The organism is Allobosea sp. Leaf344, assembly GCF_001426225.1.
Taxonomy (GTDB): domain Bacteria; phylum Pseudomonadota; class Alphaproteobacteria; order Rhizobiales; family Beijerinckiaceae; genus Allobosea.
Genome location: NZ_LMRT01000001.1, coordinates 332,254 through 389,027, shown reverse-complemented (window position 1 = coordinate 389,027; position 56,774 = coordinate 332,254). Strand labels below are relative to the sequence as shown.

The 56,774-nt window shown below is 68.9% G+C and carries 50 protein-coding genes, 1 tRNA gene and 1 pseudogene (2 of these 52 only partly in view); 28 read left to right on the top strand and 24 right to left on the bottom strand.

Annotated features, from left to right (window positions below):
* The 4 genes from ASG72_RS01780 to ASG72_RS01765 form a co-directional block, all read left to right on the top strand.
* On the top strand, positions 1-184 hold the final stretch of the coding sequence (locus ASG72_RS01780; RefSeq protein WP_200939896.1) for a sugar ABC transporter permease. Its footprint begins 692 nt before the window's first position; only the last 184 of its 876 coding nucleotides appear in the window; its start codon lies off the left edge, out of view; it ends in the stop codon at positions 182-184.
* On the top strand, positions 181-1,017 hold the full coding sequence (locus tag ASG72_RS01775) for a carbohydrate ABC transporter permease (protein ID WP_056708106.1): 837 nt from the start codon (positions 181-183) through the stop codon (positions 1,015-1,017). Before ASG72_RS01780 ends, ASG72_RS01775 begins: the two co-directional genes overlap by 4 nt.
* A gap of 104 nt (positions 1,018-1,121) precedes the next feature.
* Positions 1,122-2,096, top strand: a complete 975-nt coding sequence (gene tal, locus ASG72_RS01770) for a transaldolase (protein WP_056708102.1) — start codon at positions 1,122-1,124, stop codon at positions 2,094-2,096.
* A gap of 2 nt (positions 2,097-2,098) precedes the next feature.
* Entirely contained in the window at positions 2,099-2,803 is a 705-nt protein-coding gene (locus ASG72_RS01765; protein ID WP_056708100.1) for an SDR family NAD(P)-dependent oxidoreductase, read from the top strand.
* 19 nt (positions 2,804-2,822) lie between these two features.
* Here ASG72_RS01765 and ASG72_RS01760 read toward each other — a convergent pair whose 3' ends face one another.
* From ASG72_RS01760 to ASG72_RS01740, 5 genes are all read right to left on the bottom strand, one after another.
* Positions 2,823-3,341 carry a hypothetical protein gene (locus ASG72_RS01760; protein ID WP_156395747.1) on the bottom strand — a complete coding sequence of 173 codons (519 nt, stop codon included), beginning with the start codon at positions 3,339-3,341 and terminating at the stop codon, positions 2,823-2,825.
* Between the two features lie 124 nt (positions 3,342-3,465).
* Entirely contained in the window at positions 3,466-5,136 is a 1,671-nt protein-coding gene (locus ASG72_RS01755) for a thiamine pyrophosphate-binding protein (RefSeq protein WP_056708093.1), read from the bottom strand.
* A gap of 70 nt (positions 5,137-5,206) precedes the next feature.
* Positions 5,207-6,400, bottom strand: a complete 1,194-nt coding sequence (locus ASG72_RS01750; RefSeq protein ID WP_056708087.1) for a CaiB/BaiF CoA-transferase family protein — start codon at positions 6,398-6,400, stop codon at positions 5,207-5,209.
* Positions 6,401-6,455: 55 nt separating this feature from the next.
* Positions 6,456-7,673 (bottom strand): acyl-CoA dehydrogenase, encoded by a 1,218-nt coding sequence (locus ASG72_RS01745; RefSeq protein WP_056708086.1) that lies wholly within the window; start codon positions 7,671-7,673, stop codon positions 6,456-6,458.
* A 138-nt stretch (positions 7,674-7,811) separates the two neighbouring features.
* A complete protein-coding gene (locus ASG72_RS01740; RefSeq protein ID WP_244488704.1) occupies positions 7,812-9,305 on the bottom strand; it encodes an aldehyde dehydrogenase family protein in 1,494 nt (497 codons plus the stop codon).
* A 279-nt stretch (positions 9,306-9,584) separates the two neighbouring features.
* On the opposite strand from ASG72_RS01740, the gene gcvA reads away from it, so the two are divergent.
* The 7 genes from gcvA (at position 9,585) to ASG72_RS01700 (ending at position 17,292) form a co-directional block, all read left to right on the top strand.
* Positions 9,585-10,502 (top strand): transcriptional regulator GcvA, encoded by a 918-nt coding sequence (gcvA, locus tag ASG72_RS01730; RefSeq protein WP_056708077.1) that lies wholly within the window; start codon positions 9,585-9,587, stop codon positions 10,500-10,502.
* Positions 10,503-10,594: 92 nt separating this feature from the next.
* Positions 10,595-11,815, top strand: a complete 1,221-nt coding sequence (locus ASG72_RS01725; RefSeq protein ID WP_056709877.1) for an FAD-binding oxidoreductase — start codon at positions 10,595-10,597, stop codon at positions 11,813-11,815.
* A 9-nt stretch (positions 11,816-11,824) separates the two neighbouring features.
* Positions 11,825-12,331 carry a DinB family protein gene (locus ASG72_RS01720; protein WP_056708073.1) on the top strand — a complete coding sequence of 169 codons (507 nt, stop codon included), beginning with the start codon at positions 11,825-11,827 and terminating at the stop codon, positions 12,329-12,331.
* Between the two features lie 109 nt (positions 12,332-12,440).
* On the top strand, positions 12,441-14,099 hold the full coding sequence (locus tag ASG72_RS01715; protein WP_082539998.1) for a thiamine pyrophosphate-binding protein: 1,659 nt from the start codon (positions 12,441-12,443) through the stop codon (positions 14,097-14,099).
* 2 nt (positions 14,100-14,101) lie between these two features.
* A complete protein-coding gene (locus tag ASG72_RS01710; RefSeq protein ID WP_056708072.1) occupies positions 14,102-15,343 on the top strand; it encodes an OpgC domain-containing protein in 1,242 nt (413 codons plus the stop codon).
* A gap of 68 nt (positions 15,344-15,411) precedes the next feature.
* A complete protein-coding gene (locus ASG72_RS01705; RefSeq protein ID WP_056708071.1) occupies positions 15,412-16,803 on the top strand; it encodes a tetratricopeptide repeat protein in 1,392 nt (463 codons plus the stop codon).
* Between the two features lie 15 nt (positions 16,804-16,818).
* A complete protein-coding gene (locus tag ASG72_RS01700; protein ID WP_082539997.1) occupies positions 16,819-17,292 on the top strand; it encodes a YHS domain-containing (seleno)protein in 474 nt (157 codons plus the stop codon).
* A gap of 13 nt (positions 17,293-17,305) precedes the next feature.
* Here the strand turns inward: ASG72_RS01700 and ASG72_RS01695 are convergent, their stop codons facing one another.
* Positions 17,306-18,253: a hydrogen peroxide-inducible genes activator gene (locus ASG72_RS01695; protein ID WP_056708068.1), complete on the bottom strand. Its 948-nt coding sequence runs from the start codon at positions 18,251-18,253 to the stop codon at positions 17,306-17,308.
* Between the two features lie 122 nt (positions 18,254-18,375).
* On the opposite strand from ASG72_RS01695, the gene ASG72_RS01690 reads away from it, so the two are divergent.
* Both ASG72_RS01690 and ASG72_RS01685 read left to right on the top strand, forming a co-directional pair.
* A complete protein-coding gene (locus tag ASG72_RS01690) occupies positions 18,376-19,878 on the top strand; it encodes a catalase (RefSeq protein ID WP_056708067.1) in 1,503 nt (500 codons plus the stop codon).
* A gap of 207 nt (positions 19,879-20,085) precedes the next feature.
* A complete protein-coding gene (locus ASG72_RS01685) occupies positions 20,086-21,294 on the top strand; it encodes a M20 family metallopeptidase (protein ID WP_056709872.1) in 1,209 nt (402 codons plus the stop codon).
* Between the two features lie 90 nt (positions 21,295-21,384).
* On the opposite strand, the gene ASG72_RS01680 is transcribed toward ASG72_RS01685, so the two are convergent.
* The gene (locus ASG72_RS01680) at positions 21,385-23,226 is read right to left on the bottom strand and encodes a glycoside hydrolase family 15 protein (protein WP_056708064.1); all 1,842 of its coding nucleotides are present in this window, start codon (positions 23,224-23,226) and stop codon (positions 21,385-21,387) included.
* Positions 23,227-23,262: 36 nt separating this feature from the next.
* A complete protein-coding gene (gene otsB, locus ASG72_RS01675; protein WP_056708063.1) occupies positions 23,263-24,099 on the bottom strand; it encodes a trehalose-phosphatase in 837 nt (278 codons plus the stop codon).
* A gap of 293 nt (positions 24,100-24,392) precedes the next feature.
* Between otsB and ASG72_RS01670 the strand changes: the two genes are divergently transcribed.
* The 6 genes and pseudogenes from ASG72_RS01670 to ASG72_RS21205 all read left to right on the top strand — a co-directional run.
* Positions 24,393-25,904, top strand: coding sequence for a trehalose-6-phosphate synthase (locus ASG72_RS01670; protein WP_082539996.1), 1,512 nt, complete (start codon positions 24,393-24,395; stop codon positions 25,902-25,904).
* Between the two features lie 153 nt (positions 25,905-26,057).
* Positions 26,058-28,325 (top strand): phosphoenolpyruvate--protein phosphotransferase, encoded by a 2,268-nt coding sequence (gene ptsP / locus ASG72_RS01665; protein ID WP_056708062.1) that lies wholly within the window; start codon positions 26,058-26,060, stop codon positions 28,323-28,325.
* 60 nt (positions 28,326-28,385) lie between these two features.
* Positions 28,386-29,471: a peptide chain release factor 1 gene (gene prfA, locus ASG72_RS01660; protein WP_056708061.1), complete on the top strand. Its 1,086-nt coding sequence runs from the start codon at positions 28,386-28,388 to the stop codon at positions 29,469-29,471.
* An 83-nt stretch (positions 29,472-29,554) separates the two neighbouring features.
* Positions 29,555-29,803, top strand: a complete 249-nt coding sequence (locus ASG72_RS21210) for a hypothetical protein (protein WP_056708060.1) — start codon at positions 29,555-29,557, stop codon at positions 29,801-29,803.
* On the top strand, positions 29,710-30,648 hold the full coding sequence (gene prmC / locus ASG72_RS01650; protein WP_244488659.1) for a peptide chain release factor N(5)-glutamine methyltransferase: 939 nt from the start codon (positions 29,710-29,712) through the stop codon (positions 30,646-30,648). Before ASG72_RS21210 ends, prmC begins: the two co-directional genes overlap by 94 nt.
* A gap of 364 nt (positions 30,649-31,012) precedes the next feature.
* Positions 31,013-31,219, top strand: a pseudogene (locus ASG72_RS21205) (DUF4167 domain-containing protein); the annotation flags it as partial.
* Between the two features lie 942 nt (positions 31,220-32,161).
* Here the strand turns inward: ASG72_RS21205 and ASG72_RS01640 are convergent.
* Together ASG72_RS01640 and ASG72_RS20930 are read right to left on the bottom strand one after the other, a co-directional pair.
* Entirely contained in the window at positions 32,162-32,953 is a 792-nt protein-coding gene (locus ASG72_RS01640; protein ID WP_244488658.1) for an MOSC domain-containing protein, read from the bottom strand.
* An 81-nt stretch (positions 32,954-33,034) separates the two neighbouring features.
* Entirely contained in the window at positions 33,035-33,364 is a 330-nt protein-coding gene (locus tag ASG72_RS20930; protein WP_056708050.1) for a DUF2293 domain-containing protein, read from the bottom strand.
* Between the two features lie 174 nt (positions 33,365-33,538).
* Between ASG72_RS20930 and clpB the strand changes: the two genes are divergently transcribed.
* Positions 33,539-36,160, top strand: a complete 2,622-nt coding sequence (clpB, locus tag ASG72_RS01630) for an ATP-dependent chaperone ClpB (RefSeq protein ID WP_056708047.1) — start codon at positions 33,539-33,541, stop codon at positions 36,158-36,160.
* Between the two features lie 127 nt (positions 36,161-36,287).
* A complete protein-coding gene (locus ASG72_RS01625) occupies positions 36,288-36,923 on the top strand; it encodes a class I SAM-dependent methyltransferase (RefSeq protein WP_056708046.1) in 636 nt (211 codons plus the stop codon).
* A gap of 2 nt (positions 36,924-36,925) precedes the next feature.
* On the opposite strand, the gene ASG72_RS01620 is transcribed toward ASG72_RS01625, so the two are convergent.
* From ASG72_RS01620 to ASG72_RS01610, 3 genes are all read right to left on the bottom strand, one after another.
* Positions 36,926-37,756, bottom strand: a complete 831-nt coding sequence (locus ASG72_RS01620; RefSeq protein ID WP_056708045.1) for a PhzF family phenazine biosynthesis protein — start codon at positions 37,754-37,756, stop codon at positions 36,926-36,928.
* A 28-nt stretch (positions 37,757-37,784) separates the two neighbouring features.
* Positions 37,785-38,408 carry a methionine biosynthesis protein MetW gene (gene metW / locus ASG72_RS01615; protein ID WP_056708044.1) on the bottom strand — a complete coding sequence of 208 codons (624 nt, stop codon included), beginning with the start codon at positions 38,406-38,408 and terminating at the stop codon, positions 37,785-37,787.
* A gap of 70 nt (positions 38,409-38,478) precedes the next feature.
* Complete coding sequence (locus ASG72_RS01610; RefSeq protein WP_056708041.1) at positions 38,479-39,648, bottom strand: homoserine O-acetyltransferase; 1,170 nt, start codon at positions 39,646-39,648, stop codon at positions 38,479-38,481.
* Between the two features lie 173 nt (positions 39,649-39,821).
* Between ASG72_RS01610 and ASG72_RS01605 the strand changes: the two genes are divergently transcribed.
* From ASG72_RS01605 to ASG72_RS01590, 4 genes are all read left to right on the top strand, one after another.
* Positions 39,822-40,676 (top strand): chorismate mutase, encoded by an 855-nt coding sequence (locus ASG72_RS01605; RefSeq protein WP_056708040.1) that lies wholly within the window; start codon positions 39,822-39,824, stop codon positions 40,674-40,676.
* A 22-nt stretch (positions 40,677-40,698) separates the two neighbouring features.
* Complete coding sequence (locus ASG72_RS01600; protein ID WP_056708037.1) at positions 40,699-41,808, top strand: histidinol-phosphate transaminase; 1,110 nt, start codon at positions 40,699-40,701, stop codon at positions 41,806-41,808.
* The gene (locus ASG72_RS01595; protein WP_056708036.1) at positions 41,805-42,755 is read left to right on the top strand and encodes a prephenate/arogenate dehydrogenase family protein; all 951 of its coding nucleotides are present in this window, start codon (positions 41,805-41,807) and stop codon (positions 42,753-42,755) included. Before ASG72_RS01600 ends, ASG72_RS01595 begins: the two co-directional genes overlap by 4 nt.
* Before the next feature lie 235 nt (positions 42,756-42,990).
* Positions 42,991-43,066, top strand: a tRNA-Thr gene (locus ASG72_RS01590).
* A 163-nt stretch (positions 43,067-43,229) separates the two neighbouring features.
* Here ASG72_RS01590 and ASG72_RS01585 read toward each other — a convergent pair.
* From ASG72_RS01585 to ASG72_RS01555, 7 genes are read right to left on the bottom strand one after another with little or no spacing between them, the layout of a single operon-like run.
* A complete protein-coding gene (locus tag ASG72_RS01585) occupies positions 43,230-44,075 on the bottom strand; it encodes a glycosyltransferase (RefSeq protein WP_056708035.1) in 846 nt (281 codons plus the stop codon).
* Positions 44,072-44,659 (bottom strand): SAM-dependent methyltransferase, encoded by a 588-nt coding sequence (locus tag ASG72_RS01580; protein WP_056708034.1) that lies wholly within the window; start codon positions 44,657-44,659, stop codon positions 44,072-44,074. The genes ASG72_RS01585 and ASG72_RS01580 overlap by 4 nt, the downstream gene beginning before the upstream one ends.
* Positions 44,643-45,356 carry a PIG-L family deacetylase gene (locus ASG72_RS01575; protein ID WP_082539994.1) on the bottom strand — a complete coding sequence of 238 codons (714 nt, stop codon included), beginning with the start codon at positions 45,354-45,356 and terminating at the stop codon, positions 44,643-44,645. Before ASG72_RS01575 ends, ASG72_RS01580 begins: the two co-directional genes overlap by 17 nt.
* Positions 45,350-46,489 (bottom strand): acyl-CoA dehydrogenase family protein, encoded by a 1,140-nt coding sequence (locus ASG72_RS01570; RefSeq protein WP_056708033.1) that lies wholly within the window; start codon positions 46,487-46,489, stop codon positions 45,350-45,352. Before ASG72_RS01570 ends, ASG72_RS01575 begins: the two co-directional genes overlap by 7 nt.
* A complete protein-coding gene (locus ASG72_RS01565) occupies positions 46,476-47,531 on the bottom strand; it encodes a glycosyltransferase (RefSeq protein WP_056708030.1) in 1,056 nt (351 codons plus the stop codon). Before ASG72_RS01565 ends, ASG72_RS01570 begins: the two co-directional genes overlap by 14 nt.
* Positions 47,528-48,499, bottom strand: coding sequence for a glycosyltransferase (locus ASG72_RS01560; RefSeq protein WP_056708026.1), 972 nt, complete (start codon positions 48,497-48,499; stop codon positions 47,528-47,530). The genes ASG72_RS01565 and ASG72_RS01560 overlap by 4 nt, the downstream gene beginning before the upstream one ends.
* Position 48,500: 1 nt before the next feature.
* Positions 48,501-49,580 (bottom strand): glycosyltransferase, encoded by a 1,080-nt coding sequence (locus ASG72_RS01555; protein WP_056708023.1) that lies wholly within the window; start codon positions 49,578-49,580, stop codon positions 48,501-48,503.
* Between the two features lie 287 nt (positions 49,581-49,867).
* On the opposite strand from ASG72_RS01555, the gene ASG72_RS01550 reads away from it, so the two are divergent.
* From ASG72_RS01550 to ASG72_RS01540, 3 genes are all read left to right on the top strand, one after another.
* Positions 49,868-50,392, top strand: a complete 525-nt coding sequence (locus ASG72_RS01550) for a cytochrome b/b6 domain-containing protein (RefSeq protein ID WP_244488657.1) — start codon at positions 49,868-49,870, stop codon at positions 50,390-50,392.
* Positions 50,393-50,575: 183 nt separating this feature from the next.
* Complete coding sequence (locus ASG72_RS01545; RefSeq protein ID WP_056708010.1) at positions 50,576-52,039, top strand: ATPase domain-containing protein; 1,464 nt, start codon at positions 50,576-50,578, stop codon at positions 52,037-52,039.
* The gene (locus ASG72_RS01540) at positions 52,036-54,984 is read left to right on the top strand and encodes a PAS domain-containing protein (protein WP_056708008.1); all 2,949 of its coding nucleotides are present in this window, start codon (positions 52,036-52,038) and stop codon (positions 54,982-54,984) included. Before ASG72_RS01545 ends, ASG72_RS01540 begins: the two co-directional genes overlap by 4 nt.
* A gap of 20 nt (positions 54,985-55,004) precedes the next feature.
* Here the strand turns inward: ASG72_RS01540 and ASG72_RS01535 are convergent, their stop codons facing one another.
* The 4 genes from ASG72_RS01535 to ASG72_RS01520 all read right to left on the bottom strand — a co-directional run.
* Positions 55,005-55,364, bottom strand: a complete 360-nt coding sequence (locus tag ASG72_RS01535; protein WP_056708005.1) for a response regulator — start codon at positions 55,362-55,364, stop codon at positions 55,005-55,007.
* Positions 55,365-55,561: 197 nt separating this feature from the next.
* Positions 55,562-55,930 (bottom strand): DUF4440 domain-containing protein, encoded by a 369-nt coding sequence (locus tag ASG72_RS01530; protein WP_056708003.1) that lies wholly within the window; start codon positions 55,928-55,930, stop codon positions 55,562-55,564.
* Between the two features lie 82 nt (positions 55,931-56,012).
* Positions 56,013-56,525 carry a CinA family protein gene (locus tag ASG72_RS01525; RefSeq protein ID WP_056708001.1) on the bottom strand — a complete coding sequence of 171 codons (513 nt, stop codon included), beginning with the start codon at positions 56,523-56,525 and terminating at the stop codon, positions 56,013-56,015.
* 5 nt (positions 56,526-56,530) lie between these two features.
* Positions 56,531-56,774, bottom strand: the final stretch of a protein-coding gene (locus ASG72_RS01520) for a DUF4142 domain-containing protein (protein WP_056707992.1). The gene runs 281 nt beyond the window's last position; 244 of the gene's 525 nt are visible here — the last part of the coding sequence; the start codon falls outside the window, past its right edge; it ends in the stop codon at positions 56,531-56,533.

The window sequence follows — 56,774 nt, the reverse complement described above, 5'->3', positions numbered from 1 at the left end:
CGTCTATCTGCTGACCGGCGGCGGTCCCGGCGACCTCAACCATGTGCTGGCGACGCTCGGCATCCGCTACATGCGCAACAATGCGCTCGACCTCGGCATCGCCTCGATCATCGTCGCCATGCCGCTGATCCTGCCGATGGTGTATTTCATGGTGAAGCGCCTCTCGAAGGGAGCTGACGCGTGAAAAAGATCATCGACGAGTCCAAGCTCATCCTGATCGCCATCCCCGTCCTGCTCTGGACGCTGCTGCCGATCTACCATCTCTTCGTGCTGTCGATCTCGAACCAGGAATCGATGCTGGCCGGCAAGCTCTGGCCTGATGACCCGACGCTCCAGAACTTCCAGATCGTCTTCAAGCAGCAGCATTATTACCTCACGAATTTCTGGCTGCAGATGTTCAACAGCTTCTTCATCGCGCTCGCGACGGGGTTGATCACGCTGTTCGTCGCCACCTGCGCCGCCTTCGCCATCGCGCGGCTGCATGTCCGCGGCGGCCGCTCGATCATGAACCTCGCGCTCGCCACCTATCTGATCCCGGCCGCCTTCCTGGCGATCCCGATGTACAAGGCGATGGGCACCTATGGGCTGCTCAACACGCAGACGGCGCTGATCCTGGCGATGGTCGCGCTGGCCTCGCCCTATGCGATCTGGGTGCTGAAGCAGGCCTCCGACAAGCTGCCCAAGGAGCTGGACGAGGCCGCAGTGATGGATGGCGCGACCTCGCTGCAGCTCTTCCGGCTGGTCTATCTGCCGCTGATGAAGCCTTCCATGGTGGTCATCGGCATCTATGCCCTGCTGCTCGCCTGGAACGAGTATCTCTACGCCTTCCTGCTGCTCTCCAGCGAAAAGGCGGTGCCGCTCGCCGTCGGCCTCGGCCTCTTCCTCTCGGCGGATGACGCGCCCTGGAACCTGCTGATGGCGGCCGGCCTGCTCTATGCGATCCCGCCCGCGGTCATCTATTACGGGTTCCGCAAGAACATGGTCGCCGGCCTGACCTCGGGCTCGGTGAAGAGCTGATTGAGCCGCCTGCGTGCGGCGCCGATCGCGCCGCCGCTCCCGCAATGCGCCGGAGCCTGGCCTGTCCAGATCCGGGACCGCCCGTTGCCAGCAGGATTAGCAGAATGACAGCCTCCAAGCTCGACCAGCTCCGCGAGATGACGACCGTCGTCGCCGATACCGGCGACCTCGAGGCGGTGCGCCGGCTGAAGCCGGTGGATTGCACCACCAACCCGACCCTGATCCTCAAGGCCGTGGAGACCCCGGCCTATGCGCATCTGGTCGAGGAGGCCGTCGCCTGGGGCAAAACCGCAGCCGCCGGCACCGGAGAACAGGCGGTGCATGCGGTCTGCGACCGGCTCGCGGTGACGTTCGGCGCCGAGCTCGCCGGCATCGTGCCGGGCCGCGTCTCCACCGAGGTCGATGCCGATCTCTCCTTCGACAGCGAGGCGACGATCGCCAAGGCGCGCGCCATCATCGCGGCCTATGAGGAGCGGGGCATCGGCCGCGAGCGCATCCTGATCAAGATCGCCTCGACCTGGGAGGGCATTCAGGCGGCCAAGCGCCTTCAGGCGGAAGGCATCGACTGCAATCTGACGCTGCTCTTCTCCCTGCCTCAGGCGGTCGCCTGCGCCGATGCCGACGCCTTCCTGATCTCGCCCTTCGTCGGCCGGATTCTCGACTGGCACGTCAAGGCGGGCGGCGGCCCCTACACCGCCGAGACCGATCCCGGCGTCGTCTCGGTGCGCAGCATCTACGCCTATTACAAGGCGTTCGGCATCAGGACGGTGGTGATGGGCGCCTCCTTCCGCAATATCGGGGAGATCGAGGCGCTGGCCGGGTGCGACCGCCTGACCATCGGCCCAGGGCTGCTGGACGAGCTGGCCGCAGCGACCGGCGATCTGCCGCGCAAGCTCTCGCTGGCGGCCTCGCCCGCCGCGAGCGACCGCTGGGCCTCGAAGCTGGTGCTCGATGAAAAGGCCTTCCGCTTCGCCATGAACGAGGATGCGATGGCGACGGAGAAACTGGCCGAAGGCATCCGCGGCTTCGTCAAGGATCTGCGCAGCCTGCGCAAGCTGGTCGCCGCGAAGCTCGTCTGAGCATGGAGCGCGCCAAGGTCGCGGTCGTCACCGGCGGGGCCAAGGGCATCGGCCGCGCCGTCGCCGAAAGGCTGGAGCAGGACGGGCTGATCCCGGTGGTCTGGGATCTGGAGCCTGGCGGACGCCACGCCTTTGTCGCCTGCGACGTCGCCGACGAGGCGTCCGTCGCCGCAGCGACCGCGCTGACGCTGGAGCGCCACGGGCCGATCGCTGTGCTGGTCAACAATGCCGGGCTGACCGGGCCGTCGACCACCGTCTCGGAGACGCCGCTATCGCAATGGCAGCGTGTCCAGGCGGTCAACCTCACCGGCACCTTCCTCTGCTCCAAGGCGGTGGCGGCGGGAATGGTCGAGAGCGGCTATGGCCGGATCGTCAACATCGCATCGCTCGCCGGCAAGGAAGGCACGCCGACTCTCGCCGCCTATAGCGCGGCCAAGGCGGGTGTGATCGCTTTCACGAAATCGCAGGGCAAGGAACTGGCCGGCACCGGCGTGCTCGTCAACGCCGTGGCACCGGCCGCCATCGAGACCGATCTGCTGCGGCAGATGAGCCGCGAGACCGTGGCGACCATGATCGCCAAGAGCCCGCTCGGCCGTCTCGGCCGGGTCGAGGAGCTGGCCGAGCTGGTCGCCTGGCTGTCGAGCCCCGCCTGCAGCTTCTCCACCGGCGCGGTCTTCGATCTCTCGGGCGGACGCGCGACCTATTGAAGCCGACCGCGGGTCGGGCTCAGGGCGCCTTGGCGGTGGCCTGCTGCACCCCGACCGGGCTGCCGCTCTCGTCGAAATAGGAGCGCCCGCTCGCCGCGGCCGCGAGAAGCTGCTGTTGCCATGCCTTGCCGCCAGCCTTGCCGCCGGCCTTGCCGCCAAGCGACGCGAAATCGCTCCGGCGCAGGGAATCGCTGTCGCGGCCGTTATAGACCAGCACGCCCTGGCGGGTGACGACGATGTCGCCGCGCCGCAAGGTCGGGTCGGCCAGGAACCAGTTCGGATCCGTTGCCGGGTCGAGCTTCACCGCCGGGGGCGCAGGCTTCGACGAGACCTGGGGATAGCTGGCGGTCTGCTTCGGCGCCTTGCGCCGCGGCTTCACCGTCATTTCGAGGGGCTCGTAGACCGGCGCCGCGTGACGCGGGGCGCCGAAGAAGGCCGAGGCGAAATCATCGAAGATGTTGCGGGCGCCCGCCTCCTGCGCGCTCCCCACCAGCATCACGGCCGCCAGGCCTCCGACAAATGCACCAAACCGTTTCATAGCCGCCATTCTCCTTCGACGGCTGTGTAACTGCTTGCGGGGCAGAAGGTTCACATGCGCCGCGCCAAAAGCGGAGCTGTCCACAAGCGCCCGCCCGTAAGGTTAAGGCGAGCTGGCGACCGGCTCAACGGCCGGCCGCGATCGCCTCCTCGCGGATGGTGGTGAGCGTCTTGGCGGGGGTGATCACCTCCGGATCGAGCAGGCAGTGCAGGATCGCGGGCTTGCCCGAGGCGACGGCGTGTTCGAAGGCCGGGCCGAACTCGGCCGTCGTCTCGACGCGCTCGCCATGCCCGCCGAAGGCCCGGGCATAGGCCGCGAAGTCCGGGTTCTTCAGCGTCGTCGCCGACACCCGCCCGGGATATTCCCGCTCCTGATGCATCCGGATCGTGCCGTACATGCCGTTGTCGATGATCACGATCACCACCGCCAGCTCGTATTGGACGGCCGTCGCGAAATCCTGCCCGTTCATCAGGAAGCAGCCATCCCCGGCGAAGGCGACGACCGTGCGCTCCGGAAACATCCGCTTCGCGCCGATCGCGGCCGGCACGCCATAGCCCATCGAACCCGAGGTCGGAGCCAGCTGCGTCGCGAAACGCGTGAAGCGGTGGAAGCGGTGGACCCAGGTCGCGTAATTGCCGGCGCCGTTGCAGAGGATGGCATCGGCCGGCAGATGGCGGCGCAGCCAAGTCACCGCCTCGCCCGGGTGGAACGGCCCCTGGACCGGCGCCGGCTGCTCGGTCCAGCCGAGGAAGGCCTCATGCGCCTGCGCGCCCGCACCGGCCCAGGGAATCTCCTGCGGCGGATGCACGGTCTCCAGCGCGGCGCAGAAGGCCGTCGGCGAGGCATTGATGGCGAGGGAGGGCCGATAGACTCGTCCGAGCTCCTCCGGATCGGGATGGACATGCACCAGCGGGCGGCCCGGCTCCGGAATCCCGAACAGCGTGTAGGACTGGCTCGGCATTTCGGACAGGCGCCCGCCGACCATCAGGACGAGGTCGCTCTCCTTGATGCGCTGGAGCAGCTTGGGATTGGGGCCGATGCCGAGATCGCCGGCGAAATTCGGATGATCGGCGGGGAACAGCATCTGCCGGCGGAACGACACCGCCACCGGCAGGTCGAAGCGCTCGGAAAACCGCATGAAGCGCTCGATCGCCTGCGGATTCCAGCGCGAGCCGCCGAGAATCGCGACCGGCGACTTGGCCGCCCAGAGCCGCTTCTGCAGATCGATCGTCTGGAGCAAAGAGGGGTGGGTCTCGGTGACCTGGTAGGGCTGCGCATCCGGCACATCGGCGAGATCGGTCAGCACATCCTCCGGCAGCGCGATCACCACCGGGCCGGGCCGGCCGGCGGTGGCGACGTGAAAGGCGCGGCTGATGATTTCGGGGATCCGCGCCGCGTCGTCGATCTCGGTCGTCCACTTCGTCATGGAGCCGAAGACGGCGCGGTAATCCAGCTCCTGAAACGCCTCGCGCTCGCGCATGCCGCGCTCGATCTGCCCGACGAACAGGATCAGCGGGGTCGAATCCTGATCGGCGATATGGATGCCGGGGGAGGCATTGGTGGCGCCCGGCCCGCGCGTGACGAAGCAGATGCCGGGCTTGCCGGTCAGCTTGCCGGCGGCCTCGGCCATCATGCAGGCACCGCCCTCGGCGCGGCAGATCGTGACCTTGAGCTCGGCGTCGTGCAGCGCGTCCAGCACGGCGAGATAGCTCTCGCCCGGGACGCAGAAGGCGTCGCCGACGCCGTGGAGGATCAGTTGGTCGACGAGGATCTGCCCGCCGGTGCGTGACGCCATCTCTCACTTCCTCTCGCATACCTCGTCCCGCGAGGCCGCGATGCGGCCGCGGATGGCGGGGCTTTATTTGCTATTGCGCCTCGGGGCCTCCGCCCCAGGCCGGATCGGCCAGAATCTCCGGCCCATGCTCGCCCAGTCGGGGGCTGGGCCGGCTGGAGACCTGGCGCACCCCGTCCATCACGATCGGGGAGGCGACGGTCGGGATCGAGCCGCCGCTGGCCTCGGCGCTGGCGAGATCGACCCGCACGCCGCGGGCGACGACCTGCGGATCGGCAAAAACCTCGTCCACGGCATTGATCGGCCCGGCCGGAACCCCGACCCGCTCCAGCGCCGCGAGCAGCTCATGCTTGGCGTGGCGCCGGGTGAGGCCGTGCAGATGCGCAGTCAGCGCGACGCGGTTGGCGACGCGCGAGCGATTGTCGCGATAGGCCTCCCGGTCGGCCAGGCCCGCCTCGCCCAGAACCTCGCAGAGCTTGCGCCACTGCCCGTCATTGCCGGTCGCGATGATGATGTGGCCATCGGCCACCGGGAAGACGTCATAGGGCACGATATTGGGATGGGCGTTGCCGAGCCGGGCCGGCGGCGCGCCCGAAACGAGGTAGTTCATCGCCTGGTTGCCCAGCACCGCGACCTGGCTGTCGAGCAGGGCCATGTCGAGCGTCGCGCCTTCGCCGGTCGCATCGCGCCGGCGCAGCGCCGAGAGGATGCCGACGGAGGCGTAGAGCCCGGTATAGATGTCGGCGACGGCATAGCCCGCCTTCATCGGCGCGCCGTCCGGCTCGCCGGTCACAGACATCGGTCCGCCCATGCCCTGCACCAGGAAATCATAGCCGGCGCGGGGGGCGTAGGGCCCCGTCTGGCCGAAGCCTGTGACAGAGCAATAGATCAGGCGGGGATAGGCGGCGCGGAGCGAAGCGGCGTCCAGCCCGTATTTCTGCAGCCCGCCGACCTTGAAATTCTCCACCACGACATCGGCATGCGCCGCCAGCCGGCGCACCAGGCGCTGCCCCTCCTCGGTGCGGAAATCGGCGGTGATCGAGCGTTTGCCGCGGTTGGCGGAATGGAAATAGGCGGCGGAGAGATGCTCGCCATCCGCGCCTTCGACGAAGGGCGGGCCCCATTTGCGGGTGTCGTCGCCCTCGGGCGCCTCGACCTTGACGACGTCGGCGCCGAGATCGGCCAGCAACTGGCCGATCCAGGGCCCGGCGAGAATGCGCGCGAGTTCGAGCACACGCAGGCCGGCGAGGGGAGGGGATTGCGACATGATGAGGAGCCCCGGGCCCCGCCATCCCCCGTTGCCGCGGGATGGCGGGAGCGTATCAGAAGAAGGCCTGCAGCCCGGTCACAGCCCGGCCCAGGATCAGGGCATGGACGTCATGCGTGCCTTCGTAAGTGTTCACCGTCTCGAGATTCGCGGCGTGGCGCATCACCTGATATTCGATCGAGATGCCGTTGCCGCCGTGCATGTCGCGGGCCTGGCGGGCGATATCCAGCGCCTTGCCGCAATTGTTGCGCTTGACCAGGCTGATCATCTCCGGCGCCATCTTGCCTTCGTCCATCAACCGGCCGACCCGCAGCGAGCCCTGCAGGCCGAGCGTGATCTCGGTCAGCATATCCGCCAGCTTCTTCTGGTAGAGCTGGGTCTGGGCGAGCGGCTTGTTGAACTGCTTGCGGTCGAGCCCGTATTGCCGGGCCCGGTGGAAGCAATCCTCGGCGGCGCCCATCACGCCCCAGGAGATGCCGTAGCGGGCGCGGTTGAGGCAGCCGAACGGGCCCTTCAACCCGGAGACGTTCGGCAGCAGATTCTCTTCCGGCACGATCACGCCATCCATCACGATCTCGCCGGTGATCGAGGCGCGCAGGCTGAGCTTGCCGCCGATCTTCGGCGCGGAGAGCCCCTTCATCCCCTTCTCCAGGATGAAGCCGCGGATCTGGTTGTCATGCGCCGCCGATTTGGCCCAGACCACGAAGACATCCGCGATCGGCGAGTTCGAGATCCACATCTTCGAGCCGGTGAGCCGGTAGCCGTCGGCAACCTTCTCGGCGCGGGTCTTCATGCCGGCCGGGTCGGAGCCGGCATCGGGCTCGGTCAGGCCGAAGCAGCCGACCCATTCGCCGGAGCCGAGCTTGGGCAGGTATTTCTTGCGCTGGCTTTCGTCGCCATAGGCGTAGATCGGGAACATCACCAGCGAGGACTGCACCGACATCATCGAGCGATAGCCGGAATCGACACGCTCGACCTCGCGCGCGACGAGCCCGTAGGAGACGTAATTGGCGCCGGCGCAGCCATATTCCTCCGGCACGGTGACGCCGAGCAGGCCGAGCTCGCCCATTTCGTTGAAGATGACGCGGTCGGTCTTCTCGTCGAGATAGGCCTCCGAGACGCGCGGCTGCAGCTTCTCCTGCGCATAGGCGCGGGCCGTGTCGCGGATCAGGCGTTCATCCTCGCTCAGCTGCTCGTCGAGCAAGAACGCGTCGTCCCAGGTGAAAGCGGCGAGCTTGTGCTGGGCGCTGTGGCTGCGGGCGGCTTCGGCCATTGTCGTCTCCCTTATGTCACGGACTCCGTCATTGCGAGGCGCGTAGCGACGAAGCAACCCAGGGGGTCGTGGAGCGCTGCCGCTCCTGGGTCGCTTCGCTCACGCTCGCCATGACGGCATGGTTCTTCAACTCGGCCTTCACGCATCGACGTCGAAACTGACGCCCTGCGCCAGCGGCAGGGTGGTGCCGTAATTCAGCGTATTGGTGGCACGACGCATATAGGCTTTCCAGGCGTCCGAACCAGCCTCGCGGCCGCCGCCGGTTTCCTTCTCGCCGCCGAACGCCCCGCCGATCTCGGCGCCGGACGGGCCGATATTGACGTTGGCGATGCCGCAATCCGAGCCTTCCGCCGAGATGAAGCTCTCCGCCTCGCGCATGTCGAGCGTGAAGATCGAGGAGGACAGCCCCGCGCCGACATCGTTCTGCAGCGCGATCGCCTCCGCGAGCGTGCGGTACTTCATGACATAGAGGATCGGGGCGAAGGTCTCGCGCGTCACCGGCCCGGTCTGCGACGGCATTTCGACGAGCGCCGGGCGGACATAGAAGCCGCCGCTGCCGACCGTGACCTGCTCTCCGCCATGCACCGTGCCGCCGGCCGCCCTGGCTTCCGCCAGCGCCGCCTGCATGCCCTTGAAAGCCGCCTCGTCGACCAGCGGGCCGACCAGGACGCCGGCCTCGCGCGGATCGCCGATGCGCACCGAGCCATAGACCTTGATCAGCTTGGGGATCAGCGCGTCATAGACGCTCTCATGCACGATCAGCCGGCGCAGCGTGGTGCAGCGCTGACCGGCCGTGCCCATCGCGGCGAAGGCGATGCCGCGCAGCGCGATGTCGAGATCGGCGGAGGGTGCGACGATGGCGGCGTTGTTGCCGCCGAGCTCGAGGATCGCGCGGGCAAAGCGGGCGGCGAGCTTCTGGCCGACCTCCTTGCCCATCCGCGTCGAGCCCGTGGCCGAGACCACCGGCACGCGATGGTCGCCGACCAGCACGTCGCCGATCTCGCGCCCGCCGATCAGCACCTCGGACAGCCCGGCCGGAGCCTCCGGCCCGAAGCGCTTCATCGTCTTCTCGACGATCGCCTGCACGGCCAGCGCCGTGAGGGGGGTCTTCTCGGAGGGTTTCCAGACGACGCTGTCGCCGCAGACGAAGGCGAGCGCCGCATTCCACGACCAGACCGCGACCGGGAAATTAAAGGCCGAGATCACGCCGCAGACGCCGATCGGATGCCAGGTCTCCATCATCCGGTGGTGCGGCCGCTCGGTCGCGATGGTCAGCCCGTAGAGCTGGCGCGACAGCCCGACGGCAAAATCGCAGATGTCGATCATCTCCTGGACTTCGCCCAGCCCCTCGGAGGTGACCTTGCCCGCTTCGAGCGTGACCAGCAGGCCGAGATCATCCTTGGCGGCGCGCAGCTCCTCGCCGAGCAGGCGCACGAATTCGCCGCGGCGCGGGGCCGGCACCTTGCGCCAGGCGAGGAAGGCCGCCTGGGCCCGGCCGATCGCCGCCTTGGCCTCCTCGACGCCGGTCTCGCGCAGCGTCGCCACGGTCTCGCCGGTGATCGGCGAGCGGGCGGCGAGACCGCCGGCGGCGAAGGCCGCTTCGGTGACGCCGAGGCGCTCGAGGAGGGTCAGGGCGTCCTGAGGCAAGGGAGAAGTCATGCGTAAGCCTGTCATTCGATGTCGGAGAGCCGCCAGGCCGGGGACCGTCGCCGCGCCGGCTCCGTCTCCCACAGCATTCCGGCGGCGAGGCTGCCCGGCACGCTATGGGGCGAAACCCGCTGGCCCGCTTCCCGGCTGGAGGCTCGGACGGCGCGGGGCCTGTCCAATCCGCCGATCATGCCCCCTTCCATCGCCTCCGGGCAACCGATATGTTCTCACCAGTTGATGAGTTTTGCTCATGGATGGTGAGGCTTGGAGTTCGAACTCGCCCCGGGACGGCTGTCGATCCCCTCGCTCTCGGCGCTCGCCGCCTTCGAGGCCGCGGCGCGCCATGGCAGTTTCACCAGGGCGGCGGAAGAGCTCAACCTGACGCAAGGCGCGGTCAGCCGGCAGGTGGCGCATCTCGAACTGGTGCTCGGCGTCGCACTGTTCCAGCGCGTGCGCAAGCGCGTCAGCCTCACCCCGGCCGGGGCGGCCTACGCCACCGAAATCCGCGAGGGCCTGTCGCGTCTGGCCGCCGCCACCGTCTCGGCCATGGCGTTTCGCGGGGCCACCGGCGTGCTCCACCTCGCCATCCTGCCGACTTTCGGCACGAGATGGCTGATCCCGCGCCTGCCGCGTTTCACCGAGCGCCATCCCGGCATCACCATCAATTTCACGACCAGGCTGGTGCCCTTCGATTTCTCGCGCGAGCAGGTCGACGCCGCGATCCATTTCGGCGACCCGGTCTGGCCGGGTGCCAGGCTGCACCGGCTGATGGGCGAGGAGGTCGTGCCGGTGGCGGCGCCGGCGCTGATCGCGCGCATCGGCCTCGCCAGCCCGGCCGACATGCTGCGCGCCCCGCTGCTGCAGCAATCCACGAGGCCGCGCGCCTGGGCCAACTGGCTGGAGCAGCAGGGTCTGCCGCCGGAGCGGGCGCTGATGGGGCCGCGTTTCGAGCAGTTCGCCATGGTGTCCCAGGCCGCCGTGGCGGGGCTCGGCCTCGCCATCGTGCCGCGCTTCCTGGTCGAGGAGGAACTGCGCGCGGGCTCCCTGGTCATCCCTTTCGACCGCCCGGTCGCCGGCTCCGGCGGCTATTACCTCGTCTATCCCGAGGCGCGGGCGGAATGGCCGGCCGTGATCGCGTTCCGGGACTGGCTGCTGGAGGAATGCGCCGGTCCCACCGGCTGAAGCCGCCTCTCGACAAGCCGGGTCCGGCGCGGCATTCATGCGCTGCATTCATCAACGGCGCCGCTCAACGCGTCGCCCCGGATCCGGCCGCCATGACCTCTCCTTCCGAAACCGCCGATGTGGTGATCTGCGGCGGGGCCGCCATCGGCTCCGCCATCGCCTACAATCTGGCAGCCGATCCCGGCTTCCGGGGCCGCGTCATCGTCATCGAGAAGGATCCGACCTATCGCCTCTCGGCCTCGGCCCTGTCGGCGGCCTCGATCCGCCAGCAATTCTCCTCGGCGGTGAATATCAGGATCTCGCTGTTCGGCATCGCCTTCCTGCGCGATATCGGCAGCCATCTCGGTGTGGAGGGAGAGGCGCCGAAGATCGATCTGCACGAGGGCGGCTATCTCTATCTCGCCGGGCCGGAGGGCGCGCCGATCCTCGCCGCCAACCAGCGGCTGCAGAGGGCGGAAGGCGCCGATATCGCGCTTTATGCTGCAGACATGCTGCGCAGCAAATTCAGCTGGCTAAATACTTCCGACCTCGCCTGCGGCAGCTTCGGCGTGAGCGGCGAAGGCTGGTTCGACGGCTGGGCGTTGTTGCAAGCCTTTCGCAAGAAGGCCCGGTCGCTCGGCGTCGAGTTCCGCCAGGGCGAGGTGGCGCGCTATCGGACAGAGCGAGGGCGGCTGACCGGCGTCGAGCTCACGGATGGCAGCCGCATCGCCTGCGGCGCGGCCGTCAACGCCTCGGGCTCGCATGGCGCCAGGCTCGCCGCCACGGCCGGCATTTCGATCCCGGTGCGCTCCAAGACGCGCTACGTCTTCACCTTCACCTGCAAGGAGGATGTCGCGGATTGCCCGCTGCTGATCGACACGACGGGGGTGTATTGCCGGCCCGAAGGCAAGCGCGGCGCGGAGGGGCAGATGTTCATCTGCGGTGCCTCGCCGCCGGCGGATCGCGACCGCGACTGGATCGAGAGCGACCCCGGTGTCGAGGATGTCGACTGGTCCTTCTTCGAGGAGACCGTCTGGCCGGCGCTGGCGCATCGGATCCCGGCCTTCGAGCAGATCCGCCCCGGCCGCGCCTGGGCCGGCCCCTACGACATGAACGCGCTCGACGCCAACGCCATCCTCGGCCCCGCGGTGGGGCTGCCCAATCTCTACCTCGCCAACGGCTTTTCGGGCCATGGGCTGCAGCAATCCCCGGCGGTCGGCCGCGGCATCGCCGAGCACATCATCCATGGCCGCTACACCACGCTCGATCTCTCGGATCTGGGCCATGAGCGCATCGTGGCGGGGCGCCCGCTGCTGGAAGCCAACATCATCTGAGGGCGACACATGATCGAGCCCGCCTACGCCGTCAGCATGGCGCGCTACAACGCCTGGCAGAACGAGAGCCTCTACGGCGCCGCCTCGACCCTCGACGATGCCGCCCGCAGGCTGGATCGCGGCGCCTTCTTCCGCTCGATCCACGGCACCCTCTGCCATCTCCTCTGGGCCGACCAGATGTGGCTGCACCGCTTCGCCGGCACTCCGAGGCCGGCCGGGCGGCTGGCGGAATCCGCCGCTCTGGTGGCGGATTGGCGGGATCTGCGCGAACAGCGAAGCGCCTTCGACCGCGTCATCATCGACTGGGCCAGGGAGCTGTCGCCGGCATGGCTGGCGGGCGAGCTCAGCTGGTTCTCCGGCGCGACGCAGCGCGAAATGCGCAAGCCCGCCGCCCTGCTGGTGGCCCATCTCTTCAACCACCAGACGCATCACCGCGGGCAGGTCCATGCGATGCTGACCGCGGCCGGCGCCCGGCCCGAGGATACGGATCTGATGCTGATCGAGCCCGAGGCCTGAGGGCGCAGCCGGCCGTCACGCAGACGTGACGTGTCATTGATGGCGCGATGGTCGATGCCGGAGGACCCGGCGACGCTCTTCAACCCCGCGCCGCGGCTGGACAGCGCCCATGCCTGCTCCTTCGCAGAGTTCCGGTCCCGAGGCTTCGGAGGTCGCCGGCCGGCCGACGACCGGGGCCGAGCTGATCGCCCGCCGCCTCGCCGCGAGCGGCATCCGCCATGCCTTCGGCATTCCGGGCGGCGAGGTGCTGGCGCTGGTCGAGGCCTTCGCGGCGGCCGGGATCGCCCCGGTTCTGGTGAAGCACGAGAACGCCGCCGGCTTCATGGCCGAAGGCGCATGGCACGCCACCGGCGCCGCGGGCCTGTTCTATGCGACGCTCGGCCCGGGCGTCGCCAATGCCGTCAATGTCGTGGCCAATGCGCAGCAGGACCGGGTGCCGCTGATCTTCGTCACCGGCTGTGTCGATGCCGCCGAGGCCGAGAGCTACACCCATCAGGTCTTCGATCATCAGGCCCTGCTGCGGCCGATCGTCAAGGCGAGTTTCCGGGCCACCGCCGAGACGGCGGAGGCGGTGGTCGACAAGGCGCTCGCGATCGCCCTGTCCGGCCGTCCGGGCCCCGTGCATATCGATGTCCCGATCGGCGTGGCGGAGGGGCCGGCCCCCTCCCGCGCGCGGCCCGGCCTTGTCTCGGCCCTGCCCGCCGGCCCTGCGCCCAGCCCGGGGCTCGAGGCGGCGAGGCTGGCGCTCGCCAAAGCGCGGCGGCCGCTGATCCTCGCCGGGCTCGACATCGTCAACCAGGATGCGGGGCAGGCGCTGGCCGATTTCGCCAAGGCTCGCGGCATTCCGGTCATCACCAGCTACAAGGCCAAGGGCTGCCTGCCGGAGAGCGATCCGCTCGCGCTCGGCGGCGCCGGGCTTTCGCCCAAGGCGGACAGGCTGCTCCTGCCCTTGCTGCGCCAGGCCGATGTGGTGCTGCTGGCCGGCTACGACCCGATCGAGATGCGGATCAACTGGCGCGAGCCCTTCGCCGACGAGACGGTGGTGATCGACCTCGTCGCCGAGGAGATGCAGCACGGCATGCATCGCCGCGACCATCTGATCGTCGCCGGCATGGCGGCCGGGCTGGCGGCGCTGGCCGGCCCTCGCGAAAGCGCTCCCTGGCCGGGCGGCGAGCCCGCGGCGACGCGGGCGGCGCTGGACGCGGCCTTCGCCTCCGGCGGCGCCTGGGGGCCCGATCGCGTCTTCGAGACGGTGCGCGCCGCTTCTGCGCCCGAGACGATCATCACCATCGATTCCGGCGCCCATCGCATCCTGCTCTCGCAGATCTGGAAGACCGATCGCCCGCGCGCGGTGCTGCAATCCACCGGCCTGTGCACCATGGGCTGCGCCGTGCCGCTCGCGCTCGGCTACAAGCTCGCCCGCCCCGATGCGCCGGTGATCGCGTTCGTCGGCGATGCCGGGCTGGAGATGGGTCTCGGCGAATTGGCGACCGCGCGGGAACATGGGCTGCCGGTGGTGATTGTGGTGCTCGTGGACCAGAGCCTGGCGCTGATCGAGATGAAGCAACGCGCCAGCCAGCGCCCCAATGCCGCCGTGGATTTCTCCGCCACCGATTTCCCGGCCGTCGCACAGGCGATGGGCGGGGATGGGCGCTGGATCGACGACGCCGACGGCCTGCAGCGCGAAATCGCGGCGGCGCTGCGGCGGGACCGCTTCACCGTGCTCGCCTGCCGCATCGGCCGGCGCGCCTATGACGGGAAGATCTAGCCATGAGCGACGATCCCGCTGCCGTCGCCGCGCCCCAGGCCCTGCCCCGCAAGCGCGAGCGCGACGTCAGGCTGGATTTCTTCCGGGGGCTGACGATGTTCATCATCTTCATCGCCCATGCCGATGTGAACCCGTGGAACAGCTGGATCCCAGCTCGTTTCGGATTCTCCTCCGGCACCGAGCTCTTCGTCTTCTGCTCCGGCCTGGCCAGCGCCATCGCCTTCGGCTCCGTCTTCGTCAAGCGTGGCTTCGGCCTCGGCGCGGCGCGCATCCTGCTGCGGCTCTGGCAGGTCTATTGGGCGCAGATCGGCGTGGTCCTGGTGGTGATCGGCGTGATGTTCGCAGCCGAGAGCTGGTTCCCGGGCCGGGGGCTCAACACCGATCCGCTGCCCGATCTGCTGCGCGACCCGGCGACGGCGATCGGCGCCCTGCTGACCCTGCGCTGGCTGCCCGGCTATCTCGACATCCTGCCGATGTATCTCGTCATCCTCGCCCTGATCCCGGTGATGATGGCGGCGGCGCTGCTGCACCGGCTGCTGCCCGTGGCGCTGTCTCTGGGGCTCTACGCGCTGGCCTGGGGCCCGGGGCTGACGCTCACCGGCAATCCCTGGACGGGCCTCGGCTGGTTCTTCAACCCCTTCGCCTGGCAGCTGATCTTCTTCACCGGCTTCGGCTTCGGCATGGGCTGGCTGAAGCCGCCGCCGCTCGGCGACCGCGCCTGGATGCTCGTCGCGGGCGCGATCCTGCTGGTCAGCCTGCCCTTGAGCTTTTGGGGCTTCCACCAGCTGGTGCCGGCCCTGGCCGAGGCCCGTTCGGCGATCCTGCCCGGCAATGAGAAGACCGATCTGCACTGGCTGCGCTATGTGCATTTCCTGGCGCTCGCCTATCTCGTCCTGTCGCTAGTCGAGCCGCATAAGGCGCGGCTGACGCGAGGGGCGGCGCTGGTCGTGGTCAAGGTCGGGCGGCAATCGTTGGCGACCTTCCTGGTCAGCCTCGTCGCCGCGCGGATCGCGTCGCTGGTCTTTCACCTCGCGGGAGACGGCCCGCTGATCGCCCTCGTCATCAATCTGGCCGGGCTCGCGCTGGTGGTGCTGACGGCCTATTGCGTCGCCTGGTTCAAATCGGCGCCCTGGAGTTCGCGGATAGAGAAACCGAAGCCGGTCCAGATTTCACAGTATCGTGACGAAGCATCCGAGCGGCCGGCGAAGGTCACGCAAGCGTTATTCCCTGCGCCGCGAACGTGAAAACCATCTGCCTGAGGCCGCTGTTACAGTCGGTTCGATCTCCTGAGGCCGCGAAAGGCAAAAGGAACATGATCGGCATCGACGCCTATGGTAATTCAACCAGCCTCGCCGGCGCAGCGGCCGAGCATTGGGACGCGACGGTCGAGGCCGTGCTCGCCCATGCGCGCAGCGCGCCGGACGAACTGGCGCAGACGCTCGCGGCGGATCCGCTCTTCGCTCAGGGCCATGCGACACGCGGGCTGATGCTGCTCACGCTGGCGCGGGCCGAACTCGTCGCCCAGGCCCGTGACTGCCTGGAGACGGCCGAGCTTTGCGCGGCGCAGCGCGCGCCCCTGCCGCGCGAGCGGCGCTATCTCGCCGCGCTCGCCGCCTGGCTCGCAGGCGAGCCGCTGCAGGCCGCCGCCCTGCTGGAACAGGCGCTGAGCGACGCGCCCCGCGACGTGCTGGCCTTCAAGCTGGCACAGGCGATCCGCTTCATCTGCGGGGATGCACAGGGCATGGCCCGCAGCGGCGCCCGCATCGTCGCGCGCTTCGGCGACGGCTCGACGGCTTCGGGCTATGTCCGCGGCTGCTACGCCTTCGCGCTGGAGGAAACCGGCCGCTATTCCGAGGCCGAGGCGATGGGGCGCGAGGCCGTCGAGCTGGCCCCGCGCGACGCCTGGGGCCGGCATGCGGTGGCGCATTGCTTCGAGATGACGGGCCGGGCCCGCGAGGGCGTATCCTGGCTCGGCAGCGCCGAGACCTGGCGCCATTGCAGCAATTTCAGCTTCCATCTGCATTGGCACATGGCGCTGTTCCAGCTCGAGCTCGGCGCCGTCGACGCGGTCCTCAGCCTCTATGACAGCGCGATCCGTGCCGTGCCGACCGATGATTTCCGCGATCTGGCCAATGCCGCCTCGCTGCTGCAGCGGCTCGAACTGGAAGGCGTCGCCGTCGGGGATCGCTGGGAGGAGCTGGCGCTGATCGCCGAGGCGAGGGTCGCGGATCGCCGCCTGGTCTTCGCCGATCTGCACTATATGCTCGCTCTGCTCGGCGCCGGCCGCGAGGCGCAGGCCGGCACGATCGCCGCGAATCTGCTCCGCGACGCCCGCCGCGGCGCCAGCCACGATGCCCGCGTCGCCGATGCCACGGGGGTCGCGACGGCACAGGGGGTGATGGCTTTCCACCGCGGCGATTTCGCCAGCGCGGCGCGCCTGCTGCGGGCCGGTGCGGGCGCGCGGCAACAGGCGGGCGGGTCCCATGCGCAGCGCGACGTTTTCGAGCTGATGGCGCTGGAGAGCCTGGTCCGCGCCGGCGACGCCGTGCAGGCCGAGCGGCTGCTGCGGGACAGGCTCTCCCGGCGCAACGGGCGCAACCGCTTCGCCAGCCAGCGTCTCCTCAGGATCGCGGCGGGCCGAGCGGCGAATGCCCGGCTCGGCGCCCTGCTCGTCGCCGGCTGCGAGCCGGCCACCCATCACTGACATCCGGATCCGACGATGCACGCTCTCGCCAGACCGACCCGCCGCGTTTTGCTCGCTCTGGCCGTCCTGCTGGCCATGCCCGCCGCTTTGGCCCGTGCCGGCGAGATCAACGAACAGGGCGGTGTCGCCATCAAGGGGCATGACCCCGTCGCCTATTTCGAATCCTCCCGCCCCGTGGCCGGCTCGCCGGAGATCACCGCGACCTATAAGGGCGTCGGCTTCCGCTTCGCCAGCGAAGCCAATCGCGCTCGCTTCCTGGCCTCGCCCGAGCGCTACCTCCCGCAATATGGCGGGTTCTGCGCCTATGGCGCGGCCGGCGGCTACAAGGCCGATATCGACCCCGCCGCCTGGTCGATCGTCGACGGCAAGCTCTACCTCAATTACAGCCCGCGCATCCGCAGCAGCTGGAACAGGGATCAGCTCGGCTACATCGCCAAGGCGGATCGCCAATGGCCTGACGTTGCTAGGCAGACAGAGGTGGTGCGCTAGGCGCGGGCTCGCCTCACCCCCGCCGGATCGTCCGCGACTCGATCCGGATCGCGGGATGCGCCGCGGGATCGAGCGAGGCACCGACCTCGCTCAGGATCGCGCCCAGCGCCTCGAAATCCTCGCGGCGCGGCGAGGTGCGCCGCCAGGCCAGGCCGATCGCGCGGCTCGGCTGCGGCTCGGCGAAGCGATGCAGGGTCACGGGCATGTCGGCGCGGTACTCGATGGGCAGCGCCATCGCCGGCATCAGCGTCGCGCCGAAGCCATTGGCCACCATCTGCATGATCGTCGACAGGCTGGAGGCGCCATATTGCCGGCGCGAGCCGGCGCCGCCCGCACCGCAGAAGCTCAGCGCCTGGTCGCGCAGGCAATGCCCCTCCTCGAGCAGCAGCAGATTGCCCTCCAGCGCCTCCTCCGGCGAATGCGGCGCGCCCTGCGCCACCGGGCCGGAGGGCATCACCAGCAAAAAGGGGTCGGCGAGGAGTGGCAGGGTCTCGAGCCCGGCTCGGTCCACGGGGAGCGACAGCAGCGCGACGTCGAGCAGCCCCCCGGCCAGCTCGTCCAGCAGCGTCGCCGTCTGCGTCTCGCGCAGGCGCAGATCGAGCGCCGGATGGCGCTTCTGCAGCAAGGGTAGGGTCGCCGGCAGCAGATAGGGCGCGATCGAGGGGATCACCCCGAGATCGAGCTCGCCGCTCAGCAGCGTCGGCCGATGCCGGGCGTGGTCGACCAGCTCGGCCGCCTCCAGCAGGATGCGGCGCGCCCGCGTCTCCACCTCCTCGCCCATCTCGGTCAGCGCCACGGCCCCTCGCCGCCGCTCGACCAGCCGGCAGCCGAGCTGCGCCTCGAGCTCCTGGATCTGCAGCGACAAGGCCGGCTGGCTGACATGGCATTCCTCGGCCGCCCGGCCGAAATGCCGGTGGCGGGCGAGGGCGGCGAAATAACGGAGCTGCTTCAGCGTGATCATGTCGATTTGATAAACTTATCGTCGCTGCGGGTAAACGGTATTGGACATGATCGTCGGATCAGGCTGTTACTTCCTCCAATTCAAATCTGGCCGCCGCGGCGGCAGCAGCTGAGGGGAATTCCATGTCTCACAAGATCATGACCACGACGGCCGGCGCGCCGATTCCCGACAATCAGAACTCGCTGACGGCCGGGGAGCGCGGCCCGGTCCTGCTGCAGGATTATCAGCTGCTCGAGAAGCTCGCGCACCAGAACCGCGAGCGCATCCCCGAGCGCGCCGTCCACGCCAAGGGCTGGGGCGCGCATGGCCGCCTGACCATCACCGGCGACATCTCGAAATACACCAAGGCCAAGGTGCTGCAGCCCGGCACGGTGACGCCGATGGTGGCGCGGTTCTCGACGGTGGCGGGCGAGGCCGGTGCCGCCGATGCCGAGCGCGACGTGCGCGGCTTCTCGCTGAAGTTCTACACGGAAGAGGGCAATTGGGATCTGGTCGGCAACAATACGCCGGTCTTCTTCGTGCGCGACCCGATCAAGTTCCCGGATTTCATCCACACCCAGAAGCGCCATCCCCGCACCAATCTGCGGTCCCCGACGGCGATGTGGGATTTCTGGTCGCTCAGCCCGGAGAGCCTGCATCAGGTCACGATCCTGATGTCCGATCGCGGTCTGCCGACCGATGTCAGGCATATCAACGGCTATGGTTCGCACACTTTCTCGCTGTGGAACGATGCCGGCGAGCGCTATTGGGTGAAGTTCCACTTCAAGACCATGCAGGGCCACAGGCACTGGACCAATGAGGAGGCGGCCACCGTCGTCGGCCGGAGCCGCGAGACGACGCAGGAGGACCTCTACAACGCGATCGAGAACGGCGACTATCCGCGCTGGAAGATGCAGGTGCAGATCATGCCCGAGCTCGATGCGGAGAAGACGCCCTACAACCCGTTCGACCTGACCAAGGTCTGGCCGCATGGCGACTACCCGCTCATCGATGTCGGGATCGTCGAGCTCAACCGCAACGCCGACAACTACTTCGCCGAGATCGAGAACGCCGCCTATTCCCCGTCCAACATCGTGCCGGGCATCGGCTTCTCGCCGGACAAGATGCTGCAGGCCCGCATCTTCTCCTATGCCGACGCGCATCGCCACCGGCTCGGCACGCATTACGAGATGATCCCGGTCAACCAGCCGAAATCGCCGGTCGCGCATTATCATCGCGATGGGCAGATGAATACCTATGGCGGGCTGCGCACCGGCAATCCGGACGTCTATTACGAGCCGAACTCCTTCGGCGGTCCGGTCGAGCAGCCCCAGGCCAAGGAGCCGCCGCTGCGCATCTCCGGCGATGCGGCCCGTTACAACCACCGCATCGGCAATGATGATTTCAGCCAGCCGCGCGCCCTGTTCAACCTGTTCGATGCCGGCCAGAAGGAGCGCCTCTTCGCCAATATCGCCGCGGCGATGGGCGGGATTCCGCGCGAGATCGAGGAGCGCCAGCTCGCCTTGTTCGACCAGGTCCATCCCGATTACGGCAATGGCGTCCGCAAGGCGCTGGCCAAGGCGAAGGGCACGGAATCCCCGGCGATCTCGGTGACGCCGAACACGCCCCAGCAGGCGGCTGAATAAGGCGCCCCGACCATCGGGACAATGAGCGAGGCCGCGGAGCGATCCGCGGCCTTCGTCGTTCGGCGGCCGATCCGGCTCGGGCGGCGGCGCGCAGCCTTCCGTGTCATGCGGCCGGCGCGCCGGCCGCGCCCATCGCCGCACTACCGCCGCCTCCCGCGCCTCGATAAGCTCCGGAAGTCCCATTCGGAACGAGATCAGGAGCCGATGATGAGCGCGTTGAATCCCGAAGAGGCCAAGGTCACGGCCTGGCTGGAGGCCCGGAGGGAGGAGATGGTGGCGCTGCTGCGCGAGATGGTCGACACCGATTCCGGCTCCTATGACAAGGCCGGCGTCGACCGGGCGGGGCAGGTCGTCGCCCGCTTCCACGAACGCAACGGGCTCGCGGTCGAGATCATTCCGGATGCGCGCTATGGCGATGCGGTGAAGGCGTCGCTGCCCAACCCGGCGGCGAATGACCAGCGCCCCGTGCTGCTCCTCGGGCATCGCGACACGGTCTTCCCGCGCGGCGAGCCGGAGCGGCGGCCCTTCTCGATCAGCGGCAGACGCGCCTATGGCCCCGGCGTCGCGGATATGAAGGGAGGCATCGTCATCGAGGCCTTCGTCGCCGCCGCCTTCGCCGCCTGCGGCGGGCTGACCGCCCCGCTGACGATGCTGACGACGAGCGATGAGGAGATCGGCTCGCCCTCCTCGCGGCCGATCATCGAGGCGGCGGCCCGGGAGGCGCGCTGCGTCTTCAACGCCGAACCGAGCCGGCTGCCCGCCGGGACGGATTTCGCGGCCGATCGCCGGCAGTCGATCACCAGCGGCCGCAAGGGCGGCGTGTTCATGCGCGCGGAATTCACCGGCAAGCCGGCCCATTCCGGCGCGAATTACGAGAAGGGTGCCTCGGCCATCGTCGATCTCGGCCACAAGATCCCGCAGCTCCAGGGCCTGACCGATCTGGAGCGCGGCATCACCGTCAATGTCGGGCTGATCGGCGGCGGACAGACGGTCAACACCGTCGCGCCCGGCGCCTGGTGCGAGATCGATTTGCGCTATGTCACGGCGGCCCAGCGCGACGAGCTGGTCGACCGGATCCGCGGGATCGTCGAGACGCCGATCGTCGCCGGGACGAGCGCGCTGCTGACCATCAAGGGCGAGTTCGTGCCGCTGGAGCGGACGCCGGAATCCGCCATGCTGTTCGAGACCTATCGCGAGGCGGCGGGCGCCTTCGGCATCGATGTCAGCGCCGAATTCACCGGCGGCTGCGCCGATTCCGGCTTCACCGCGGCGCAGGGCTGCCCGACGCTGTGCAGCGTCGGGCCGATCGGCGGCATGGCCCATACGCCCGACGAGTTCCTGGAGATCGACAGCCTCGTCCCGGCGGCGCAGACCCTGGCGCTGGCGGTGATGCGCGCCGCGGCCCGGATGGAGTGAGCGGGGCGGCTCGGCGGCACAGCAGGCCGACCCGGCGCGGGATGACCGTCATTCCGCTGGCGCGGCCGGTCTGAGCGCCGGGCCTGCGGCTCAGAACGCGTCTTCCCAGCTGCGGCTGAGCCGCATCGCGGAGTTGATCAGCCCGACCATCGAATAGGTCTGCGGGAAATTGCCCCAGAGCTCGCCGGTGGTGAGGTCGGCATCCTCCGACAACAGGCCGAAACTGTTGCGCCGCGTCAGGATGCGGCGGAACAGCTCCTTGGCCTCCTCGCGCCGGCCGATCGCGTGCAGCGCGTCGACATACCAGAAGGCGCAGATCAGGAAGCCGGTATGCATGAAACCGAAATCATCCTGCGTCGCATAGCGCAGCAGCAGGTCGCCGCGCGTCAGATCGCGGCCGATCGCCTCCACCGTCGCGATGAAACGCGGATCATCCGCCTTGACGAAGCCGAGTTCGGCGAAGAGCAGCAGGGTCGCATCCAGATCCTTGCCGTCGAAGGTCGAGACGAAATGGCCTTTCTCCTGATTCCAGACCCGGTCCATGATCGCGGCCTTCAGCCGCTTCGACTCGCCCCGCCAGTACTCCTTGCGGTCGGCCCGCCCGAGAGTGCCGGCGATGCGGGCCAGCCTGTCGCAGGCGGCCCAGCACATCACGCTGGAGAATGAGTGGACGACCTGCTTCTCGCGCAGCTCCCAGGGGCCGGCATCGGGCTTGTCGAAGACCGCGATGGCGAGATCGCCCATCCGCTCCAGCTGCCCGAACAGCGTGTCCTTGCCGGGTTGGATCAGGCGCTGGTCGAAGAAGGAATGCGTCGCGGCCAGCACGACCGCGCCATAGCCGTCATTCTGGATCTGCGTCGCCGCGCCATTGCCGAAGCGGACCGGCCGGTGGCCGCGATAGCCTGAAAGGTTGGGCGCCTCGAATTCCGCCAGCGAGCCGTCGCGGGTGATCGGATAGAGCGGCGGCAGGTGCTCGGCGCCGCTTTCCGAGAAGGAATCGACGATGTTGGTGATGAAGCCGAGATAATCCTCCATCGTCCTGGTGGTGCCGAGCCGGTTCAGCGCATGCACGACGAAATAGGCGTCGCGCAGCCAGCAGAAGCGGTAATCCCAGTTGCGCTGCGTGCCGGGCGCCTCCGGGATCGAGGTGGTCAGCGCCGCCACGATCGCGCCCGTCTCCTCGAAGGCGCACATTTTCAGGGTGATCGCCGCGCGGATCACCTCGCGCTGCCAGTCGAAGGGCAGGGACAGCGAGCGGACCCAGTCGCGCCAGTAATCGGTGGTCTTGTCCAGGAACTCGCGGGAGGTCTCCTCGATCTCCGCCCGCAGCGCCTCGTCCGAGCCGACGAAGAAGGAATAGGGGCGTTCGACGGCGAAGGGTGTCCCGTCGACGACATAGGCGACCGGCGCGTCGGTGGTCAGGCGGATGGTCTGGTCGGCGCCGACATAGCGGACATGGTTGGAGCCGCGCGTGATCGCATCCGGCTCGGCCCCGAGACCGAGGCAGGGCTTCAGCACGACGCGGATGCGCGGCCGCCCCGAAATCCGCCTTACGCGGCGCACCAGCTGCGGCGGGCGGAAGAAGCGCTCATAGCGCATGAAGCGCGGCGCGAAATCCAGGATCTCGATGGCATTGCCGAAATCATCCGACAGCACGGAGGACAGGATCGCGGTATTGTCGAGATAGCTCTGCTCGCAGCGGGTCATGCCGACGAGCTCGATCGCGAAGACGCCCTTGCGGGGCATCGCATCCCCGTCATCCGCCTCGTTGTCGATCAGCGAGCAGAAGACGGGATCGCGATCGAAGCGTGGGAAGCAGCCCCAGACGATGCGCGCCTTTCGATCGATCAGCGCGGCGATCGAGCAATTGCCGATCACGCCGAGATCCAGCGAAGCGGAATGGGGCGCCCCGGGCGTCGTCGAAACTGTCATGCTTTGTCCTGGAATTGGGAGATCGGCCGCGGAAGATCAGCCGCGGTCGGGGCCGGCAGCGGGCACGGCCAGCGGCTCGGCCATCGCTGTACCCGTTTCGACGGGCAGAAGAAAATCCCCGACCGTGAGCCTGTCGCGCGCCGCGGCGTCGATCAGGATCTGGCGCAGCACCAGGGGCGAGGCGATGCGCCTGACGGCGCAGGTGTCGCCAGGGCCGATCCGGATCGACAGGCCGCCCAGCGCGTTGACGACCTCGAACCCGTCCTCATCCGTCACGTCGTCGCCGATGAACACCGGCAGCCGGCCGGCGAACGGCTCGTGCTGCATCAGCCAGCCGATCGCCTGGCCTTTCGAGGCCCCGGCCGGAACCAGCTCGGCGACGGCCTTGCCCTCCTGGAGGCGCACGCCCGGCCCGATCCTCTCGGCGAGATGGCGCACCAGCGCGCGCGCCTCATCCTCGAGATGCGGGGCGAGGCGCCAGTGCAGCGCCACCGAGAGCCGCTTGTCCTCGACGATGATGCCGACATTGCCGTTGGCGAAGCGCACGAGATCCCGCGTCGCATCCCTTATCGCATCCGGCGCCTGCGCCTGTTCGGCGACCCGCTCCGCCAGGCGGATCTGGCTGCCATGCAGCCCGGCCGCATCGAATCGGTGCGGGTCGAACTGCTTGTCGAGGAAGGTGATCGGCCGTCCCGAGACCAGCGCGACGGCACCCGCGAGATGCTCGCGCAGATGCGCCAGCGCCGGCGGTATGCGATTGTCGACCACGACCGATTCCGGAGACGGAGCGATATCGGCCAGCGTGCCGTCGAAATCGAGGAACAGCGCGATCTTCGTGTCCGTGCCGGAAAACTCCGGGTGGGGCCGAGACATAAGCGGGTCTTTCACTGGTATCATACCTGCCATCCGGGCCCGTGAACCCGTCCAGATGTTGCCTGCCGAGCCGCGTCGGAACGCCGGCTCTGCCGATCGATTGCGTTTTCTGGATGGCCATGGCGGCCGATCCAGCCCATGATATGCCGATCTCGTAGCATGCTCGTGCCGGTGGCGCGCAGCTGCCGCCCGGGCCGTCATCGCTCCCGTTACGGAAACATTACGTCCGTCGGCGCGTTCTGTTCCTGCCTGTGGGAGCACTTTTCGGCCAGGCAAGGAAGAGGTTCGGCACCATGCGTCTCGTCATCGTCTCCAATCGCGTCACAATTCCGGAACGTCAGGAAAAAGTGGCTGCGGGCGGGTTGGCCGTGGCGTTGCGAGAGGCTCTCGAAAGCCGGGGCGGGCTCTGGTTCGGCTGGAGCGGCGAGATCAGCGAGACCGTGCGCGAGCTGCGGACCGCGCAGCGCGGCAAGGTCAGCTATTGCGTCACGGATCTGACCGAGGCCGAGCGCCAGACCTATTATCTCGGCTTCTCCAACCGCGCCCTCTGGCCCAACATGCACTACCGGCTGGGGCTCACCGAGTTCTCGCGGGCCGATTATGCCGGCTATCTCGGCGTCAATCGCCGCTTCGCCAAGGCGCTGGCGCCGCTCCTGAAACCGGATGACCTGATCTGGATCCATGATTACCATCTGATCCCGCTGGCCGCCGAGCTGCGCCGGCGGGGCGTCACCAATCGCATCGGCTATTTCCATCACATCCCCTGGCCGCCGGCGGAGGTGTTCGGCGCCCTGCCGTTCAGCGCGACGCTGATCAGCACGATGAGCGCCTATGACCTGATCGGCGTCCAGACCAAGGTCGATGCCCGCAATCTCTGCGACGGGCTGGCCACGCTCTGCGGCGCGCAGGTCGATGGCGACAGGGTCTCGATGGGGCGCCGGCGGACGCTGGTGCGCGCCTTTCCGATCGGCATCGACGTCGAAGCCTTCAGGCGGCTGGCCTCGGCCTCCGTCCGGGCCGCGACGATCCCGATCCGCACCACCAAGCAATCGCTCGGCGAACGCAAGCTGGTCATCGGCGTCGACCGGCTGGATTACTCCAAGGGCATCGTGCAGCGGCTGGAGGCCTTCGGCACCTTCCTGCGCAACCACCCGGAATATAGCCGCCGCGTCGGCCTGCTGCAGATCGCGCCGCCCTCGCGCTCCGACGTGCCGGAATATGCCGAGCTCGACCGCCAATCCGACGAGACGGCCGGCCGCCTCAACGCGGCTCTGGGAGAATTCGACTGGACCCCGATCCGCGTGGTCAAGAAGGCCTATTCGCGCAATGCGCTGGCGGGTTTCTACCGGCGCGCCCAGGTCGGCCTGGTCACGCCGATGCGCGACGGCATGAACCTCGTCGCCAAGGAATATATCGCGGCGCAGGATCCGGAGGATCCGGGCGTGCTGGTCCTCTCCCGCTTCGCCGGCGCCTCGCATCAGATGGGCGAGGCGCTGATCGTCAATCCCTACGACACGCATGAGGTGGCGGAAGCGATCAGGACCGCGCTGGCGATGCCGCGCAGCGAGCGCCTGCGCCGCTTCCAGACGCTCTATGCGACGATCGACGCCACCGACATCGACTGGTGGACCAGCCGCTATCTCGATGCGCTGGCCGGCATCGAGACGGTGGAGGAAGAGGCCCCGCCGCGCCCGGTCAAACGCGGCCGCGCCGGCCGCGCGATCTCGCTGGCGCGGAGCGTGGACCTCCCGCCCGGCACGACGCGCAGGACGAGCCGCGCCATCGCTCCTGCAGCCTCGCGTTGAACTGACGCCGCGCGCCCCTTGCCGATTCGCCCCCGGGGTCGCTAGAAGGCGGCTGCAGGCGCGAGGCGCTTGCGACTCAGGCCCCGATCGGTGTCAGGTCGGAGCGGGGCGTCGGCCGTGTCGGCTGAGGAGGCGGGCGGAGGGTTCTGATTGATGCGAGGCGCTCTCGGAGGATCGGGCGTTCTGCTGCGCCGACTCCGCGAGGTCATGGCAGCGTCGATAAGCCCGCAGGAGCGGCTGGACCGGCTTGTCGTGCTCATCGCCGGCAATCTCGTCGCCGAAGTCTGCTCCGTCTATGTGCTGCGCGAGGATGGCTCGCTCGAACTCTACGCCACCGAGGGCCTGAACCGCGAGGCCGTCCACCTCACCACCATGCGCGCGGGCGAAGGCCTGGTCGGGCTGATCGCCCGAGAGGCCGAGCCGCTCGCCCTCTCGGACGCGCAATCCCACCCCGCCTTCTCCTATCGCCCGGAAACGGGCGAGGAGATCTACCGCTCCTTCCTCGGTGTCCCGATCCTGCGCGGCGGCGCCGTGATGGGCGTGCTGGTCATCCAGAACCGCGCCTCGCGGCTCTATTCCGAGGAAGAGATCGAATCCCTGCAGACCACCGCCATGATCATGGCGGAGATGATCGCGGCCGGCGGGCTGAAATCCCTCGCTGCGCCGGGTGCCAGCATCGGTCTCGACCGGCCGATCCATTGCGTCGGCGTCGCTCTGGCCGACGGGGTCGGGCTCGGCCATGCCGTGCTGCACGAGCCGCGCGTCGCGATCACCAATCTGATCGCCGAGAACCCGGCCGGCGAGGTGAAGCGGCTGGAGGCCGCCATTGCCGAGATGCGCGCCTCGATCGACGAATTGATCGAGCGCGGCGACGTCGCCCATACCGGGGAGCATCGCGACGTGCTCGAGACCTTCCGCATGTTCGCCCATGACCAGGGCTGGCTGCGGCGGATGCGCGAGGTGGTGCTCACCGGCCTCACGGCCGAGGCCGCGGTGGAGCGCGTCCAATCCGACACGCGCGCCAAGATGCTGCGCCAGACCGACCCCTATCTGCGCGAGAGGCTGCATGATCTCGACGATCTGGCCAACCGCCTGCTGCGGACGCTGGTCGGCAAGGCCAATGGCGTGGCGCGCGAGGAACTGCCCGACAACGCCATCCTGATCGCCCGTTCGATGGGGCCGGCGGCGCTGCTCGACTATGATCGCTCGCATCTGCGTGGGCTGGTGCTGGAGGAGGGCGGGCCGACCAGCCACATCGCCATCGTCGCCCGCGCGCTCGGCATTCCCGCCGTCGGCGAGGTCGTCAACGCCACGGCGCTGGTGCAATCGGGCGATGCGGTGATCGTCGACGGCCAGGCCGGCGAAGTGCAGATCCGGCCGCAGCCCGATGTCGAGAACGCCTATAAGGACAAGGCGCGGCTGCGGGCCCGCAAGCAGGAGCAGTATCGCAAGCTCAAGAGCCTGCCCGCGGTCACCAAGGACGGGGTCGAGATCACGCTGCAGATCAATGCCGGCCTGCTCGTCGACCTGCCGAACATCGAGGCGACGGCGGCTGCCGGCATCGGCCTGTTCCGCACCGAGCTGCAATTCATGGTGGCGCCGACCATGCCGACCACGAGCGAGCAGCAGGCGCTGTACAGCGCCGTGCTCGACGCGGCGCAGGGCCGGCCGGTCACCTTCCGCACGCTGGATATCGGCGGCGACAAGGTGCTGCCCTATATGGAGCGCGTGGAGGAGGAGAACCCGGCGCTGGGCTGGCGTGCCATCCGCATCGGGCTGGACAAGCCGCGCCTGCTGCGCGCGCAGCTGCGCGCTCTGCTGCGGGCCGGGGCGGGCCGCGACATGCGGATCATGCTGCCGATGATCGCGACGGTGGACGAGTTCCGCCGTGCCCGCACCATTCTCGGCCGCGAACAGGCGATGCTCGCCAAGCAGGGCCACGCCCCGCCGAGCGCGCTCCAGCTCGGCGTGATGGTCGAGGTGCCCTCGCTGCTATTCGAGCTGGAGGAGATCGCGCGCGAGGCCGATTTCCTATCGATCGGCACCAATGACCTGATGCAGTTCCTCTTCGCCGCCGACCGCGAGAACAAGCGCGTCGCCGACCGCTTCGACCCGCTCAGCATCGGCGCGCTGCGCGCTCTGCGCGCCATCGTCGAGGCGGCCGACAAGGCCGGCTGCCCCGCCTCCGTCTGCGGCGAGATGGGCGGCAAGCCGCTCGAGACCATGGCGCTGATCGGGCTCGGCTACCGCAATTTCTCGATGTCGGCCGCCTCGATCGGCCCGATCAAGGCGATGCTGCGCGCGCTCGATCTGGGCCGGCTGCGCAGCCGGCTCGACGCCATCCTGGCCGCGCCCGACGAGGTTGCGAGCCTGCGCCCTCAATTGGCCGCTCTCGCCGCAGAGATGAAGGTCCCGGTCTAGCGAGGCGTCCGCGCCGCCGCCGCCGCCATCGCCGTCTCGTCCTCAGGTTCCGTATCATCCATGTCGCTTCCGCTTCCCCAGGATCGCCTCGACGCCATCGTGGCGCGCCACGCCGCCGCCAGCGCCGAGATCAACACGGCGACGGATGCGACGCGCACCGTCGAGCTCGCCAAGGAATTGTCGGAGCTCGATCCGGTGGTGGGCGCGATCGCCTCCTGGCGCCAGGCGATGGCGACGCTGGACGAGGCGGAGGCGCTGATCGCCGACCCCTCAACCGATCCGGATTTCCGCGACCTCGCCTATGAGGAGCGCGACGCCGCGCGGATCGAGATCGAGGCGCGGGCGCGCGAGATCCTGATCGCCCTGCTGCCCAAGGACGCCGCCGACGAACGCGGCGTCATCCTCGAGATCAGGGCCGGGACCGGCGGGGACGAGGCCTCGCTCTTCGCCGGGGATCTGCTGCGTATGTACCAGCGTTACGCCGCGGCGAAGGGCTGGTCTCTCGACATCATCAACGAGAGCGAGGGCACGGTCGGCGGCTTCAAGGAGGTCATCGCCGAAATCTCGGGCCGCGGCGTCTATGCCCGGCTGAAATTCGAATCCGGCGTGCATCGCGTGCAGCGCGTGCCCGATACCGAGGCGAGCGGGCGCATCCACACCTCGGCCGCGACGGTGGCGATGCTGCCGCTGGCGAGCGATGTCGACATCGTGCTGAACGACGCCGATATCCGCATCGACACGATGCGCGCCGGCGGGGCGGGCGGCCAGCACGTCAACAAGACGGAATCGGCCGTGCGCCTGACCCATCTGCCGACCGGCCTCGCCATCGTCGTCCAGGACGAGCGCTCCCAGCACAAGAACAAGGCCCGCGCCTATGATTTGCTGCGCGCCCGGCTCTACGACATGGAGCGCAACCGCGCCGATGCGGAGCGCGCGGCCGACCGCCGCTCGCAGATCGGCTCGGGCGACCGGTCCGAGCGGATCCGCACCTACAACTTCCCGCAGGGCCGGGTGACCGACCACCGCATCAACCTCACCCTCTACAAGCTCGACGAGATGATGCAGGGTCTGGTGCTCGACGAGATCATCGACGCGCTCACGGCGGAGCACCAGGCGCGGCTGCTGGCGGACGAGGCCGCGGCGTGAGGGGAGCCTGCCGATGCCGGTGAAACCAAGCTCGCAGTCCGGCGTTGTCAAGCCGAGGGCAGGGAGCCCGGCTGGAGGACATCATGATCAGGACGATTTTGAGCGCGGCGGTTGTGGGGCTGATGAGCCTCTCGGTGGCGGGACCCGGGCAGGCGCAGGAGCGCGCGCTGAAGCGGATCACCCAGGGCGAGGCGGCGCCGCTGCAGAAGGCGATGACGCAGAGCCAGGCCCGTCGGCTGTGCCAGCAGGAAATGCGCGGCGCCCGCGAGAGCCGCTCGGCGATCCGCCAGAAGATGCAGATCTGCATGCAGAAGAAGATGGAAGGCAACTAAGCGCTTCCATTCCGGACACGGTCGGAGCCGCGCGTCGCGAAACGGCGCGCAGGCTCCGGGCGGCCGGGATCGAAACCCCGGACCTCGACGCGCGCTTCCTGATCGAAGGCATCGCGCGCGACCAGGACCGGGATAGCATTCTGGATGAACGGCAGCGCGCCGAGCTCGCGCATGTCATCCGGCGGCGCCTCGCCGGCGAGCCGGTCTGGCGCATCCTCGGCGAACGCGAATTCTGGGGCCTGCCCTTTTCGCTCTCCGCCGCGACGCTCGAGCCTAGGCCCGACAGCGAGACGCTTATCGAGACCTCGCTCGCCTGGCTGGGCCCAAGGCGCAGCTCACCCCTGTCGATTCTCGATCTCGGCACCGGCACCGGCTGTCTGCTAATCGCGCTGTTGAGCGAATGTCCGCTGGCACAGGGGCTGGGCGTCGATGCCTCCGAGGCCGCCTGCGCGACGGCGCGCGCCAATGCGCTGCGCAACGGCGTAGCCGACCGGAGCCGCTTCGTGGTCGCGGATTGGGCCGGGCCGCTGGCGGCGAAATTCGACCTGATCCTCTCGAACCCGCCCTATATTCCGCAGCGGGAACTGGCGCGTCTCGCCCCTTCCGTCCGCGATTACGATCCGGTCCGCGCTCTGGATGGCGGCGCCGACGGGCTCGACCCCTATCGGCGCCTCGCATCCCAGATCCCGCTGATTCTCGCCGAAGGAGGCCTGCTGGTGCTGGAAATCGGTGCCGGCCAGGAGGCTGATGTCGTCGCCATCCTGGCACGGGAGGGACTTGTCCACCGCGGATCGCGCGCCGATCTCGGAGGACATCCGCGGGCCATTTGCTTTACCTTGGCCTGAAATTCTCGATGAACAATGCGATTTTGCTTTGATCTTCGGAGCAAACCCGCTATGACAGCGCCTAGCCCGAAGCTGGTGCCGTCAGCGCCCGGCCTTGCGCAACCCCCTCATTGGCTGGATGTTGCCCCGGACATGTCCGCGAATTGACGGAACTGACGAGCCAGATTGGATAACCGAAGGCGTCGTGACGCCGGTCGGCCTTGGGGGCGAGAACGCCCCTTGTGGAAAGAGCGCGTGAAGACCAGGAACGGCGCAAAGCCCCTTCAGGTCAACTCAACCCGGTGCAGCGCCGCAGCCCGCTGTGCGCCGGAACGCGCATGACGACACGGTTGCATCGAGCGAAAAGAGCGCGAGACAGACGCGAATGAGACCAGGTCAGAACCGGCGTATGCGCGGCCGCAACAACGCCCCCGGTGGCGGCGGTGGAAACCGCAAGGCTCCCAATCCCCTGCAGCGGAGCTACGAATCCAACGGGCCGGACGTAAAGGTCCGCGGCACCGCCCAGCATGTCGCCGAGAAATACTTGCAGCTGGCGCGCGATGCCCAGTCTTCGGGTGATCCGGTCGCGGCTGAAAACTATTTCCAGCATGCCGAGCACTATTACCGCATCCTGCTCGCGGCGCAGGAGCAGATGGCCCAGCAATTCGGCCACAGCTTCCCGCCGAACCGCGCCTTCGGCGACAATCCCGACGATGGCGACGAAGAGGGCGACGAGGAGGGCGGCGATTTCCAGCCGGGCACCGGCCCGCAGCCGGAGATGCGCGGCGAGCGTCAGGGCGGGCAGCGCCAGGATCAGCAGCGCCACGATAACCAGCGCCAGGATCACCAGCGTCAGGACGGCAATCGTCAGGATGGCGGGCGTCATGACGGCGAGGGCGAGCATAACGGCCAGCGCTACGAGCGTCAGCCGCGCCAGAATTTCGACCGTCCCCAAGGCGACCGTCCCCAGGGCGATCGCAACCAGAACCGCCGCTTCGACCGGCCCGAGCGTGGCGAGCGCCAGGATCGCGGCGAGCGGCAGGATCGCGGCGAGCGCCGTTTCGACCGGCCGGAAGGCCAGCCGGGCGGCTATGCCCCGCGTGCCGACGCGCCCCGTTCCGAAATCCCGGCTGGCGATCAGCCGGACTCGCAGGCGCAGAACCGCTTCGACCGTCCCGAGCGTGCCGAACGGCAGGACCGCCCCGAGCGTGGCCCGCGTCCGGAGCGTCGCCCGCGCCGCGAATTCGAGGAGGAGGCCAATGGCCAGCCCGATGTCGCTGCGTCGCTGCCGTCCTTCCTGACCACCCCCGTCCGGGTTCCGCCGGCGCCGGTCGAGCCGCAGGCAGCGGCCGTCGAGCCGGTGGTGGAGCAAGCCGGCGATGCCGGTGGCGACGCGCCCAAGCGCGCCCGTCGCCGCCGTTCGCCGCGCGAGGTGATGGATGCGCTCGGCTCGGATGTCGAGAACGTCACGGAATAGGCCGCGCCAGCGCAGGCCATGAGGAAAGGGGCCCCGCTTGGGCCCCTTTTCTTTGGCTCAGGCGATGCCGAGCGCGGCCGGGGCGTCGGCGCTCTGGATCGCGAGGCGCTCGCCCGGGCCGATCGTCCCGCTCGCGATCACCTCGCAATAGACGCCGCAATCGGCGTGGCCGAAGCTCTGCATCAGGAAGCGCGGGATCTGCAGATCGCGCAGACCGGTCGCGGGATCGACATTAGTGGCCGCGCAGCGGACGATCCGCTTGGTCACCCTGAGCCGCAATCCCGACGGGGCGGTGATCTCCGACCCCACCAGATCGAATTCTTCCCAGGGCTTCAGCCCCTCCACCATGACATTGCCGCGGAAGCGCAAGGGATCGACCGGCTGGCCCATGCGCCGCTCCAGATCGGCGACGCTGGCGAGGTTGATGATCGAGACGAAACCCCTGGGCGAATCCGTGAAGCGATAGCCGTCCGGCGCGCTGAGCCAGCGCGGCTCGCCGGCCAGCGCCTCCGGCATGAAGCCCTCAAAGAAGGCGGCGATCTCGCGGCGCCCCTCCGCGCTGCGCGTATCGGCCCGCAGCGCCGTGCCAGCCTCATAGCCGATGCTCAGCTCGCCGCTCGCATCGTCATAGCGGGTGCGCAGCCTGGCCAGGAGTTCATGGCGCATCAGCATCAGATATTTGATCTTGGGCTGGTGCTCCGGCCGGGACGGATCGAAGCCCGAGGGCCCGTTCTCGATCGCGAACAGCCGGTCGCCGGGGAAATAGCCGCCCTCGACCAGTTCGGCCCGGCCGACCGGCTCCGGAGACAGGCCCTTGACCGGGTAACGATAGAGCGAGGCGACGCGCATGGAAGGATCCGCAAGACGGGGTAGGGCCCGGCAGCATGCCCTCAAAGCCATGGCGAGGCCACCGGGCCTCGCGCATCCGCGTCATGCCTCCGCTTCGCCCTCGGCCTCGGGCCCGCTCTCGCTCACCGAGCGCTGGCAGCCCCAGCCGGTCAGCACCGCATCGGTGTCGTCGGCCACGAAGAAGCGTGCCGCGTCGCGATCATAGCCCTCCGCCAGGAGCCGGTCGTAATCGGTATGGACATGGCGGATATGGCTGCCCAGCGCCAGCCAGAGCGCGGTGGCGGGCGGCAGCGCCTTCATGTGCCGGCGCTCGGCCAGCGCCATCACCGCCTCCGCATCCGAAAGCGGGATGCCTGGCGCCGTCGCGCGCAGCGCCTTGCGAATCGCCTGCTGTCGTTTCGTCCCCGCCATGCGCCATCCTGTTCGCCGCGATTGAGACAGGTCAATGACTCCCGGCCGCCCCTTCCGTTGCGTGGATGCCACACCTATCTGAGGCGCGAGGGTCGCCGTCGATGGGGCCCATTCGTGCAGTGAGGCAGCCGGGACGCGTCGCCACGGGGCGCGCCGGCGGGCGGGAGTCACCAGATGAACATCGAGAAATACACCGATCGGGCCAAGGGGTTCCTGCAGGCGGCGCAGACCATCGCCTTGCGGGACGGTCACCAGCAATTCACGCCGGAGCATCTGCTCAAGGCGCTGCTCGACGATAATGAGGGCATGGCCGCCGGGCTCATCGACCGCGCGGGCGGGCAGTCGCGTCTGGCGCTGCAGCTCACCGACGCGGCGCTCGCCAAGCTGCCGAAGGTCAGCGGCGGTGGCGCCTCCGGCCTGCACCTGACCCAGGGCCTCGCCCGCGTCTTCGACACGGCGGAAAAGGCGGCCGACAAGGCCGGCGATTCCTTCGTCACCGTCGAGCGGCTGCTGCTGGCCCTGGCGGTCGAGAAGGAGACCGAGGCCGGCAAGGCGCTGGCCAAGGCCGGCGTCACCCCGCAGGGGCTGAATTCCGCGATCGAAGCGATCCGCAAGGGCCGCACCGCCGATTCCGCCAGCGCCGAACAGGCCTATGACGCGCTGAAAAAATATGCGCGCGACCTCACCGCGGCGGCCCGCGAAGGCAAGCTCGATCCGGTGATCGGGCGCGACGAGGAGATCCGCCGCACCATCCAGGTCCTGTCGCGCCGCACCAAGAACAATCCCGTGCTGATCGGCGAGCCCGGCGTCGGCAAGACCGCGATCGCCGAAGGCCTGGCCCTGCGCATCGTCAATGGCGACGTGCCGGAGAGCCTGAAGGAGAAGGAGCTGCTGGCGCTCGACATGGGCTCGCTGATCGCCGGCGCGAAATATCGCGGCGAGTTCGAAGAGCGCCTGAAGGCGGTGCTGAACGAAGTCTCGGCGGCCGAGGGCGGCGTCATCCTGTTCATCGACGAGATGCACACCCTCGTCGGCGCCGGCAAGACCGACGGCGCGATGGATGCCTCCAACCTGCTGAAGCCGGCGCTGGCACGCGGCGACCTGCATTGCGTCGGCGCGACCACGCTCGACGAATACCGGAAATATGTCGAGAAGGACGCGGCGCTGGCCCGGCGTTTCCAGCCGGTCTTCGTCGACGAGCCGAGCGTCGAGGACACGATCTCGATCCTGCGCGGGCTCAAGGAGAAATACGAGCAGCATCACCGCGTGCGCATCACCGATTCCGCCCTAGTCTCGGCCGCGACCCTGTCGAACCGCTACATCACCGACCGTTTCCTGCCCGACAAGGCGATCGACCTCGTCGACGAGGCCTCGGCGCGCCTGCGCATGCAGGTCGATTCCAAGCCGGAGGAGCTCGACTCGATCGACCGCGAGATCGTGCGGCTGAAGATCGAGCAGGAGGCGCTGAAGAAGGAGACCGATGCCGGCTCCAAGGAGCGGCTGAAGCGGCTCGAGGCGGAGCTGGCCGATCTCGAAAGCCGCTCGGCCACCATCACCGCGCGCTGGAAGGCGGAGAAGGACAAGCTCGGTGCCGCCGCTGAGCTGAAGACGCGGCTCGAGAACGCCCGCAACGAACTCGCCCAGGCGCAGCGCAAGGGCGAGTATCAGCGGGCCGGCGAACTGGCCTATGGCGAGATCCCGCAGCTCGAGAAGCAGCTGGCGGACACCGAGGCCGCCGGCGACAATTCCGGCATGGTCGAGGAGGCGGTGACGCCCGACCACGTCGCCCAGGTCGTCAGCCGCTGGACCGGCGTGCCGGTCGACCGGATGCTGCAGGGCGAGAAGGACAAGCTGCTGCGGATGGAGGAGGTTCTGGCGGCGCGGGTCGTCGGCCAGCGCGAGGCCGTCGAGGCGGTCTCCACCGCCGTGCGCCGCGCGCGCGCCGGGTTGCAGGACCCCAACCGCCCGATCGGCTCCTTCATGTTCCTGGGGCCGACCGGCGTCGGCAAGACCGAGCTGACCAAGGCGCTCGCCGCCTTCCTGTTCGACGACGAGACCGCGATGGTCCGGCTCGACATGTCGGAATATATGGAGAAGCACTCGGTCAGCCGGCTGATCGGTGCGCCTCCGGGCTATGTCGGCTATGAGGAGGGCGGGGCGCTGACCGAGGCCGTGCGGCGCCGGCCCTATCAGGTGGTGCTGTTCGACGAGATCGAGAAGGCGCATCCGGACGTGTTCAACGTCCTGCTGCAGGTGCTCGACGACGGCCGGCTCACCGATGGGCAGGGCCGCACCGTCGATTTCCGCAACGTGCTGATCATCATGACCTCCAATCTGGGCTCCGAATATCTCGTCGCCCAGCCGGAAGGGCAGGATTCGGACGTGGTGCGCGACGAGGTGATGGGCGTGGTGCGCCAGGCGTTCCGGCCGGAATTCCTGAACCGCGTCGACGACATCATCCTGTTCCACCGGCTGCAGCGCGCGGATATGGGCGCGATCGTCGACATCCAGATGGCGCGCCTGGCGCGGCTGCTCACCGACCGCAAGATCACGCTCGATCTGTCGGAGGAGGCGCGCGAATGGCTGGCCGCCAAGGGCTATGACCCGGCCTATGGCGCCCGCCCGCTCAAGCGCGTGATCCAGAAATCGGTCCATGACCCGCTCGCCGAGCTGCTGCTGGCCGGCACGATCAGCGATGGCGAGACCGTGCCCGTCCGTGTCGGCCCCGTCGGGCTGATGCTGGGTGACGTCTCGGTGGTCAAGGAGCGGCGCCCCAGCGGCGTGCCGCTGAACTGAGCGCCGGGCTGCTGGGTCCCGGTGGCGGCGTCTTCGCCGCCGCCGGCGCGCGCGGCCGAGCCGGCTCGCCCGCCGTTCCCCTTTGCCGCTCGATGCTCTAAGCATCGCCCGCTGAACGAGGTGGGCGATGCTTCAGGATTTTGCCAAGCGGACCGAGATGCAGATCCGGACCCGGCTGCCGAACTGGGTGCGGCAGAGCTATCGCCTCCTGGCCGCGGCGCGCACACCCGCTCCCATCGAAGGGCTGCCCGAGGAGCTGCTGCAGGATTGCAGCTTCTGCGCCTCGCGCCTGGCGATGCTGGAACGCCTGCCGAAATCTGGCATCGTCGCCGAGCTCGGCACCTATCGCGGCGATTTCGCGCGACACATCCTGCGCCTGAACCAGCCGCGGCAGCTGCATCTGATCGATATCGACTATTCGCATTTCCAGGAGGAAGGGCTGACGGGGGCGGAGGTGACACGCCATGTCGGCTTCACCGCCAAGACGATCGCGGGCTTTCCCGACGCGCATTTCGACTGGATCTACATCGACGCCGATCATTCCTATGTGGGTTGCCTCGCCGATGCGGAGGCCTCCGCCGCCAAGGTCAAGCCCGGCGGCTACATCGCCTTCAATGATTTTGCCCATATCGACCCCTGGCTCGGCGCCTATGGGGTCGGCCGCGCGGCCACCGCCTTCGCCAGGGCGCATCGCTGGCCGATGGCCTTCTTCTGCTTCCAGGCGGCCGGGCTCTACGACGTCGCCTTCCGCAAGCCGGCCTGAGCTCAGGCCATGAACCGCGCCTCACCGGAGACGCGGATGGATCCGCCCGAATCCGGCGGGATCTCGGCGAGCAGCCGCGAGCGCATGCCCATATCCTCGCCCTGGATCACCTCGATAGCGCCGCCATGCGGCCAGCCGGTATCCCGGAGATAGCCGCCCAGCGCCGCGGTCGCAGCACCCGTCGCGGGATCCTCCATGACGCCGCCCGAGGCGAAGGCGTTGCGGCTGTGGAACAGGCGCGGCGTCTGCGCATGCGCCAGCAGGATGGTGACGAGCCCGTGCCGCAGCATCAGCTCACGGCCCGCCTCCAGCCCGTAGCGCATCGCCGCGAGCGCCTCCCGCGAACGCAGGAACAGCGCGAGATGATCCGCCCCGCCATGGATCAGCGCCGGCGGCAGGCGCGGATCGAGCGTGCCCTCGTCATAGCCGAACAGCGCGAGCGCCGCCGCCGTCAGCTCCCGATCCGCCGGCCGGCTGCGGGTCGGCGGCGATTGCAGCGCGGCCTGGAAACGGCCGCCGACGCTGCGGCCTTCGACGGTGATCTCCGCCTGGTTGAGTGTCAGCGGAAACACCCCGTCGCCATGCTGCCGCGCCAGCGCCGCGCCGAGCGCGATCGTGGCATGGCCGCAGAACGGGACTTCCGAGCCCGGCGAGAAATAGCGCACCCGCCAGGACGGACCGCTGCGCGCCGCGAAGGCGGTCTCGGAGAAGCCGACCTCCGCCGCCACGCGCTGCATCGTCCCGGCATCGGGAAGCGTGGCGCCGATCACCACCCCGGCCGGGTTGCCGCCGGCCTCGCCTTCCGAAAACGCCGCGATGCGCTGGATCTGCATGGGCTCCTCCCTCCCGCTCATCCGGGGCTCAACCGCGCTTCAGCAGAAACACCGCCTGCGCGCCGAACAAATTCCAGAACCACCAGGGCGCGCTGACGCCGACGCGCCCGCCCGCGGCGTCGAGCGCCACCGCGCGCTCCTTCTCCGCACCGATCTGATCGCATAAAGCGACGAAATCCCGGATCGTGCAGAAATGGATGTTCGGCGTGTCCCACCAGGCATAGGGCAGCGAGTCCGTCACCGGCATCCGGCCGAGGAAGAAGACCTGGCTGCGCATCCGCCAATGTCCGAAATTCGGGAAGGAGACGATGGCGCGCCGGCCGATCCGGAGCATCTGCTCCAGCACCAGCCTTGGATTGCGGGTCGCCTGGATCGTCTGGGACAGGATGACATAGTCGAAGGAATCATCGGGATATTCGCTGAGGTCGGTATCGGCGTCGCCCTGGATCACCGAGAGGCCGCGTGCCACGCAGCCCGCCACCCCTTCGCGCGACAATTCGATGCCGCGCGCATCGACGCCGCGCGTCTCCGAGAGCAGCGCCAGCAGCGATCCGTCGCCACATCCGACATCCAGCACGCGCGAGCCTGGCGTCACCATCTCGGCGACGAGCTGCAGGTCGATGCGGTTGGTGGAGAGCTCGGGCAGCGTCATGCGGTCGGCCTCCGGTCGCGGCGCGATGGCCCGGGACGCCCGCGGGGGCAGGAGGAGAGCGCGCCGCCCATCAGATCCCCCTGGCCCTGGCGGCGGCGCCGAGGAAGCCGCGCGTCGTGGCGAAGAGGTTCGGCTCCTCGAGCAGGAAGGCGTCATGCCCCTTGTCGCTTTCCAGCTCGACGAAGGAGACCGAGGCGCCGGCCGCGTTGAGCGCATGCACGATGGCGCGCGAATCCGCGGTGGGGAACAGCCAGTCCGAGGTGAAGGACGCCACGCAGAACCGTGTCCTGGTGCCGCTGAAGGCCTTGGCCAGAACTCCACCATGATCGGCCGCGAGATCGAAATAATCCATCGCGCGCGTGACATAGAGGTAGGAATTGGCGTCGAACCGCTCGACGAAGCTGATGCCCTGGTGCCGGAGATAGCTCTCCACCTGGAAATCGGCGTCGAAGGAGAAGGTCGGCGCCTCGCGGTCCTGCAGCTTGCGGCCGAATTTGCGGTGCAGCGCCGGCTCCGAGAGATAGGTGATATGCGCCCCCATCCGCGCGACGGACAGGCCCTTGGCCGGCCGCGTGCCCTCCTCGAGATAGCGGCCGCGCCGCCAGTCCGGATCGGCCATCACCGCCTGCCGGCCGACCTCGTGGAAGGCGATGTTCTGCGCGGAATGCTTGGCGCCGGTCGCCAGCGGCAGGGCGGAGAAGACCCGCTCCGGATAGCTCGCCGCCCATTGCAGCACCTGCATCCCGCCCATCGAGCCGCCCGCGACGCAAAACAGCGTGGCGATGCCGAGCCGGTCGATCAGCGCGGCCTGGGCGCGCACCATGTCGCGGATGGTGACGACCGGGAAATCCAGCCCCCAGGGCTTGCCCGTGGCGGGATTGGTCGAGGCCGGCCCCGTGGTGCCCGAGCAGCCGCCCAGCACATTGGCGCAGATCACGAAGAAGCGGTCGGTATCGATCGGCTTGCCCGGCCCGATCATCGCCGTCCACCAGCCGCCCTTGCCGGTGATCGGGTTGCGGCTGGCGACATGCTGGTCGCCCGTCAGCGCGTGGCAGACGAGCACGGCGTTGGATTTCTCCGGGTTGAGCGTGCCATAGCTCTGATAGCCGATCTGCCAATGCTCGAGGACGACGCCGCAATCCATGATCAGCGGCGCCTCGGGGCCGAAGCGCTCGAGCTGGCTGGAGGGCTCGTTGGCCTCCTTCAGCGGGTCCGAGAGGCGCGTGGAATCCTGGGTCATCGTCGTCCGCTTTGACAGGGCGTTTTTGTCCTGCCGGTCGTCTCGTTCTGTAGATCGAACCTGATCGATGGCGCGGCGCAGCGCCGCTGTCAACGCGAAGATCGCTTCGCCGCTTTACCAGCGGGCGAGGAGAGCGCTAAGAGCCTGCTGACCCCCGAGGTTTGCGCCGCATCATGACCGAAATCGCCCCGACGCCCCAGGCCGCACCGACGACGCTCGCCGATCTGCGCAGCGAGATCGATCGCATCGACAGCGAGATGCATGCGCTGCTGATGGAGCGCTCCAGCATCATCGAGACGCTGATAGCGGTGAAGAAGACGCAGGTCTCGGGCTCCGCCTTCAGGCCCGGCCGCGAGGCCGACATGATGAAGCGCCTCGCGCTGCGTCACAAGGGGCTGCTGCCGCTCGACACGATCGAGGGCATCTGGCGGATCATCATCGCCACCTTCACCTACGTCCAGGCCAATTACGCCGTCCATGCCGACGTCTCCGGCGGCGATCCGGCGATGCGCGATTCCGCCCGCTTCCATTTCGGGTTCACCGTGCCCTTCGTCACTCATGAGGATGCGCGGGCGGTGATCGCCGCCGTCGCGCGCTCGGCCGGCGATCTCGGCATCTTCCGGATGGACCAGGGCGCCAGCGCCGGCATCTGGTGGCGCGATCTGATCGGCGCCGACCAGCCCAAGATCATCGCGCGGCTGCCCTTCATCGAGCGGCCCGACCATCCCGCCGGCACCCCTGTCTATTGCATCGCCAAGCCGCTGGCGGATGCGGCCGTCCGCGAGATCGTGCTCTATGCCGCGCGGGTCGAGCGCTGGTCGGAGGCGCTGCGGGTCGAGCTCGGCCGCCATCTCGCCGAAGTCTCCGCCAGCGCCGCCGACGGCTCGCATCTCTCGCTCCTGGTCGCCGCCTCCGGCGAGGTCGACCAGAACGTGATCCGCACCGCGTTGGAGCCGGCGGGCCTGGTCGATTTCGCCGAAATCGGCAGCCATGCCGCGCGCTTCTCCGTCAAATCAGCCCGCTCCTGATCCTCCCCGAAAGCCGTCTCCCATGACCAGCGCAGCCTCCCGCCCCGTGCCCCGCCCCGGCATTCTCGACATCGAGGCCTATGTCCCGGGGAAATCCGCAGCGCCGGCGGGGGTGAAACTGCACAAGCTGTCCTCCAACGAGACCCCGCTCGGCGCGAGCCCGCTGGCGATCGAGGCTTACCAGGCGCTGGCCGGCAAGCTCGAACTCTATCCCGACGGCTCGGCCACCCGCCTGCGCGAGGCGATCGCCGCGCGCTATGGTCTCGACCCCGCCCGCATCATCTGCGGCACCGGCTCCGACGAATTGCTGCAGATGCTGACCAAGGCCTATCTCGGCCAAGGGGACGAGGGCATCTTCACGGAGCACGGCTTCCTCGTCTATCGCATCGCGATCCTGGCCGCCTCCGGCACCCCCGTCGTCGTCAAGGAGCGGGATCTCACCGCCGATGTCGACGCCATTCTGGCCGCCGTGACCCCGGCGACAAAGATCGTCTTCCTCGCCAACCCCAATAATCCGACCGGCACCTATCTGCCCTTCGACGAGGTCAAGCGCCTGCATGCCGGCCTGCCGCCGCATGTGCTGCTGGTGCTGGATGCGGCCTATGCCGAATATGTCCGCCGCAACGACTACGCCGCCGGGCTGGAGCTCGTCGCCGAAAGCGAGAACGTGGTGATGACGCGCACCTTCTCGAAGATCCACGGGCTCGCCAATCTCCGCCTCGGCTGGCTCTACGGCCCGGCCCATCTGGTCGATGCGCTGAACCGCATCCGGGGCCCGTTCAACGTCAATGGCGCCGCCATCGAGGCCGGCGCCGTGGCGATCGCCGACGAGGCGCATGTCGCCGCCGCCATCGCGCATAACGACCGGTGGCTGGCCTGGACCACGGCCGAACTGGAAAAGCTCGGCCTCACCGTCACCCCCTCGGTCGGCAATTTCGTGCTGATCCACTTCCCGACGACGAAGGGCCGCACGGCCAAGGAGGCCGACGCCTTCCTCACCGGCCGCGGGCTGATCCTGCGGTCCGTCGCGGCCTATGGCCTGCCCGACGCGCTGCGAATGACCATCGGCTCGGAAGAGGCCAACCGCCTCGTGGTGGCGGCGCTCGCCGAATTCCTGGCGGGCGCGGCATGAGCCCCGCACAGGTCGAGAGCTTTGCGCCGCGCCGGGAGCAGCCGGTCTTCGCCAGCGTCGCCATCATCGGCATCGGGCTGATCGGCTCCTCGATCGCCCATGCCGCGCGGCAGATGAACCTCGCCGGCCGGATCGTCCTGGCCGACCGCGACCCGGATGTCTGCGCCCGCGCCCGCGAGCTCGGCCTCGGCGACAGCGTCGTCGCGACCGCCCGCGAAGCCGCCGCCGACGCCGATCTCGTCATCCTCTGCGTGCCGGTCGGGGCCTGCGGCGCGGTGGCGGAGGAGATCGCCGGTGCCCTGAAGCCGGGCGCCATCCTGTCCGACGTCGGCTCGGTCAAGAATTCGGTGGTCGAGGCGGTGCAGCCGCATCTGCCTTCGGGCGTCGCCTTCGTCCCGGCCCATCCCGTCGCCGGCACCGAGAACTCCGGCCCCGATGCGGGTTTCGCCAGCCTCTTCCTCAACCGCTGGTGCATTCTGACCCCGCCGGAGGGCACGGCTGCGGCCGCCATCGCCGCCACCCGGCAATTCTGGGAAGGCATGGGCGCGCTGGTCGAGATCATGACGCCGCAGCATCATGATCTCGTGCTGGCGGTCACCAGCCATCTGCCGCATCTCATCGCCTACAACATCGTCGGCACGGCCGAGGATCTGGCGGCGGTGACGCAATCGGAGGTGATCAAATTCTCCGCGGGCGGGTTTCGCGACTTCACCCGCATCGCGGCCTCGGACCCGACGATGTGGCGCGACGTCTTCCTGCACAACAAGGAGGCGGTGCTGGAGATGCTCGGCCGCTTCAGCGAGGATCTCTCCGTCTTGACCCGCGCCATCCGCTTCGGCGATGGCGAGACGCTGCACCGGCACTTCACCCGCACCCGCGCCATCCGCAGGGGCATCGTGGCGCTGGGCCAGGAAAAGCCGGAGACGGAAAAGCTGCGCAAGGACTGAAGCGGGCCGAAGAGCGGGGGATGCGCCGGCGACGGAGCTGCTGGCGCGTCGGCGGCCGAGCCCGCTGGCGAGGGGAGGGCGATCGGTGGCGAAGCCCGTCGATCCCGCCGGACAGGTCGGCACCTGCGCCGCGCCCCGTCCAGCGGGTCCTGCATCATCAGCTGCCGCGGGCGGGGGTATGGCGACCGCTGCGCCTTGCCAAGAATCCACCGGGCTGGTACAGGCTCCCCGCGTCGCCGCTTTAGCTCAGCTGGTAGAGCACCTCATTCGTAATGAGGGGGTCGGGGGTTCGAATCCCTCAAGCGGCACCACTCCTGCATTCCAAGACATCCGCAACCGCCCCGATAGCGCCGGTATCGGTGCCAGGCATCATCCATCTTCGCCCGCGCTGATGTTCGGACCCAACGCGAAAAGATGGCTTGTCCGAACTGCCGCCCGCCACGGCGGCGGGCGGCCGTCACGCGGCCCAAACTCCTAAAACGTCACCGATGACGGCTGCTGCGCCCTGGCGATCTCGGTCGCGGTCGGTCGGCGGATGATGTCCAGCTGCTCGTCCGACCAATGCACGAGGCCGAGGGTGCGGAAGGCCGCGAGCCAGCCCTCCATCGGCCAGCGCCGCCATTTGCGATGGAACCGCTTCGCATTCTCCACGATGTCGCTGAAATGGTTGAGCGGCGGGTCGATGACGCCGTGATATTGGTGGAAGACCGGGCAGCCGCCGAGGAAGGACAGGCCGATGCCGGACTCGCGGGCGGCGAAGCCGAGATCGGTGTCCTCGGCCCCATAGCCGCTGAAGGCCTCGTCGAACCCGCCGAGCCGGGTGAAGCTGGCGCGCCTGATGCCGAAGGCGAGCGACCAGAACAGGCCGGCATTCTCCTCGGGCCTCAGACCCTCCGCGGGGAAATTCCGCACCGGATGCCGCTGCCCGCACGCGACCAGCCCGTCCTCCGTCCAGGGTTCCGCGAGATCGTCCGGCCCGAGATAGAGCACCTCGGCACAGATCAGCCGGTCCTCGCGCGCCAATGCCGCGTCCATCGCGCCGACGAGCGCGCGCGAGGGGATGCAGTCGACGTCAAGGAAGAGCAGGCGCTCGGCTGTCGCATGGGAGGCGGCGAGGTTTCGGGCCCGCGCCAGCGGCAGCTCCGCCGTCTCGAGCCGGACCAGCCTGACCGGGCAGCCGGCTTCGGGCGCCGCGACGGGGATGTCGCTCATATCGACGATCACCAGTTCGGCCGGTGTCACCGCGCTCCGGGCTAGGCCCTCGGCGAGGCGCTGCAGATGCGTCTCGCGGTTCTTGACCAGCGTCAGCACGCTGATCATGGCGCCCGCCGCGCCCAGAGGTCGAGCCGGTAATGCTTCGTCCGCTCGCTGCGCCGCACCGCGACGATGCCGGCCAAAGCGCGTTCCAGCCGCGAAACCGCCCCGTCGCCGCTCTGCGGATAATCGGTTTCGCCGGTCCAATGGACCAGGATCATCTCGCCCCCAGGCGCCAGCAATTCGGCGATCTTGCCCGCCGCTTTGTCGAGATCGGCATCGCTCCAGTAATAGGCGACCTCCGACAGCACGAGGAGATCGAAACCGCCGGTCTCGGGCGCCTGCTGCGGGAAACTCATCCGGGCGAAGCTCACCCCCGCCGCGCCGGCGCAACGCTCGCGCGCCCGCGCCAGCGCCGTCTCGCTGACGTCGATGGAAAGCAGCGTTCGGCAGCGCGCGGAGAGCTGCGCGGTGAGGACGCCATTGGCGCAGCCGATCTCGAAGCCCCGGCGATAGGATGGGCCGAGGACCGACAGGTTGTGGGCGTATTTCGCCTGCTCATAGGCGCTGGTCTCGAAGCGCCAGGGATCGGGATCGCCGGCGAACATCTCCTCGAAATAGGTGGCCGGCAGGCTATCGGTGCGGCGCATCGCGGCTGATCCTCTCGAAGAGCAAATCATAGGCCGGCATCCGCATTTTCTCCGGCGAGAGCCGGAAGCCGTCGCCGAACAGCGGGGTGATCTGGCTGCGATGCGCGGCGAGCGCGCGGTTGCGGGCCCCGAGCGGCATCGGCGCGGTCCGCAGCGCGCGATAGCCGTTGCCCGGCGAGTCCTGGGCCCAGACGATGTATTCGACGACCGCCACGGGACGGATCGCGCTCTTCGACACCGCCTGCGCCAGCTCATAGGCCGCCTCATGGTCGCAATGCGGCTCATGGCGCGCGGTGACCGCCAGCGCATCGACGCCGAGCCGGCGGCAAAGCGCGCCGAGCCGACGCCGCGAGGCTTCGAAGCCGGCCGAGCCCGGCGCGAAGGGGCGCGCATCCGGCCAGCCGAGAAACAGCGGCGGCGGGGCGGAGGCGCCGGCCAGCCGCCGGACAGCCAGCTCGGCCTCGCGCCGCCGCGCCGCGATCAGCCGCGCCCGCGCGACAGCGTCCGCATGCGCATGCGAGCCGGCACCGTCGGTGAGAATCGCGACGCCGGCCAGCCTGCCGCGGCGCGCCACCTCGGCGATCAGCGCGCCGCAGCCCAGCGTCTCGTCATCGGCATGGGGTGCCAGCACCAGCCAGCGCGCCTGCGCCATCGCGCTGGTGTCGAGCCGGCGCGCCGCCAGCGCCCGCATCACCATAGCCCGTCTCCGTTGCCCCAGAGATCGGTCTCGAGCCAGGCCGCCGCCGCCCGGTCGCGGGCATGATCGGGACCGGCCTGTCGCAGGTAGAGGCTGAGGTCGCGGCTGATCTTGTCGATGCGCTCGCCGTCGAAGGCGCTGCGGGTGCCGACGATGCGCGCGGCGAGCTCGATCATGTCGAGCCCGGCGCGCTCGACCACCCCGCGCGCCATGCGCACGAAATCCTCGGCGCCGGGCGCCTCATCCGCCGCCCGCTGCGCCGCCTCGCGCACCCATAGATAGGCCGTGCGGGCGGCGGCGACCGCCTCCCCGAATTTCGCGCGCTGCAGCGGATCGCCGCGCGCGGCCTCGGACATCGCCGCCCGCGTTTCGGCCAGCAGCGCCTCGATGCCGCCGAGCTGCACCGCCAGGAAACGCCAGGCCCCGGCGGTAAAGCGCGGCTCGCGGCCGTAATCGCCCGGTGCGCCGAGCAGATCGGTCGCTGCCGGCCGCAGGCCGTCGAGATCATAGCTGCCGCTGCCGGTCGCCCGCATTCCGCGCACCCGCCAGCGCGACAGGTCGACCCGGCCGGCGAGATCGGCCGGCACCACGACCAGCTGCGTCTCGCCATCCTGGTCGCGGGCGGTGACGATGGCGCGCGCCAACCCGCCGGCGCCGGTCGCGAAGATCTTACCACCGGAAAGCCGCCATCCATCGCCATCGCGATGCAGCGCCACGCCCGGCGGCGGCTCGGTCGCCCAGACGCCGAAGAACTCGCCGGCGCGCAGCCGCGCCGCGAGCTCGGCCTTTTGGCCGGCGCTGCCATACCAGGCGAAGAGTTTCAGCGCGTTGACGTGCCCTTCGACGATCCGCCCAAGGCTGAGATCGGCCCGGCCGACGAGGCGCAGCAGGTCGAGCAGCGCCGCGTTCTCGGCGCGCGCATCGGCGAAGTGCCGGCCGCCGGATTCGGGCGGGGCGAAGAGGCGGTGGACGCCGATCGCCCGCAGCGCCTCGACGCTATCGATCGGGAAGAGCGGCGCCGCGTCGTAGCGCGCCCCGGATTCGACCAGCCGGTCGAAAATGGCCCGCAGCGGCAGGAGGATGTCGGCTGCCGCCTCGCTCGCCTGCGGGGTCGTCCTCTCAGGGTGAAGCATCGACGGATCCTTTTCGGGCGAGGGTGATCAGCGCCTCGGCGGTGCGCCGGGCGCCGTCCGGGCAATGCAGCCGACGCTGCGCGCCGGGGTCGAGAGCGACGGCCTGTGCGATCAGCGCCGGCCAGGCGGCGGGCTCTGGCCAGTCTCGGGCTACGATCGCGGCGCCGAGCGCCTGCAACCGTGCCGCCTTGGCCTCCTGTTCTCCGAATGGCCGCGGCTCGGGCAGGCAGATGAAGGGTTTGCCGGCGGCCAGCACGGCATTGACCATCCCGTCGCCGGCGGCGCCCACCACCACGCCCGCGGCCGCGATCTCGGCCGCGGGCGCGTCGGTCCAGCCGACCAGAGTGAGGTTCGGCGGAACGGAGCGCGCCGGCGCGACCTTGCCGATCGCGCGCCAATCCAGCGCGGGCGTCGCCCTCGCGGCTTCCGCCAGCCGCTCGCCGCTGCCTTCGCCACCGCCGCGGCCCTGGACGAACAGCACGCGATCGCGCCGCTTCGGAGAGGTCTCTGCGGCCCGTGCCGCGAGCCCCGGCGCATAGAGGGTCTTGCCGCGGATCCATTCCGCCGTTTCGGGATCGTCGAGATCGCGATGGAAAGGCGCCAGCAAAGCTCGCGCGCCGCGAAACGCATCGCCATGCGCGGGATCGTCGCGGCGTCCGGCGAGCCTGACATAGACCGTCGGCGTCGCCGCCAGCCGCGCGAGCATGGCGATCTCGACCGAGACGTCGACGACCATCAGCGCCGGCCGGGTGGTTTCGATCCAGCCCGTCAGCGCCGCGATCCGCGCCCGCACGCCGTCATGGCCGAGCGGCGCGTAATGCAGCGCCTGCGGCCGGTCCTCGGCGTCGTCGCGGCCGTCGAATCCCGATGCGCCGCTCGGCCGGTCGTCGGGCAGGTCGAGGCAGGACACGCTGCCTGTGCGGCCCTTCAGCCCGGTGCCGATCAGGGTGAAGAGGCCCGGCGCCGCCGCGGCGATGGCGAGCGCCCGCTGCCGGTGGCCGTCGCCGTGATGATGCACGTAATAGCCGATCGGCCCGGTCACGGCGCCGCACCGATCGTCGCGAGATCGGCATCATGCGGCATCGGCGGCAGCGCGTTCTCCGCGGCGATCAGCTCGGCGACGCTCAGCCGCCGCTCGCGCATCGCCCGCCGCCAGGAGGCGCGCTCGCGCCAATGACTCAGCGCGGGCGCGGTCAACCGCTCGCCGCGCCGCGCCGTCTCTTCCATCGCCCGCATCATCTCGGCCATGCCGCCTTCGGCGCGGCCATCGCGGCGGGCGGAGACCCTGGTCCAGACCGAGGCCGGGTGCATCAGCCGCCCGCCGGCGGCCTGCGCCGCAGCGACCAGCGCGCGGTCCTCGCCTGTCGGCAGAAGCGGTACCCCGCCGGCCCTCAGATAAAGATCGACGCTCATCGCCAGGCTCGCGCCGGTATGGTCGCCATGGCGGGGAGGGGGGTCGGACGGGTCCGGATCGACCTCGTCCTCGATGCGCCGTACCGCGTCCCAATAGCGGTCCCAGAGGCGTCGCCCCTCGAGCAGCTCGGGCGAAAGCGCTTCCTCCTCGTCCAGGACGAGCCGGCCGCCGACGATCTCGTCGCCAGTGCGGATGGCTGCGAGATTGGCCGCGAGCCAGCCGGGCGGAGGCCGCGTATCGGCATCGGTCGTGACGAGCACGGCATTCGGCGCCAGACCCTCGAGACCCAGCGACATGGCAGCCGCGCGCGCCGATCCCGCATGGGCGAGCGCGGCCGGGAAGGCGCGGATCTCGCATCTCATGTCGAGCCGACCCCGATGGCGCCTCTGCGCTTCTTCGACGACCTCCGCCGAGCGATCGCTCGTATTGTTGAGGCAGATCGCGACCTTGATCGAACCGGGCAGGCTCTGCGCCGCGAGCGCCGCGAGCAGGCGCGGCAACCGCTCCTCCTCGTCGCGCGCCGGCACGCAGACGCAGACGGCGCGGCGCGCGACGCGGCTCGCGGCCGACCCGCCATCCTCGCGCAGCTCGCGCATCTCAGGCCGCCTGCGCCGCCGGGCGCTTCGTCCCCGCGATCATCTCGGCATAGAGCGTCTCGTACTCGTCGATCATCCGCTCGGCATCGCAGAAGCTTGCCGCATGCGCCCGGCAATCGCGACGGTCGAGCGCCTGCGCGGCGAGTGCCGCGCTGGCGAGCGAGGCCGGATCGTCGGGTGCCGCCAGGACCCCGCAGCGCTCCGTCAGCAGTTCCGGGATGGCGCCGCGCGCGAAGGCCGCGACCGGCACGCCGCAGGCCAGCGCCTCGGCGACGACGAGCCCATAGGGCTCCTCCCAGCAGGGCGTGCACAGGAAGGCGCGCGCTCCGGCGACGACCCTGGCGAGCTCGCCATGCGAGAGATGGCCGAGATAGCGGATCCTGCCGCTCAGCCGCGGCGCGATCATCTGGTCGAAATAATCCCTGTCGGAGATCGGCCCGGCGATATGCAGCGCCGCCCCGATCAGCGCCGCCGCCGCGATCGCATGGTGCAGACCCTTTTCGGGGACGATGCGCCCGTACCAGACGAGATAGGGCTCCGGCGCCGGGGCGGCCGCGAAGGCGAAGCGGTCGAGATCGATGCCGTTCATCACGACATGCTCGATCGGTGCGATCCGCCCCCAGGACCGCCTGATCGAGTCCGAGACCGCCACGAAGCTCGCATGCGGCGCCTTGCACAGCCGCACCCCGCTTTCGAGCCAGGCGAAGGGCGGGGTATGCAGCGTCGTCACCATCGGCATCGGCAGGACGTCCGCCATCGCGACCGGCAGGTAATGCAGCGAGTTATTGTGGATGATGTCGAAGTCGCGGTGCCGCAGCCCGTTCATCAGCGAGAGATAGGCGTGGTGCTCGAGGAAGAAGGCCTTGTCCGGCGCTTCGTCGCAGCCGACATCGGCGAGCGAGGTCTCCTCGCAGATCGCCTCGACATGCTCTTCCGGCTCGGAGCGCAGCGAGGCGAACAGCGTGACCTCATGGCCGCGGCTGCGCAGCAGCGCCTGCAATTGCGCGGTGTGCATTTCGAGCCCGCCGGCGAAGGGCTCGCGGATGGCATGTTTGAGATGAGCGATGATACCAATACGCAACGGTCGCTCCGATCGTGCAGGCGTGTCTTGCGACCGGCGATCCGGCGCGCTCGACACCGGCTCGACCCGCCCGACCGACATCGCGTTGGCGAAGTGGGTGACAAATGCCCGCCATGGCGGACGGAAATTGCAACAGCCTCCGCCCCTGGATGTTCCAGCTGGTGGGTTGGTCGCGACGGAGCACATGAAGACCTGATCGCGGGCCGATCGCGCGCTATATTCGGGAACAACCTGAAAAAGCGGCGAGAGCGCCGGATGAACACCGGAGGAGAGGGCCGATTTCACGATTGCGCGATACGGCCGAATCCTACGGCCTGGTGAGCCGCTTCCTGCATTGGCTGATGGCGCTGCTGCTCTTCTGGCAATTTGCCGGCGCGCTGCTCTATGTCGGCATCGGCGACACGGCCGTGACGCGCTTCGTCGGCGGCCGGCATCTGGAGCTCGGTGCGGTGCTGTTCGTCCTGGTGATCCTTCGGGCCGGCTGGGCGCTCATCAACCGCGAGCGCCGACCGATACGCCACGGGCTGGCGGACCGCGCCGCGGGCTTCGGCCACGCCCTGCTCTACGGGCTGATGCTCTTCATTCCCGCGATCGCCCTGCTGCGCCAGTTCGGCTCGGGCAAGCCTTTCTCGGTCTTCGGCCTGCGCGTCATGCCGGGGCGATCCGAGCGGATCGCCTGGCTCGAGGCACCCGCCGATCTCCTGCACTATTGGCTGGGCTTCGCCCTGCTCGCGCTCGCGCTCGGCCACGCATCCTTCGCCTTGGCTCATCGAGCCAGCGGCAAGCGCCATCTGCTGCGCCGCATGCTCTGACGATCCGCGCCACCACACATTTCGGCCGATGCGCAAACAACGGCGCCGGCCCATACGCAGCAAGAGCATCGCTCTCGAAAAAGCGTGTTCTGCCGGCGCAACATATTTATGGTTGCTTCGTTCGGTAAGACGTTCTGGATCGATGCGAGGCCCCGCGTGACGAAGCAGTTGGACAGTCAGGCCATGACCGGCGTCGTCGGGCTGGATGACGTGCTCGGCGGAGGGCTGGAGCGACGCCGTCTCTTCCTGCTGGAAGGCAATCCGGGGACGGGCAAGACGACGGTCTCGATCCAGTTCCTGATCGCCGGTGCGCGCGCGGGCGAGCGTTCGCTCTACATCACCCTCGCCGAGACGGAGGAGGAGCTGCGCGCCGGCGCGACCTCGCATGGCTGGGATCTCACCGGCATCGACATCTTCGAACTCGTCCCGCCCGAGACCTTGCTCGACGAGGACCAGCAGCAGAGCCTGCTGTACTCCTCCGACCTCGAATTGGGAGAGACGACCAAGCGCATCTTCGAGGCCTTCGAGCGGGCGAAGCCCGATCGCGTCGTCCTCGACAGCCTGTCCGAGATCCGGCTGCTCGCGCAGAGCTCGCTGCGCTACCGGCGCCAGATCCTGGCTCTGAAGCATTATTTCGCCAAGCAGGGCGCGACGGTGCTGATGCTCGACGACCTCACCACCGACGTCAACGACAAGACCGTCCACAGCGTCGCCCATGGGGTGATCCGGCTGGAGGAGACATCGCCCGAATATGGCGGCGACCGGCGGCGCCTGCGCGTCGGCAAATATCGCGGGCGGCGCTATCGCGGCGGCTACCACGACTTCGCCATCCTCACCGGCGGCGTTCGCGTCTTCCCGCGCCTGGTCTCGGCGGAGCACAAGACGCGGATTGCGCGGGACGTCGTCACGAGCGATCTGCCGGAGCTGGACGCGCTTCTGGGCGGCGGTGTCGAGCGCGGATCGAGCGTTCTGATCCTCGGCCCCGCGGGTACGGGCAAATCGCTGTTGACCCTCACCTTCATCCAGGGGGCCGTGGGTCGCGGCGAGAAGGCGGCGCTCTTCGTCTTCGACGAGGAGCTCGGGCTGCTGTTCGACCGGGCGAAAAATCTCGGCATCGACCTACAGGGCATGATCGACGGGGGCAGCCTGTTCGTGGAGCAGGTCGACGCCGCGGAGCTGAGCCCCGGGGAATTCACCGAACGCGTGCGCCGCTCGGTCGAGGCGCATCGGGTCAAGACGGTGGTCGTGGACAGCCTCAACGGCTATCAGGCGGCCATGCCGCATGAGCAGGCGCTGGTCCTGCACATCCACGAATTGCTGCAATATCTCAACAGGCAGGGCGCCACCACCTTCCTCACGGTGGCCCAGCACGGGCTCGTCGGCGACATGAAATCGCCGGTCGACGTGACCTATCTCGCCGACACCGTGATCCTCCTGCGCTATTTCGAGGCGCTGGGCCGGGTCCGGCGTGCGATCTCCGTCGTCAAGAAGCGCACGGGCGCGCATGAGGACACGATCCGCGAGTTCCGCATCGACGGCCGCGGGATCACGCTGGGCGAGCCGCTGGTCAATTTCCAGGGGGTGCTGCGCGGCGTGCCGACGCTGGTCGACGATGGCGCGCAGGTGATGCGGGCCGCAGACCCGTGAAACGCTCGACGCTTTCGGAGCGCGTCCTCGTCCTGGCACCCCGCGGCCGGGACGCGGCCATCGCCGTCGCGATGCTCGGCGAAGCCGGGATGGCGGCCGAGGCCATCCCCTCGCTGCCCCGGGTTCTCGCCGAACTCGACGCCGGCGCCGGCCTCGTCCTGCTCACGGAGGAGGCGCTGACGACGGCGGATCTGCACCCGCTGGCCAGGTGGATCGCCGGACAGCCGGAATGGTCGGACATGCCCTTCATCGTCCTGACCAGCCAGGGCGGTGGGATCGAGCGGAACCCGGCCGCGCGCCGTTATCTCGACGTGCTGGGCAACGCCTCCTTCATCGAGCGCCCCTTCCACCCGACCACGCTCGTCAGCCTCGTCAGCGCGGCGATCCGGGGCAGGCGGCGACAATATGAGGCGCGGGCGCGGCTGGAAGCCCTCCGTGCGGGGGAGGAGCGCCTGCGCTTCGCCCTGGAAGCCGGCGGCATGGGCGCCTGGGAGCTCGATCTCAAGGATTTCACCCTGACCGCTTCGGACCTCTACAAAGCGAGCTTCGGGCTGGCGCCAGGCGCGCCCTTCACCAATGCGGAGCTGAGCCGGCTCATTCATCCGGACGATCGCGCCCCGCGCTCGGAAGCGGTCCGGCGAGCCGTCACCGCGCGCGAGGATTACGAGACGGAGTATCGGGTGGTGCTGCCGGAGACCGGCGAGACGCGCTGGATCGCCGTCCGCGGCCGGCCGGATTACGCCGCGGACGGCACGGCCTTGCGCATTGCCGGCATCTCCTCCGACATCACCCGGCGCAAGGGCGTGGAGGAGGCGCTCCGGAAGAGCGAGGCCAGGCTGCGTCTGCTGGGCGACCTCGACGAGGCGATGCGCAATTCCGCCGATGCTGAGGAGGCGATGCTGGCGGCCGCCACGATCCTGGCGCGACGGCTGGGCGCCTCGCGCTGCGCCTATGCCGATGTCGATGACGACAATGACGGCTTCGTCATCCGCAATGATTACGTGGCGCCCGGTGTCGCATCCTCGGCCGGGACCTACAGCCTCGATCTCTTCGGGGCGAAGGCCGCTTCCGCCATGCGCGGCGGGCAGATGCTCGTCATCCGCGACGTCGGCGCCGAGCTTCCCCCCGGCGAAGGCCGCGAGATGTTCGAGGCGATCGGGATCCGCGCGATCATCTGCTGCCCGCTGGTGAAGGCCGGGCGTCTGGCGGCGATGATGGCGGTGCATCAGGATCAGCCGCGGGACTGGCAGGAGGATGAGCTCGACCTCGTCGGGACCGTCGCCGAGCGCTGCTGGTCCCATGTCGAGCGGGTCGGTGCAGAGGCGCGCCTGCGCGAGAGCGAAGAGCGTCTGCGGCTGGCGATCGAGCACGCCGATATCGGCTTCTGGGACGTCGACCCGATCGAGGACAAGCTGATCTGGCCGCCGAATGTGAAGGCGATGTTCGGGATCTCGCCCGATGTCAGCGTGTCGATGCGGGATTTCTACGACGGGCTCCATCCGGACGACCGCGAGGCCACCGCCGCCGCCTATGCCGGAGCGGCCGATCCGGCACGCCGGGCGCTCTACGATGTCGAATACCGGACGATCGGCAGGGATGACGGGATCATCCGCTGGGTGGCGGCGAAAGGCCGTGGTGTCTTCGTCGATGATCGCTGCGTGCGCCTGCTCGGCACGGCCGTCGACGTCACGGAGCGCAAGGCGATCGAGGAGCGCATCCGGGACCTCAACGATACGCTGGAGCGCCGCGTCGCGGATGAGGTGGCGGAGCGGGCCAAGGCCGAGGAAGCGCTGCGCCAGGCGCAGAAGATGGAGGCCGTCGGCCAGCTGACGGGCGGTGTCGCCCATGATTTCAACAACCTGCTGACGATCATCAAGAGCTCCACCGATCTGCTGCGCAAGCCCAACCTCGCGGAGGACAGGCGGCGGCGCTATGTCGACGCCATCTCCGACACGGTCGACCGGGCCGCGAAACTGACCGGGCAGCTCCTGGCCTTCGCCCGTCGACAGCCGCTGAAGCCCGAGATCTTCGACCCCTCGGTGCGGGTCAGCGCGGTCACCGAAATGCTGCGCAGCATCGTCGGAGCGCGCATCGAGATCGTCTCCGACGTGCGGGCGGAGGATTGCTTCGTCGAGGCGGATGTCAGCCAGTTCGAGACCGCGCTCGTCAACATGGCGGTGAATGCCCGCGACGCGATGGATGGCGAGGGCCGGCTGACGATCTCGGTCGAGAAACTGGAGCGCATGCCGCCGATTCGCGGCCATGCCGGCGGAACGGGGGCATTCGTCGCCGTGTCGCTGGAGGATACCGGCGCCGGCATCCCCTCGGAAAAGCTCATGCAGATCTTCGAGCCTTTCTACACCACCAAGGGTGTCGGCAAGGGGACGGGCCTCGGGCTCTCGCAGGTGTTCGGCTTCGCCAAACAATCCGGCGGGGATATCGACGTCGACAGCGAGCTCGGCTCCGGTTCACGCTTCACCCTCTATCTGCCGCGCGTCGAACGCGAGGCGCTCCAGCCGGGCGATGCCGAGCCCTCCCGGCCGGGCGTGATCAGCGGCGGCGGCGGCCAGCGGATCCTGGTCGTCGAGGACAATGTCGATGTCGGCACCTTCTCGACGCAGCTTCTCGGCGATCTCGGCTACGTCACGACCTGGGCCGCCAATGGCGACGAGGCGCTGCGGCTCCTGTCCGAGACCGACGGCTTCGACGCCGTCTTCTCGGATGTGGTGATGCCGGGGATCAGCGGGGTCGAACTCGGTCTGGAGATCAGGCGGCGACACCCCGGCCTGCCCGTCGTCCTCACCTCCGGATACAGCCACGTCCTCGCGGAGGAGGGGCGGCATGGCTTCGAGCTGCTGCAGAAGCCTTACGCCGTCGAGGATCTCTCGCGCATCCTGCGTATGGCGATACGCGGCAAGCGGCGGGTGCGACAGGATGAGAGCTGAGCCAGCGTCCCGCCGGGCCCTCAGGGTCGGTCGCTGAAACAGGCGCGCAGCGCCTCCTCGACATGCTGGATCGCATAGGGTTTCGCGACCACGCGGCACCCGTCCGGCAGGCCCGAAGTGGCGCTGCCATAGCCGCTCGCGACGATGACCGGGACGCCCTGCTTGCGAAGGATCTCGATCAGAGGCTGCGCCATCGTGCCGTTCAGGTTCAAATCGACGATGGCCGCGTCGCAACCATGCGCGTTCAACAGCTCATGCGCCTGACCGAGATTCCCGGCCGGGCCGATGACCCGGCAGCCGAGATCGGTGAGGAAATCATCCAGCATCATGGCGATCATGGGCTCGTCTTCGACGACCAGGATGGCCTTGTCATTCAGCATACGAATCGTTCCCGGATCGCGAGAGAGCCGAGGTCATCGCCTCGCCTCGACGCGGCATTCCTCGCACGGAATACCGCGTCACGTCCATGTCGATGCGGGCATGCGCTGGCCGCGCCCTTAACGCAGCCTTGCCGACTGGAAGGAAACGGGATCGCCGCGGCTGCCGCCGGCCTGACGCTACCGAAACGGCCGGTCGCTCAGCTTTTCGCCGGCGCGATCATCGGCGGCGTCTGCTGATGCTGCACCACGCGCCATTTTCCGTGATCCAGCCGCCGCAGCACGGAGGTGCAATGCGCGCTGTAGCTCTCGTCATCGTCCTTGCGAGCCTCGGCCTTGTAGGCGATCACGATCAGCCCCTCCTGCGGCCGGGTCACCGATTTCTCCGACAGCGCGACGCTGCTCCAGCGAGGCGTATCCGAGACGGCGGCGATCGCCTCCGAACCGGTGAAGACGAAGGGCGGGGCGGGAAGCACCATCAGGCAGTCCTGATCGATCAGCTCGCGGTAATGATCGGCATCGCCGGTCCAAAGTCCTTCTTCGAAATCCCAGATCTGCTGATCTTCCATCGATTGTGCTCCCTTTCCCTCGGCAACGGCCTTTGGCCCGAGGGGTTCCCTCGGGTCTTGCGCGATCGGCCTTCGGATTCGGCTAGCGGCCGCGCGATGCGGCCATGGTGTCGAGCGTCTCGTCGAGAAGCGTCAGGGCGGCGTCGAGCGCCTTCTCCGTCAGCCTGTCATGCTCGGCCTCGCCGAGCTCGTGGCGGCGATGGCGGGTCCCGCCCTCCCAGGCGCAGGCGATGTCGAGACGCCCGACCGGATTATCGTCCTCGTCGCAGGCCGGGCCGAGCACCCCCGTCAGCGCCACGGCGAGCGTCGCGTTGCTGCGCGACAGCGCCCCGGCCGCCATGGCCCGTGCGACATCGGGCGTGACCGCCCCGCCCGGCGTCGAGAGGCTCTCCTCCGGGACGCCGAGCAGGACCTGCTTGGCTTGCTTGGTATAGGTGATGAAACCGCCATCCAGCACGGCGGAGGCGCCGGGCGCATCCGCCAACAGGGCGGCCAACCGGCCCGCCGTGCAGGATTCGGCCGTGGCGATCAGCAGCCCGCGCTGCTCGAGGCGCGCGACGAGCTCTTCCGCCCTCAGCGCCAGCGCCCCGGCCATCGCACTTACGCCATGTCCTTCTGCAGCACTTCCAGCTCGAGGATGTGCTCCTTGATATGCCCGCGCATCAGCATGGCGAGACCGCGCTGGCGCGGATCGCGGCCATTGGAGAGATAGGCCTCCTGGATCGCGAGCAGCTTGCGATGCCCCTCCATCTGCCCGGCGAGATAGGCCTTGTCGAAGGCCGGCCCGGCCTGCTGGGCGTGGACGCTGTCGATAGCGGATTTGGCATCGGCATCGACCTTGGGC

Coding starts and splice junctions, on each gene's coding strand:
- tal (WP_056708102.1), top strand. CDS start 1,122: ATGACAGCCTCCAAGCTCGACCAGCTCCGCGAGATGACGACCGTCGTC.
- ASG72_RS01765 (WP_056708100.1), top strand. CDS start 2,099: ATGGAGCGCGCCAAGGTCGCGGTCGTCACCGGCGGGGCCAAGGGCATC.
- ASG72_RS01760 (WP_156395747.1), bottom strand. CDS start 3,341: ATGAAACGGTTTGGTGCATTTGTCGGAGGCCTGGCGGCCGTGATGCTG.
- ASG72_RS01755 (WP_056708093.1), bottom strand. CDS start 5,136: ATGGCGTCACGCACCGGCGGGCAGATCCTCGTCGACCAACTGATCCTC.
- ASG72_RS01750 (WP_056708087.1), bottom strand. CDS start 6,400: ATGTCGCAATCCCCTCCCCTCGCCGGCCTGCGTGTGCTCGAACTCGCG.
- ASG72_RS01745 (WP_056708086.1), bottom strand. CDS start 7,673: ATGGCCGAAGCCGCCCGCAGCCACAGCGCCCAGCACAAGCTCGCCGCT.
- ASG72_RS01725 (WP_056709877.1), top strand. CDS start 10,595: ATGACCTCTCCTTCCGAAACCGCCGATGTGGTGATCTGCGGCGGGGCC.
- ASG72_RS01720 (WP_056708073.1), top strand. CDS start 11,825: ATGATCGAGCCCGCCTACGCCGTCAGCATGGCGCGCTACAACGCCTGG.
- ASG72_RS01715 (WP_082539998.1), top strand. CDS start 12,441: ATGCCTGCTCCTTCGCAGAGTTCCGGTCCCGAGGCTTCGGAGGTCGCC.
- ASG72_RS01710 (WP_056708072.1), top strand. CDS start 14,102: ATGAGCGACGATCCCGCTGCCGTCGCCGCGCCCCAGGCCCTGCCCCGC.
- ASG72_RS01705 (WP_056708071.1), top strand. CDS start 15,412: ATGATCGGCATCGACGCCTATGGTAATTCAACCAGCCTCGCCGGCGCA.
- ASG72_RS01700 (WP_082539997.1), top strand. CDS start 16,819: ATGCACGCTCTCGCCAGACCGACCCGCCGCGTTTTGCTCGCTCTGGCC.
- ASG72_RS01695 (WP_056708068.1), bottom strand. CDS start 18,253: ATGATCACGCTGAAGCAGCTCCGTTATTTCGCCGCCCTCGCCCGCCAC.
- ASG72_RS01690 (WP_056708067.1), top strand. CDS start 18,376: ATGTCTCACAAGATCATGACCACGACGGCCGGCGCGCCGATTCCCGAC.
- ASG72_RS01685 (WP_056709872.1), top strand. CDS start 20,086: ATGAGCGCGTTGAATCCCGAAGAGGCCAAGGTCACGGCCTGGCTGGAG.
- ASG72_RS01680 (WP_056708064.1), bottom strand. CDS start 23,226: ATGACAGTTTCGACGACGCCCGGGGCGCCCCATTCCGCTTCGCTGGAT.
- otsB (WP_056708063.1), bottom strand. CDS start 24,099: ATGTCTCGGCCCCACCCGGAGTTTTCCGGCACGGACACGAAGATCGCG.
- ASG72_RS01670 (WP_082539996.1), top strand. CDS start 24,393: ATGCGTCTCGTCATCGTCTCCAATCGCGTCACAATTCCGGAACGTCAG.
- ptsP (WP_056708062.1), top strand. CDS start 26,058: ATGCGAGGCGCTCTCGGAGGATCGGGCGTTCTGCTGCGCCGACTCCGC.
- prfA (WP_056708061.1), top strand. CDS start 28,386: ATGTCGCTTCCGCTTCCCCAGGATCGCCTCGACGCCATCGTGGCGCGC.
- ASG72_RS21210 (WP_056708060.1), top strand. CDS start 29,555: ATGATCAGGACGATTTTGAGCGCGGCGGTTGTGGGGCTGATGAGCCTC.
- ASG72_RS01640 (WP_244488658.1), bottom strand. CDS start 32,953: ATGCGCGTCGCCTCGCTCTATCGTTACCCGGTCAAGGGCCTGTCTCCG.
- ASG72_RS20930 (WP_056708050.1), bottom strand. CDS start 33,364: ATGGCGGGGACGAAACGACAGCAGGCGATTCGCAAGGCGCTGCGCGCG.
- clpB (WP_056708047.1), top strand. CDS start 33,539: ATGAACATCGAGAAATACACCGATCGGGCCAAGGGGTTCCTGCAGGCG.
- ASG72_RS01625 (WP_056708046.1), top strand. CDS start 36,288: ATGCTTCAGGATTTTGCCAAGCGGACCGAGATGCAGATCCGGACCCGG.
- ASG72_RS01620 (WP_056708045.1), bottom strand. CDS start 37,756: ATGCAGATCCAGCGCATCGCGGCGTTTTCGGAAGGCGAGGCCGGCGGC.
- metW (WP_056708044.1), bottom strand. CDS start 38,408: ATGACGCTGCCCGAGCTCTCCACCAACCGCATCGACCTGCAGCTCGTC.
- ASG72_RS01610 (WP_056708041.1), bottom strand. CDS start 39,648: ATGACCCAGGATTCCACGCGCCTCTCGGACCCGCTGAAGGAGGCCAAC.
- ASG72_RS01605 (WP_056708040.1), top strand. CDS start 39,822: ATGACCGAAATCGCCCCGACGCCCCAGGCCGCACCGACGACGCTCGCC.
- ASG72_RS01600 (WP_056708037.1), top strand. CDS start 40,699: ATGACCAGCGCAGCCTCCCGCCCCGTGCCCCGCCCCGGCATTCTCGAC.
- ASG72_RS01595 (WP_056708036.1), top strand. CDS start 41,805: ATGAGCCCCGCACAGGTCGAGAGCTTTGCGCCGCGCCGGGAGCAGCCG.
- ASG72_RS01585 (WP_056708035.1), bottom strand. CDS start 44,075: ATGATCAGCGTGCTGACGCTGGTCAAGAACCGCGAGACGCATCTGCAG.
- ASG72_RS01580 (WP_056708034.1), bottom strand. CDS start 44,659: ATGCGCCGCACCGATAGCCTGCCGGCCACCTATTTCGAGGAGATGTTC.
- ASG72_RS01575 (WP_082539994.1), bottom strand. CDS start 45,356: ATGGTGATGCGGGCGCTGGCGGCGCGCCGGCTCGACACCAGCGCGATG.
- ASG72_RS01570 (WP_056708033.1), bottom strand. CDS start 46,489: ATGCTTCACCCTGAGAGGACGACCCCGCAGGCGAGCGAGGCGGCAGCC.
- ASG72_RS01560 (WP_056708026.1), bottom strand. CDS start 48,499: ATGCGCGAGCTGCGCGAGGATGGCGGGTCGGCCGCGAGCCGCGTCGCG.
- ASG72_RS01545 (WP_056708010.1), top strand. CDS start 50,576: ATGACCGGCGTCGTCGGGCTGGATGACGTGCTCGGCGGAGGGCTGGAG.
- ASG72_RS01535 (WP_056708005.1), bottom strand. CDS start 55,364: ATGCTGAATGACAAGGCCATCCTGGTCGTCGAAGACGAGCCCATGATC.
- ASG72_RS01530 (WP_056708003.1), bottom strand. CDS start 55,930: ATGGAAGATCAGCAGATCTGGGATTTCGAAGAAGGACTTTGGACCGGC.
- ASG72_RS01525 (WP_056708001.1), bottom strand. CDS start 56,525: ATGGCCGGGGCGCTGGCGCTGAGGGCGGAAGAGCTCGTCGCGCGCCTC.